At 62.7% G+C, this 56,969-nt stretch carries 56 protein-coding genes and 1 tRNA gene (2 of these 57 cut by a window edge); 24 read left to right on the top strand and 33 right to left on the bottom strand.

The annotated features are described in order from the left end of the window. Positions 1-980, bottom strand: the 5' portion of a protein-coding gene (locus QF118_RS07040; protein ID WP_282301718.1) for an IS1182 family transposase. It extends 406 nt beyond the left edge of the window; the window shows 980 of its 1,386 coding nt (coding positions 1-980); its start codon is at positions 978-980; its stop codon lies beyond the left edge, outside the window. 580 nt (positions 981-1,560) lie between these two features. Between QF118_RS07040 and QF118_RS07035 the strand changes: the two genes are divergently transcribed. Then, positions 1,561-3,396, top strand: a complete 1,836-nt coding sequence (locus QF118_RS07035) for a TniQ family protein (protein ID WP_282301920.1) — start codon at positions 1,561-1,563, stop codon at positions 3,394-3,396. 192 nt (positions 3,397-3,588) lie between these two features. Here the strand turns inward: QF118_RS07035 and QF118_RS07030 are convergent, their stop codons facing one another. Further along, positions 3,589-4,143, bottom strand: a complete 555-nt coding sequence (locus tag QF118_RS07030; RefSeq protein WP_282301919.1) for a hypothetical protein — start codon at positions 4,141-4,143, stop codon at positions 3,589-3,591. Positions 4,144-4,247: 104 nt separating this feature from the next. Between QF118_RS07030 and QF118_RS07025 the strand changes: the two genes are divergently transcribed. Further along, positions 4,248-5,333, top strand: coding sequence for a TFIIB-type zinc finger domain-containing protein (locus tag QF118_RS07025; RefSeq protein WP_282301918.1), 1,086 nt, complete (start codon positions 4,248-4,250; stop codon positions 5,331-5,333). Between the two features lie 29 nt (positions 5,334-5,362). On the opposite strand, the gene QF118_RS07020 is transcribed toward QF118_RS07025, so the two are convergent. Continuing rightward, on the bottom strand, positions 5,363-5,776 hold the full coding sequence (locus tag QF118_RS07020) for an Hsp20/alpha crystallin family protein (RefSeq protein WP_282301917.1): 414 nt from the start codon (positions 5,774-5,776) through the stop codon (positions 5,363-5,365). A gap of 139 nt (positions 5,777-5,915) precedes the next feature. Here QF118_RS07020 and QF118_RS07015 point away from each other — a divergent pair, with 139 nt between their 5' ends. After that, positions 5,916-6,812: a carbohydrate kinase family protein gene (locus tag QF118_RS07015; protein ID WP_282301916.1), complete on the top strand. Its 897-nt coding sequence runs from the start codon at positions 5,916-5,918 to the stop codon at positions 6,810-6,812. Further along, entirely contained in the window at positions 6,809-7,252 is a 444-nt protein-coding gene (dtd, locus tag QF118_RS07010) for a D-aminoacyl-tRNA deacylase (RefSeq protein WP_282301915.1), read from the top strand. Before QF118_RS07015 ends, dtd begins: the two co-directional genes overlap by 4 nt. 64 nt (positions 7,253-7,316) lie before the next feature. Here the strand turns inward: dtd and QF118_RS07005 are convergent, their stop codons facing one another. The 6 genes from QF118_RS07005 to QF118_RS06980 all read right to left on the bottom strand — a co-directional run bounded on the left by QF118_RS07005 (position 7,317) and on the right by QF118_RS06980 (position 17,922). Continuing rightward, positions 7,317-8,498, bottom strand: a complete 1,182-nt coding sequence (locus QF118_RS07005; protein WP_282301914.1) for an HlyD family type I secretion periplasmic adaptor subunit — start codon at positions 8,496-8,498, stop codon at positions 7,317-7,319. Beyond that, positions 8,499-10,670, bottom strand: coding sequence for a type I secretion system permease/ATPase (locus tag QF118_RS07000; RefSeq protein ID WP_394357085.1), 2,172 nt, complete (start codon positions 10,668-10,670; stop codon positions 8,499-8,501). 41 nt (positions 10,671-10,711) lie between these two features. Then, positions 10,712-12,019: a TolC family protein gene (locus tag QF118_RS06995; protein WP_282301913.1), complete on the bottom strand. Its 1,308-nt coding sequence runs from the start codon at positions 12,017-12,019 to the stop codon at positions 10,712-10,714. Between the two features lie 95 nt (positions 12,020-12,114). Then, a complete protein-coding gene (locus QF118_RS06990; RefSeq protein ID WP_282301912.1) occupies positions 12,115-15,855 on the bottom strand; it encodes an Ig-like domain-containing protein in 3,741 nt (1,246 codons plus the stop codon). A 258-nt stretch (positions 15,856-16,113) separates the two neighbouring features. Beyond that, positions 16,114-17,166 carry a Gfo/Idh/MocA family protein gene (locus tag QF118_RS06985; RefSeq protein WP_394357084.1) on the bottom strand — a complete coding sequence of 351 codons (1,053 nt, stop codon included), beginning with the start codon at positions 17,164-17,166 and terminating at the stop codon, positions 16,114-16,116. 54 nt (positions 17,167-17,220) lie between these two features. Further along, the gene (locus QF118_RS06980) at positions 17,221-17,922 is read right to left on the bottom strand and encodes a GntR family transcriptional regulator (RefSeq protein WP_282301910.1); all 702 of its coding nucleotides are present in this window, start codon (positions 17,920-17,922) and stop codon (positions 17,221-17,223) included. Positions 17,923-18,015: 93 nt separating this feature from the next. Here QF118_RS06980 and QF118_RS06975 point away from each other — a divergent pair, with 93 nt between their 5' ends. From QF118_RS06975 to QF118_RS06950, 6 genes are all read left to right on the top strand, one after another. Beyond that, the gene (locus tag QF118_RS06975; RefSeq protein WP_282301909.1) at positions 18,016-19,170 is read left to right on the top strand and encodes an LLM class flavin-dependent oxidoreductase; all 1,155 of its coding nucleotides are present in this window, start codon (positions 18,016-18,018) and stop codon (positions 19,168-19,170) included. After that, positions 19,170-20,057: an aldo/keto reductase gene (locus tag QF118_RS06970; RefSeq protein WP_282301908.1), complete on the top strand. Its 888-nt coding sequence runs from the start codon at positions 19,170-19,172 to the stop codon at positions 20,055-20,057. The genes QF118_RS06975 and QF118_RS06970 overlap by 1 nt, the downstream gene beginning before the upstream one ends. A 75-nt stretch (positions 20,058-20,132) precedes the next feature. Further along, complete coding sequence (locus QF118_RS06965; protein WP_282301907.1) at positions 20,133-20,639, top strand: flavin reductase family protein; 507 nt, start codon at positions 20,133-20,135, stop codon at positions 20,637-20,639. A 53-nt stretch (positions 20,640-20,692) separates the two neighbouring features. Further along, on the top strand, positions 20,693-21,277 hold the full coding sequence (locus tag QF118_RS06960; protein ID WP_282301906.1) for a TRAP transporter small permease: 585 nt from the start codon (positions 20,693-20,695) through the stop codon (positions 21,275-21,277). Beyond that, positions 21,277-22,566, top strand: coding sequence for a TRAP transporter large permease (locus QF118_RS06955; RefSeq protein WP_282301905.1), 1,290 nt, complete (start codon positions 21,277-21,279; stop codon positions 22,564-22,566). Before QF118_RS06960 ends, QF118_RS06955 begins: the two co-directional genes overlap by 1 nt. An 86-nt stretch (positions 22,567-22,652) precedes the next feature. Continuing rightward, positions 22,653-23,711 carry a TRAP transporter substrate-binding protein gene (locus QF118_RS06950; RefSeq protein WP_282301904.1) on the top strand — a complete coding sequence of 353 codons (1,059 nt, stop codon included), beginning with the start codon at positions 22,653-22,655 and terminating at the stop codon, positions 23,709-23,711. Positions 23,712-23,956: 245 nt separating this feature from the next. On the opposite strand, the gene QF118_RS06945 is transcribed toward QF118_RS06950, so the two are convergent. Continuing rightward, a complete protein-coding gene (locus QF118_RS06945; RefSeq protein ID WP_282301903.1) occupies positions 23,957-24,448 on the bottom strand; it encodes a tetratricopeptide repeat protein in 492 nt (163 codons plus the stop codon). A 3-nt stretch (positions 24,449-24,451) separates the two neighbouring features. On the opposite strand from QF118_RS06945, the gene QF118_RS06940 reads away from it, so the two are divergent. Continuing rightward, entirely contained in the window at positions 24,452-25,747 is a 1,296-nt protein-coding gene (locus QF118_RS06940; protein ID WP_282301902.1) for a cytochrome-c peroxidase, read from the top strand. Positions 25,748-25,756: 9 nt separating this feature from the next. On the opposite strand, the gene QF118_RS06935 is transcribed toward QF118_RS06940, so the two are convergent. The 5 genes from QF118_RS06935 to QF118_RS06915 form a co-directional block, all read right to left on the bottom strand. Then, positions 25,757-26,218, bottom strand: a complete 462-nt coding sequence (locus QF118_RS06935) for an NUDIX hydrolase (RefSeq protein ID WP_282301901.1) — start codon at positions 26,216-26,218, stop codon at positions 25,757-25,759. Between the two features lie 149 nt (positions 26,219-26,367). After that, a tRNA-Arg gene (locus QF118_RS06930) sits at positions 26,368-26,444 on the bottom strand. 48 nt (positions 26,445-26,492) lie between these two features. Next, positions 26,493-27,884, bottom strand: a complete 1,392-nt coding sequence (locus QF118_RS06925; RefSeq protein ID WP_282301900.1) for a sensor histidine kinase — start codon at positions 27,882-27,884, stop codon at positions 26,493-26,495. A 14-nt stretch (positions 27,885-27,898) separates the two neighbouring features. Then, positions 27,899-29,317 (bottom strand): dihydrolipoyl dehydrogenase family protein, encoded by a 1,419-nt coding sequence (locus tag QF118_RS06920; protein ID WP_282301899.1) that lies wholly within the window; start codon positions 29,315-29,317, stop codon positions 27,899-27,901. A gap of 3 nt (positions 29,318-29,320) precedes the next feature. Then, positions 29,321-30,055, bottom strand: coding sequence for a TVP38/TMEM64 family protein (locus QF118_RS06915; protein WP_282301898.1), 735 nt, complete (start codon positions 30,053-30,055; stop codon positions 29,321-29,323). Between the two features lie 282 nt (positions 30,056-30,337). On the opposite strand from QF118_RS06915, the gene rpmH reads away from it, so the two are divergent. The 11 genes from rpmH to QF118_RS06860 all read left to right on the top strand — a co-directional run bounded on the left by rpmH (position 30,338) and on the right by QF118_RS06860 (position 39,131). Continuing rightward, positions 30,338-30,472 carry a 50S ribosomal protein L34 gene (gene rpmH, locus QF118_RS06910; protein WP_012177012.1) on the top strand — a complete coding sequence of 45 codons (135 nt, stop codon included), beginning with the start codon at positions 30,338-30,340 and terminating at the stop codon, positions 30,470-30,472. 32 nt (positions 30,473-30,504) lie between these two features. Beyond that, a complete protein-coding gene (rnpA, locus tag QF118_RS06905; RefSeq protein WP_282301897.1) occupies positions 30,505-30,897 on the top strand; it encodes a ribonuclease P protein component in 393 nt (130 codons plus the stop codon). After that, positions 30,894-31,130 carry a membrane protein insertion efficiency factor YidD gene (yidD, locus tag QF118_RS06900; protein WP_282301896.1) on the top strand — a complete coding sequence of 79 codons (237 nt, stop codon included), beginning with the start codon at positions 30,894-30,896 and terminating at the stop codon, positions 31,128-31,130. Before rnpA ends, yidD begins: the two co-directional genes overlap by 4 nt. A 42-nt stretch (positions 31,131-31,172) precedes the next feature. After that, entirely contained in the window at positions 31,173-32,036 is an 864-nt protein-coding gene (gene ttcA / locus QF118_RS06895) for a tRNA 2-thiocytidine(32) synthetase TtcA (protein WP_282301895.1), read from the top strand. Positions 32,037-32,131: 95 nt separating this feature from the next. Continuing rightward, entirely contained in the window at positions 32,132-33,640 is a 1,509-nt protein-coding gene (locus QF118_RS06890) for a putative bifunctional diguanylate cyclase/phosphodiesterase (protein WP_282301894.1), read from the top strand. A gap of 190 nt (positions 33,641-33,830) precedes the next feature. Then, positions 33,831-35,654, top strand: coding sequence for a membrane protein insertase YidC (yidC, locus tag QF118_RS06885; RefSeq protein WP_282301893.1), 1,824 nt, complete (start codon positions 33,831-33,833; stop codon positions 35,652-35,654). Next, positions 35,651-36,394: an MOSC domain-containing protein gene (locus tag QF118_RS06880; protein ID WP_282301892.1), complete on the top strand. Its 744-nt coding sequence runs from the start codon at positions 35,651-35,653 to the stop codon at positions 36,392-36,394. The genes yidC and QF118_RS06880 overlap by 4 nt, the downstream gene beginning before the upstream one ends. After that, on the top strand, positions 36,391-37,044 hold the full coding sequence (gene yihA, locus QF118_RS06875) for a ribosome biogenesis GTP-binding protein YihA/YsxC (protein ID WP_282301891.1): 654 nt from the start codon (positions 36,391-36,393) through the stop codon (positions 37,042-37,044). The genes QF118_RS06880 and yihA overlap by 4 nt, the downstream gene beginning before the upstream one ends. 55 nt (positions 37,045-37,099) lie before the next feature. Next, positions 37,100-37,984, top strand: a complete 885-nt coding sequence (argB, locus tag QF118_RS06870) for an acetylglutamate kinase (RefSeq protein ID WP_282301890.1) — start codon at positions 37,100-37,102, stop codon at positions 37,982-37,984. Continuing rightward, positions 37,981-38,634: a 4Fe-4S dicluster domain-containing protein gene (locus QF118_RS06865; RefSeq protein WP_282301889.1), complete on the top strand. Its 654-nt coding sequence runs from the start codon at positions 37,981-37,983 to the stop codon at positions 38,632-38,634. Before argB ends, QF118_RS06865 begins: the two co-directional genes overlap by 4 nt. 5 nt (positions 38,635-38,639) lie before the next feature. After that, positions 38,640-39,131 carry a SixA phosphatase family protein gene (locus QF118_RS06860; RefSeq protein ID WP_282301888.1) on the top strand — a complete coding sequence of 164 codons (492 nt, stop codon included), beginning with the start codon at positions 38,640-38,642 and terminating at the stop codon, positions 39,129-39,131. A gap of 31 nt (positions 39,132-39,162) precedes the next feature. On the opposite strand, the gene QF118_RS06855 is transcribed toward QF118_RS06860, so the two are convergent. The 18 genes from QF118_RS06855 to rplO all read right to left on the bottom strand — a co-directional run bounded on the left by QF118_RS06855 (position 39,163) and on the right by rplO (position 55,264). Beyond that, positions 39,163-39,948: an amino acid ABC transporter ATP-binding protein gene (locus tag QF118_RS06855; RefSeq protein WP_282301887.1), complete on the bottom strand. Its 786-nt coding sequence runs from the start codon at positions 39,946-39,948 to the stop codon at positions 39,163-39,165. Between the two features lie 47 nt (positions 39,949-39,995). Beyond that, entirely contained in the window at positions 39,996-41,294 is a 1,299-nt protein-coding gene (locus tag QF118_RS06850) for an amino acid ABC transporter permease (protein ID WP_282301886.1), read from the bottom strand. A 1-nt stretch (position 41,295) separates the two neighbouring features. Further along, complete coding sequence (locus QF118_RS06845; RefSeq protein ID WP_282301885.1) at positions 41,296-42,510, bottom strand: amino acid ABC transporter permease; 1,215 nt, start codon at positions 42,508-42,510, stop codon at positions 41,296-41,298. Positions 42,511-42,640: 130 nt separating this feature from the next. Beyond that, positions 42,641-43,657 (bottom strand): amino acid ABC transporter substrate-binding protein, encoded by a 1,017-nt coding sequence (locus QF118_RS06840; RefSeq protein ID WP_282301884.1) that lies wholly within the window; start codon positions 43,655-43,657, stop codon positions 42,641-42,643. Positions 43,658-43,871: 214 nt separating this feature from the next. Continuing rightward, positions 43,872-44,579, bottom strand: a complete 708-nt coding sequence (locus QF118_RS06835) for an ATP12 family chaperone protein (protein ID WP_282301883.1) — start codon at positions 44,577-44,579, stop codon at positions 43,872-43,874. Between the two features lie 4 nt (positions 44,580-44,583). Next, a complete protein-coding gene (locus QF118_RS06830) occupies positions 44,584-45,255 on the bottom strand; it encodes an HAD-IA family hydrolase (protein ID WP_282301882.1) in 672 nt (223 codons plus the stop codon). Then, on the bottom strand, positions 45,252-46,313 hold the full coding sequence (locus tag QF118_RS06825; RefSeq protein ID WP_282301881.1) for an RluA family pseudouridine synthase: 1,062 nt from the start codon (positions 46,311-46,313) through the stop codon (positions 45,252-45,254). Before QF118_RS06825 ends, QF118_RS06830 begins: the two co-directional genes overlap by 4 nt. Then, positions 46,310-46,684: a fluoride efflux transporter CrcB gene (gene crcB / locus QF118_RS06820; RefSeq protein WP_282301880.1), complete on the bottom strand. Its 375-nt coding sequence runs from the start codon at positions 46,682-46,684 to the stop codon at positions 46,310-46,312. The genes QF118_RS06825 and crcB overlap by 4 nt, the downstream gene beginning before the upstream one ends. A 31-nt stretch (positions 46,685-46,715) precedes the next feature. Beyond that, positions 46,716-48,041, bottom strand: coding sequence for a replication-associated recombination protein A (locus QF118_RS06815; protein ID WP_282301879.1), 1,326 nt, complete (start codon positions 48,039-48,041; stop codon positions 46,716-46,718). Between the two features lie 3 nt (positions 48,042-48,044). After that, a complete protein-coding gene (locus QF118_RS06810; protein WP_282301878.1) occupies positions 48,045-49,433 on the bottom strand; it encodes a trypsin-like peptidase domain-containing protein in 1,389 nt (462 codons plus the stop codon). Positions 49,434-49,575: 142 nt separating this feature from the next. After that, entirely contained in the window at positions 49,576-49,995 is a 420-nt protein-coding gene (gene rplQ, locus QF118_RS06805) for a 50S ribosomal protein L17 (RefSeq protein WP_282301877.1), read from the bottom strand. Between the two features lie 126 nt (positions 49,996-50,121). Then, positions 50,122-51,138 carry a DNA-directed RNA polymerase subunit alpha gene (locus QF118_RS06800; RefSeq protein ID WP_282301876.1) on the bottom strand — a complete coding sequence of 339 codons (1,017 nt, stop codon included), beginning with the start codon at positions 51,136-51,138 and terminating at the stop codon, positions 50,122-50,124. Between the two features lie 115 nt (positions 51,139-51,253). After that, on the bottom strand, positions 51,254-51,643 hold the full coding sequence (gene rpsK, locus QF118_RS06795) for a 30S ribosomal protein S11 (RefSeq protein ID WP_282301875.1): 390 nt from the start codon (positions 51,641-51,643) through the stop codon (positions 51,254-51,256). A gap of 15 nt (positions 51,644-51,658) precedes the next feature. Beyond that, positions 51,659-52,027, bottom strand: coding sequence for a 30S ribosomal protein S13 (rpsM, locus tag QF118_RS06790; RefSeq protein WP_282301874.1), 369 nt, complete (start codon positions 52,025-52,027; stop codon positions 51,659-51,661). Between the two features lie 197 nt (positions 52,028-52,224). Then, complete coding sequence (locus tag QF118_RS06785; RefSeq protein ID WP_282301873.1) at positions 52,225-52,590, bottom strand: hypothetical protein; 366 nt, start codon at positions 52,588-52,590, stop codon at positions 52,225-52,227. A gap of 89 nt (positions 52,591-52,679) precedes the next feature. Continuing rightward, complete coding sequence (locus tag QF118_RS06780) at positions 52,680-53,327, bottom strand: adenylate kinase (protein ID WP_282301872.1); 648 nt, start codon at positions 53,325-53,327, stop codon at positions 52,680-52,682. Next, positions 53,324-54,685: a preprotein translocase subunit SecY gene (gene secY, locus QF118_RS06775; RefSeq protein ID WP_282301871.1), complete on the bottom strand. Its 1,362-nt coding sequence runs from the start codon at positions 54,683-54,685 to the stop codon at positions 53,324-53,326. The genes QF118_RS06780 and secY overlap by 4 nt, the downstream gene beginning before the upstream one ends. A 114-nt stretch (positions 54,686-54,799) precedes the next feature. Next, positions 54,800-55,264, bottom strand: a complete 465-nt coding sequence (rplO, locus tag QF118_RS06770; protein WP_282301870.1) for a 50S ribosomal protein L15 — start codon at positions 55,262-55,264, stop codon at positions 54,800-54,802. A 129-nt stretch (positions 55,265-55,393) separates the two neighbouring features. On the opposite strand from rplO, the gene QF118_RS06765 reads away from it, so the two are divergent. Both QF118_RS06765 and QF118_RS06760 read left to right on the top strand, forming a co-directional pair. Next, positions 55,394-56,053, top strand: coding sequence for a hypothetical protein (locus tag QF118_RS06765; RefSeq protein WP_282301869.1), 660 nt, complete (start codon positions 55,394-55,396; stop codon positions 56,051-56,053). A gap of 321 nt (positions 56,054-56,374) precedes the next feature. Then, positions 56,375-56,969, top strand: partial view of a DEAD/DEAH box helicase gene (locus QF118_RS06760; protein WP_282301868.1) — the 5' portion only. Its footprint extends 668 nt past the window's final position; 595 of the gene's 1,263 nt are visible here — the first part of the coding sequence; it begins with the start codon at positions 56,375-56,377; its stop codon lies beyond the right edge, outside the window.

Raw genomic sequence — 56,969 nt, 5'->3', positions numbered from 1 at the left:
CCTTCTGGGCAGATGTATTGATCGTTCTCCGCGTCCCATTCGAAGTCGGCGCGGGTCCAGGTCCCGTCGCTGCGCCCTGACTTGTCGATGACCGGGATGTGCGGCGCGATCTGCTGATCGACCAACCAGCCGAGCATGGGGGCGGTGCCGTAGGCCGTGTCCGCGATCAGACGTTCAGGGTGCAGGTCGAACCTGGCCTTGACCCGCTTGAGCATCGTTTTCGTGGAACCGACCTCGGCCTGCCGGATCGACCGTGTCGCTTCGACATCTACGATGACGCCATAGTCCGTATCGATCAGGTAGTTGTCGGAATAACTGAAGAATGCCGGTCCCTTACGGGCCGCAGTCCATTGGCTGGCCGGGTCTGAATGTGATGTGAACTTGGGCTCGACCTCGCTGGCGGCACCGAACGCTGCCTCGTCCAGGGTATCAAGATACTCGCGAACCGCCCGGGGCGCGTCGGCGGGATCGATCGCGCCGGCATCCCACTCCTCCTTGGGCGTCGAGTTCTGCTTGTTGGCATCAGCCTCGATCAGACTGGCATCCACCGCCATGCGCTGTCCGCTGACCAAGCCCTCTTCGATGCACCGCGCGACGGTCGTCTCGAACAAGTGGCGGAGCAGTTCGCTGTCGCGGAAACGCCCATGCCGGTTCTTCGAGAACGTGGAATGGTCAGGGACGCGGTCGCTGAGGTCCAGGCGGCAAAACCACCGATACGCCAGGTTCAGATGCACCTCTTCACACAGCCGCCGTTCGGACCGGATGCCGAAGCAATATCCCACCAGCAGCATGCGGATGAGGAGCTCGGGATCGACGGAAGGCCGCCCGGTATGGCTGTAGAAATCGGCGAGGTAGCGACGGATGCCGGACAGGTCCACGAACCGGTCAATCGATCGCAGGAGGTGGCTCTGGGGCACATGATCCTCGAGCGAGAACTCGTAGAACAGCACCGGTTGCGCCTCTTGCCGCGGTCCCATCATCACCAATCCTCCCAACCATTGCGGGAATTGAATCAGCCGAGAGCCCTTCGATCAAGGGCGAGTTTTTCAACAAAATACGCCGACCGTGTAGGTCGCAGCTGGTTCTGGGGCCTGATCCAGGCGGAAGGTCCGCTTCCTTTATCTGAGAAGGCTCGGTTCGCACGAGCAGAGAAGGTCCGGAATCCTGAAGGTTTGTGTTGAAGAAGTCGATCCGCCCGCTAGACCGTCCTGCCATAGGAAAATCTCCGGGATCGAGAGGCAGGCTGGGCTATTTCCGGTTCCGTGGACACGAGGTTACGTTTGAACAACAGGCCAGTCCGCGTGACCTCTCCCGGCGATCAAACGTGCCATTGCCTCGGGTACGATCTTTCTGTCGTCGCGGTACAAACACTTCCCGGCGGTCAATCACGCCAAGCCGGCACCGTCATGATCGTGTTGAACTTGCGGGTCTCTTCCTACGCTTGTCTCAACCGAAGTCGTTGACCCACCTCGGCTTGCTCGCAGCGAAAGGATGTAGGATTTCCTCGAAATCTCAGCCCGCAGGTTTGACCTTTCGAAATCCGGCTCATACGTGGCGACAATGATGATCCACGAATACCCGTCCCCCCTCCATGACACGCCCCGTCCGCGGGAACCTGCGTTTGCGTTTCTGTCGCGGCTGGCTGCTGCGGGCGGGGTGAGCGCCGTTGATTTTTGCCGAGATGTCGAATTGCCATTTACCGAGGTTCTGAGGGGCGTGCCAGAAGCCCTACGGCAGCTGGGACAGCTGTCGGGCAATGACCAGAATGCACTCTCAACCTGGACCCCTGTCACTTGCGAAGGTCGCCGCCGCAGCATCAATGGCCACAAGTTTCCCGTCCGGCCACTGCTGACGTCTGAAGTGCGTGGGTGCCCGGCATGTCTCCGCGCAGACATCGAGGGGGCCACTCTAGTGCCGCACCGGGCGATGACCTACCGTGCCCATTGGTTGATCCATCACGTTTCGCTCTGCGTGAAACATCAGTCCAACCTTGTGCCCCTCTGGCAGGAAACCGCACCGACACTACGGTACGACACAGCTGGGCGCTTCCGTGATATCGCAGATCAGATCGCGTGCGGCGACATGGATGGGGCGAAGCGGAATCCGACCGATTTCGAGATATGGTTCGATCGGCGCCTTTCTGGCGAGTCTCATGAAGAGACGTGGCTCAACGGGCATCCGCTGCATGCCGCGTCGGTGTTCTGCCGCCTGCTCGGATTTGCGCTCCTGAAACTCCATGACCTTAAACCAAGCAACGTGACGAAGAAATGGGAACACCTCTGCTATGATGCTGGCTTTGCCGTCGCGTCCCAAGGAGAGGCAGAGATCCTCGCGCATCTCAGGCAACTGAACGGCCTCGCAGAACCGCGAATGGGGCCAAAAGCCGTATTCCCACTTCTCTACGATCGTCTGTCCCGCGAACATCGAGGCGACCCGGATTTCAAACCGTACCGCGATCTGATAGCGCGGCATCTTCTGGAGACTTGGCCTCTGGGACCCGGTGACGACCTCCTCGGCGAACCTGTGGAACACCGGCGACTACACTCAGTCCGAACTGCATCCCAGGAAACAGGCATCGATGCACGCCGGCTTCGGAGGATGCTGGAGGCCGCCAACATGATCGACCCAGACCTGCCAGACAACTGGGCGACATTTGATGCCCGAGGAGCCGAGGCGCTTCTGGCTCCGATGATCAGCTTCGTCTCCGCGAAGGAATTCGCCGAGACGAACGGTATCAGTCGGTCCCAGTTCGACCTTTTGGTTGAAGATGGCATTCTGAAGCCAGCGCTTTCCGAGGCAAGATCCAAGCATATCTGGGATCCTCGAGATGGACGGGCCTTTCTCGACGGTCTCCTGACCGGAGCCGAGGTCATCCAACAGGCACAGCATGGTTGGGAAACCATCGCGAAGGCCGCCCAGCGGCTCAAGGTCCGTCCGGCAGAGATTATTCAGGCGATACGGCAAGGTCGGATCCAACGCGTCGCCCGTAATGCCCAGTTTCATGGCTATGGCTCCGTCCATGTCTACCATGAAGAGGTCGTCCAGGCGCTCGGGCTCGATGAACCCGCCGCCTTGTCCTTCGAGCTCTTCACCAAGGCCGTGGGCCTGGCCCAGCCGGTGTTTATAAATCGATTGGTGAAGAACGGCCATTTGCCGTCGACCGAAATCCGCAACCCGCGGACCAAGGCGATGCAGCGCTACATCGCGAAGGAAGATGCCGCCGTGTTCCACGAGCGGTTCGTAACGCTCCGAACTCTCGCGAAGGCGCATGCGGTGACCTGGCAGAGCCTGGCGCCGAAACTCCGCGATGCTGGCGTGCTGCCATTCAGCCCCGATGGTGCCGACTACGGCTACCTGTACCTGCGATCCGAAGTCGAGCAGGTCCTCGGCAGCTAATCCAGACGATCATGCATGAAACTGAAAGGGCGGCGCAAATCACGCCGCCCTGTTTCATGCTTGGGATCGAAATTCAGCCCTTGTCCGTCGCCAATTTAAAAACACAGCTTTTGTCGCAAAACCCAACAATGCATGTCGGACGACAGTCAGGCGTCTTTCGTTCATGCCAAGGGAACGCGCCCTGCCCCGGGCTCAGGTCGGGGGCACCGATGGGCTGGGCGCAAGGCTTAGCATTGCCGGACCGTTGCAGGCCCCCGCCGGAAAGACATAGTCGTCGTCCCGCACCGCGGGAAAAGGCGTGAACGGGTCGATCCGCGAGGCAAAGAGAGGCTCGTCATTGCGGCAGAAATCCTGGCCAAGGTTGCCAAGGTTGAAACCAAATCCCCCCTCGCCGCAATCGTCGCCTGCGCCGTTCATGTTCCAGGCCTGCGCCATCGGAATACCGCGCCCTTCGACGACAAAGGCGCTTTCGCGGGGAACAAAGTGCAGCCGCCACGAGGTATCCTCGTTCAACATGGTCAGGGCCCAGCGGCCGATCTGCTGGCCTTCGAAAAAGCCCGTGATGTGGAAACAGGACAGATCGCCTTCGCGCACCATGTCGCGGGTCAAGAAGGCGCTGTCAAAGGACATCGCGCCGGTCATCGAATACCCCTGCGCCCCCGTCCAGACAAAACGGTAGGTCACGGGTTCGGCCCAAGTGGGCGCGGCGGCAAGCAAGGTGCTGACAAGGGCAAAGCTGCGGATCATTTCCACAGCTTAGGGGATTCGCGGCGCGGGCGGAACTGCGACCTCTTTTGCATCGCGCCCGCGCGGGATAGTCTGCGCCCAAAGGTTTCGAAAAGGCCCAAGCCATGACCGAGGAACATCGCTTTCCCTGCGATCAATGTGGGGCGGATTACCGCTTTGACCCCGATGCGGGCAAACTGGTCTGCGATCATTGCGGCGCAACGCGCGACATCGACGACTCTGGCCCGTGGAAGGGCAGCATCCGCGAACTGGATTTCCGCGCGGCAATGGACAACCTGTTGCCGCTGCAGGAAATCGAGGAAACGCGCGTTTCCAAATGCCCCAATTGCGCGGCCGAGATCGAATTCGATCCGGATGTGCACGCAGTCGAATGCCCGTTCTGTGCAACGCCGCTGGTCACCGACACAGGCGCGCATCGGCATATCAAGCCGCGCGGCCTGTTGCCCTTTGCCATGGAAGAGCAGACCGCCCGCGAGGCCATGACCAAGTGGCTGGGCGCGCTGTGGTTCGCGCCAAACGGGTTGCAGGACTATGCCCGCAAGGGGCGCAAGATGACGGGCATCTACGTGCCTTACTGGACCTTTGACGCCCAGACCGAAAGCGATTACCGCGGCGAACGCGGCACGGTCTATTACGAAACGCGCCGGGTGATGCGCGACGGCAAGATGACCACCCAGCAGGTCCAGAAAGTCCGCTGGTCGCCGAAATCCGGCCATGTCTCGCGGTTCTTTGACGATGTGCTGGTGCTGGCCTCGCGGTCGCTGCCCAAGCGGTTCACCGACGGGCTTGAGCCCTGGGACCTGGCCGAGATGGAGCCCTATCGCCCCGAATACCTGGCCGGGTTCCGCGCCGAAGGGTATCAGGTGGACCTGGATGAGGGCTTTCACGAGGCGCGCGCGCATATGGACCGGGTGATTCACCGTGACGTGAAATTCGACATCGGCGGCGATCGGCAGCGCGTGCATTCGGTCGATACCGACATCAGCGCGGTCACGTTCAAACACGTTCTGCTGCCGGTCTGGCTGGCGGCCTACAAATATCGCGGTAAAAGCTATCGGTTCGTGGTGAACGGGCGCACCGGCCGCGTGCAGGGCGAACGCCCCTGGTCGGCCTGGAAGATCACCTTTGCGGTGATCCTGGGGCTGATCGTGGCAGCGGGCGTCGGCTATGTCGTGGCAATGAACCAGTAAGGAAAAGGCGGGATTGCTCCCGCCTGACCTCATTTCTTTTTGACTTCGATCTTGCGCGCCTGACCGCTGTCGGGCGCCTTGCGCGGCACCGTCACCTCAAGCACGCCGTCCTTGACGTGCGCCTCGGCCTTGTCGGCATCCGCATCCCCGGGCAGCCGAAACGAGCGGCGGAAAGCCCCGAATTGGCGTTCCGAGAAATACCAGGTCTCGCCCTTGTCCTCACGCGATTCGCTTTTTTCGCCTGAAACGGTCAGCATGCCCTGATCGACCGTCAGTTCGATGTCGCCCTCGGACACACCGGGCAATTCCATCGTGATGCGATAGGCCTTGTCGTCGGAAGACGCGTCCGAGGCCGGCGACAGCCAGTCCTTCAGGCGGGTGCCAAGGCCGCGCAGCGGGGCATAGATGTTCGGCAGCATGCCGGTCTGGTTCGATTCCACCATGTTTAGCTCCATCAGGAAATATGCTATGCGAAGACCTTGGCGCGCCACAGGGCGCAGGTCATTAACCGCAAGCAATGCCCCCTTGCCGAACAGGGGTGAGATGTGCAGTTTAGCGCAAACATTCCAAAGGAACTTGACCATGATCCTATGCTGCGGCGAAGCCCTGATCGACATGCTGCCCCGGACCAGCCCCTACGGCGAGCCCTGCTTTGCCCCCTATGCGGGCGGCGCTGTCTTCAACACGGCCATCGCGCTGGGACGTCTGGGCGCCCCGGTCGGCTACTTTGGCGGATTGTCGAACGACCTGTTCGGCAAACAACTGGTCGACACGCTAAGCGCCAGCAAGGTCGACAGCAGCCATTGCCCGCGCAGCGACCGGCCCACGACGCTGGCCTTTGTCACGCTGACGAATGGCCATGCGCAATATGCCTTTTACGACGAAAACACCGCCGGGCGGATGTTGTCGCAGGACGATCTGCCGGACCTGGAAGGCAAGGCCGATGCGCTGTTCTTTGGCGGGATTTCCCTGGTGTCCGAGCCGCAGGCCGACAGCTATGCCGCGCTTTGCGCGCAGGCGGGTGATCTGCCGGTGATGATCGACCCGAACATCCGGCCCGGGTTCATCACCGACGAAGCGCGCTATCGCGCCCGCCTGGACCAGATGCTGACCCGCGCCGACATCATCAAGATTTCCGACGAGGACATGGACTGGCTCAAGACCACGCCCGAAGCACTGCTGAAGCACAGCAAGGTCATCCTGGTGACACGCGGCGCCGATGGCGTCGATCTTGTGACCCGGGACGGCAGCCGCCGGGTCGCCGCGCAAAAGGTGACGGTGGTCGATACTGTGGGCGCGGGCGATACTTTCAACGCCGGGTTCCTGGCTGGCCTGCGCAAGGGCGGTTTGCTGTCGCGCGCGGGTCTGGCCAATGCCAGCCTCGAAGACCTGGTGCCTGCGGCGGATCTGGGCGCACGGGCGGCGGCGATCACCGTCAGCCGCGCCGGCGCCAACCCGCCTTGGGAAGCCGAGCTTTGAGGGCACTGATCCAACGCGTCGCGCGCGCGCAGGTCGATGTCGATGGCGCCACGGTCGGCGAGATCGGCCCCGGCCTGTTGATCCTGATCTGCGCCATGCAGGGGGATGCCGAGGCGCAGGCCGATCGGCTGGCGTCCAAGATCGCCAAACTGCGGATCTTCAAAGATGATGAAGGACGGATGAACCGCTCGGTCCTGGATATCGGCGGCGCGGCCCTGGTGGTCAGCCAGTTCACCCTGGCGGCGGACACGGCGCGCGGCAACCGCCCGGGATTTTCCACCGCGGCGCCCCCCGCCGAGGGGGAAAAGCTGTACGAGTATTTCGCGGCGCAGGTTCAGGCCCGGGGCATTCCCGTCGCCACCGGGCGATTTGGCGCGGACATGGCGGTGAGCCTGGTCAATGACGGACCGGTGACCATCTGGATGGACACCGAAACCTGAGACGCCGGTCAAGCGGGGGCCAGCCCCCGCACCCCCGGAGTATTTTTCCCAAGAAGAAGCAGGATCAGGGTTCGCGGAAGGCTTCGCGGGATTTGTAGAGCGGTTTGAGCAAGTATTGCAGCACGGTCTTTTCGCCGGTGTGCAATTCGGCCTGGGCCTGCATCCCCGGGCGGATTTCGATCGAGGCCTGCCGATCCGTCATCGAATTCATGTCGACGCGGATCGATACCTTGTAATGCGGTTCGGTTTCCGGGCGGCGTTCGTCCTTGAAGGTATCGGCCGAGATCACGTCGACCCGCCCCTTGAGCGTGCCGTAGATCGTGTAGTCATAGGCGGTCAGCTTGATCGTCGCCTCTTGGCCGCGGCGGATGTTGGCGATGTTTTCCGGTTTCACCTGGGCTTCGACGAAAAGCTCTTCGTCTACCGGGATGATCTGCAGGATCTCTTCGCCGGGGCGCACGACGCCGCCGATGGTGGTCACGCTGAGGTTGTTGACGATGCCGTGCATCGGGCTGGTCAGCACGGTGCGGGTCAGCTGATCCTGGCTGGCCTTGAGGTTCTGTGACAGCGTCGCCAGTTCCTTGAGCGTTTCGGAGTATTCCTCGGCGCGGGCAAGGCCCGTCTGGGTGACGATTTCATCGTACAGCTTCTTGGCGTCCGCCTGCGCCTTGCGGGCGCGTGTCACCTCGATCAGGGCAACGACCTTTTTCTTGAGCAGGTTCTCCATCAGGTCGAGTTCGCTTTGCGCCTGGGCCAGAACGCTTTGCGCCCCGGCCTTGCGGCTGACAAAATCGGATTGCCGAGCCTGCAGAAGGGCGCGTTCGGATTGGACCAGATCGGGCGAGCGCATGGCCAAAGAAGCGGGGACGTCAAAGGTGGACGCCCCCGCCAGTTCGGCCTCGAGCCGCAGGCGGCGGATCTCGAGGGCGGTGATCTGATCCCTCAGGTCTTCGACCGAGGATTTGAATTGGGTGCCATGCAGGCGGGCCAGCACGTCGCCGCGCAGCACTTCGTCGCCTTCCTTGACCAGAAGTTCGGCCAGGATGCCGCCTTCGAGGTTCTGGATGATCTGCGGGCGCGAGGACGAGATGATCTCGCCTTCGGCGCGGACGATTTCATCGATCCAGGCATAGGACGCCCAGATGATGAAGATCCAGACCGTGGCGGCCGACAGCCAGATGGTCAGCGACGGCCCCTTGAGGTCGCGCGCCAGTTGCGCCGAAAGATTGGTGCTGCTTGTGGCCATTTACGCGACCCCCTGCTGTGCGGTGCGAAGATGTTCCAGAACCTGGTCGCGCGGCCCGTCGATGGCCATGCGACCATTGGCCAGGATCAGGGTCCGGGTTGCCAGCGACAGGATCGGCACGCGGTGCGTGGCGATCACGGCGGTGCGCCCGTCCAGCCAGGTTTCCAGCCGCGAGATCAGCGTCTTTTCCAGCGTCTGGTCCAGCGCGGCGGTGGGTTCGTCCAGCAGGCAGACGTCGGGGTCCTGCAGCCACAGGCGCGCCCAGCCGATGCTTTGGCGTTGCCCGACGGACAGGCCTTCGCCGCCGTCGCGGATGTCCAGGTCCAGCCCCTTGGGGTGGGCTTTGACGAACTGGCCGAGGCCCGCGAAATCCAGCGCCTCGTAGAGGCGGTCGTCGTTGCGTTCCAGCATGTTCAGGTTGAGGTTGTCGCGCAGCGTGCCATGAAACAGGCGCACGTCCTGCCCCAGGTAGCCGATCGAGCGGCGCAGATCGCGCGGGTCGATCTGGCTCATCTCGGTGCCATCAACCAGGACCTTGCCGTGGGTCGGCGCATAAAGCCCCGTCAGCATCTTGAGGAAGGTGGATTTGCCCGAGCCATTGGCGCCAAGGATCGCAAGCGTCTGGCCCGGCTGGATCGCAAGTTGCTTGAGGTCCAGCACCGGGGCGGATTCGGGGTCATAGTGATAGGCGGCGTCGCGCAGCTCGAAATGGCCCTTGAGCCTTTCGCGGCGCAGATAGGTGCGCGCGGTGGACCGGTCCTGCGGCGCGTGGGCAAGGCTGTCCAGCCCATCCAGTGCGGATTTGACGTTGCCCCAGCGGGCCAGGATGCCCGACAGCTGCGTCAACGGCGCCAGCGTGCGCGAGGTCAGGATGCCCGTGGCGATGATCGACCCGACAGTGAATTCGCCGGCAAAGACCAGGTAGGTGCCGGTGATGACCGCGGCGACATAGGTGCCCTGCTGGATGCCCTGGCTCCAGAAGGTCAGGATCGAGGCAAGGCGGCGCTGCTCCGAAGATTTCAGGGCCTGGACGGCGGTCAGCTCTTCCCACATGCGGCGGAAACGGTCTTCTCCGCGCTGGGTCTTGATCGTGTCCAGTTCGACCACGGTTTCCTGCAGCAGGCGCGATTGCTTGGACGAGGCGCCCTGCATTTCGCGGGTCAGGCGGATCATGCGTTTTTGCAGGAAAAAGCCGGGGACGACCATCAGGATGCCGCCAAGCACCAGGACCCAGACGACGCTGCCCGCGATGGACCAGACAAGGAAGAGAAAGACAAAGATGAACGGAATGTCCGCCAATGCCCCCACGGTCGAGGCGGTAAAGAATTCACGGACCGAGCCGAATTCGCGCATCGACGAAAACAATTGCGACGGCGAGCGGCCGGCAATGTCCGAGCGCATGCCCAGAAGGCGGTCCATCAGGCTTTTCTGGATGCTCATTTCGATCTGGCGGCCGGCGCCGTCCAGCAACTGGGATCGGGCGACTTTCAGAAAGGCTTCGAGCAGGAGCGCCAGAACCGCACCTGCGGCCAAGACCCAAAGCGTCGCTTCGGACTGGTGCGGGATAACTCGGTCATAGACCTGCAAGGAAAACAGCGCGACTGCCACCGCCAGCATGTTGGCAACGAAAGAGCCAAGCGCGACCTCGAGGAAGTGCCGTTTGAAGCGGGCGAACTGGCCCCAGAACCAATGGGTTTTTTCGTCCACCGTGGCATGGGTTTCCGCCAGCGCCTGAACCGGCGCTTCGGCATGGATGATCTGGCCGGTGAAATAGGGCTCGAATTCGCTCAAGGCGACCTCGGACCGGCGGTCCGGGGCGGCAGCATCATAGATCGACAGGCCCCAGTCTTCCTGGGACAGGACCAGCACTGCCTGGCCGTTCGACATCAACGCGATGGCGGGCCACAGATCGGGGTGCAGGGTGGCGGCTTCGCGGGTTTCGGCGATCAGCCCGGCGGCCTTGGCCCCGGCTTTCAGCGCATGGCTGTCGAAACTGTCGTCACAGCCTGCGTTCTTGGACAAGGCTTCGAGGATGTCGGCGGATTTCGCTTCGATCCCCAGGCGGCCGGCCAGGACCATGATCAGATCGGCGCGGGATTTCGCGCGCGTCGAATGACGCGGGGCGCGGCGCATGGGGTTGGCCGCGGATTGCGCCGGAACCGCGCGCAACATGGCGCGCGCCTTGCCTGCGATGGTGGACAGCGGCTGCGCGCTCAAATGCTTGCCCCTTCCGCCAGGGCGCCCCTGAGACGCGCGAGCTCCAGCTCGGCGCGGGCGGCCTTGTATTTCAACTCAATCTCGGTTTCCAGCGCCTGGGCATAGGTTTCGTAGACCCCGACAACATCCATCACCTGGCGCTGCCCGCCTTCGTATTGCGCGCGGAACAGATCAAGGTTCTGCCGGGCCTGGGCGGTCAGGGTGCGGGCCTCGGTGGCCTGGCGCTGAAAGGCTTCCATCTGGCGGGACTGGGCCTGGATGCGGCGCTCGGCCACCTCGCGGGCTTCGGTCACCTTGCGGTCGGCGGTTTCCTTGGCCGCCTCGATGGCGTTGAATTCGGCCATGGTGCCAAGGCTGAACAGGGAATCCGTCGTCACCTCAAGCCCATAGGCGCCGGTGCTGTCGGCATTGGCCGCAAGGCCCGGCAGATGGCCGGCGCGGGCGATCTTGGCCTCGGCGATGGTGCGTTCGCGTTCGGCGCGGGCGCGGATGACGCCCAGGGCCTCTCCGGCGGGGCTGCTGCGCAGGCCCCCGATGCCGGCCAGCGAATCCAGCGGCCGGGCCGACATGGCGTTGAGTTCTGCCATGGCGGTGGCGGTCGCCTCTCGGGCCTCGCCGGAACGGGCGCGCATGGCGGCCAGTTTCTGGCGCAGCACGTTGAGGTCGGACATGTCCGACACGCCGCCGTCGACCCGTTCGGTCATGACCCATTCGAAATGCGCCATTTCACCCAGCGCCTGATCCAGGTGGGCCGACAGATCACGGTTTTCCTGTGCTTTGACATACAGCGACAGCGCATCGTACACGCGGCGGTTGCCGTCCTCGACCAGCGTCACGGCGGCAATTTCCACGTTCGCCTTTGCCAGATCGCGTTCCGCCACCTTGCGGCCGTTGTCAAAAAGCACCTGGTTGATCACCAGGTCCGCCACGAAATCCCCGAGCGAGTTCAACGACACGCGCGGCCCGATCCTTGGCATCCAGTTGTATTTGGCCGCCTGGGCGCGCATCTGGGCGACGCGCAATTCGGCTTCGGCCACCCGCGCATCCGATGCGATCACCGCATCGGCCACGCGCGAATAGGGCGTGCCCGACATCAGCACCGATGGGCGCGTTTGCAGCGCCCGGATGATTTCCGAGGCTTCGGCCGGTTTGACCACAGCCTTTTGTGCCGCGCCCGATGGGGCTTCGGCCTTGGGTTCAACCCCCAAAAAGCGAGAAACCGTCCCCTCGCCCGTGTCCTTCATGCATCCGGGCAGCATCGCGACAGCGATGATCAAGCCCAGGCTCCGCCTGCTACTGCTCATGTCGTGCCCCCGTATCGGCGCGATTTATATTTATATGTCGGGATCCGGGGCCCGGTTCAGCCGGGCCTCCGGACGTTACTCGTATCGGGACCGGCTTAGACCAAGCCGTTCACGTTGGTGATGTCGTCGTCGATCATCAGCGTCGCATCGCCAAGCGAATAGGTGTTGAAGGTTTCCGTCCCCACCGTCGTCGTGCCGGTGTGCGTCGCCCCCGTGATCGTCACGCTCTCATCCGCCCCGCCGTGCACCACAAGGGTGTCGGTGTTGCTGGACAGGGCCACGATCTGCGCCTCGGTGATGGTCAGATGGCTGTCTTCGGCAAAGGTCAGGTCGATGCTTTCGATCTGGTAGTTCGAAAGCACGTTGGCCAGCGCGTCAGTCATCGTCACCTCGTTGGTGGCCGGATCGTCCGTCACCAGGTAGTTGCCCGAGGTGTTGCCCGCCGCATCCGTCGCCGTCACCACAAGGTGCGACCCGTCCGGAACCGAGGACGTGAACGAATGATAGGTCACGCCCAGCGGGTCCACGTCGTAGGACGAGGACAGCGGCACATCCGCCACCGACGGGTTGCTGCCCGGGTTGACGACCACGCCGATTTCCACCGTGTCCTCGGTGATCTCGGTGCGGATTTCGTCCACGCCCTTGTGGTTGCGGCCGTAGCCTTCCCAATCCAGCGCGCCGGGTGCATCGGTGTCGATGGCGATGGTTTCGGTGATCGACTTGGTGTTGCCAGCCGCATCGGTCGCCTGGATCAGCACCGTTTCGTTGCGCGTGCCCAGCGGGATCGACGAGGACGGCACATCAAGGGTCCACTGACCCGCGCTGTTGACCGTTGCTTCGTGTACCACGCCGCCAAAGGTGATCATCACACTCGACCCTGCCTCGACCTGACCGTTGAGGGTGATGCCCTCGGCGGCCTCGGCTGCGTTCACCACGTTGTCGGCGGTGATCGGCGCGTCGGACATGGTCAGAACGGTGACAAGCGTGTCAAAGGTCAGCGTGACGGATGCCTCGGCGGTGTTGCCCGCCGCATCCGTGGTCAGAACCTTGGCATTGCCGGATTTCTCGCCCGACAGCATGGCGCTGGCAGGCAGGTTCACCGTCCAGTTGCCCGCGCTGTCGACGACACCGGTGTAGGACATGCCTTCGAACACGACCTGGATCGACCCGCCGACTTCGGTGGTCCCGGCCAGGGTGACGCCGTTCGAGGCCTCGACCTTGTTGATCACGCCATCGGTTTCGATGGGCGCGGAACTGGGCGCGAAGTTTTCGACCTCGGTATCGACGCGCACCGAGTCCGTCCGCGTCAGGGTGTTGCCCGCGCTGTCGGTGATGGTGGCGGTGATTTCCGCGGTATAGGTGCCGGGGGCCACTTCGTATGACGCGAAGGGAGCCGTCCAGACGCCGTTGGCGTTGGTCTGAACCGTGTGGCTGACACCGTTCATGGTGACCGTGACCATCTCGAAGGGGTTCGAGGTGCCGGTCAGCACAACGCCATCCGAGGCTTCGGCAAAGTTGACGATATCGTCGCCTTCGACCGGTGCCGGGCTGATGGTCAGGATGCCTGCTTCGGTATCGACGCGGACCGATTGGGTCAGCGTGTCGGTGTTGCCCGCCGCATCGGTCGACACCGCCACAAGGCTGACGGTGCGTTCGCCCGAGGGCAGCTCGCTGCTGCCATAGGTGACGGTCCAGTTGCCATTGGCGTCGACGGTGGCGGATTTGACCACGCCGTCCAGCGTCACCTTGACGGTGCCGCCCGGTTCGGTCGTGCCCGTCAGGGTCAGGCCCTGCGATGCCTCTTGCGCGTTCAGCACGCCATCGGCGCCGCCCGGCGTCGAGGTGTTGGTGAAGTTGCGCACCAGCGTGTCGACCTGCAGATCGCCCGTCGCGGTGGCGGTGTTGCCTGCCGCATCGGTCGAAACCGCCGAAACCGGCAGCGTTCTTTCACCCGTCGGAATTTCCGACGCGGTGTAGTTCACGCTCCAGGAACCGTTGGCCGCCACGGTGGCCGCTTTGGTGACCGACCCCAGCGTGACCATGACGGTCGAGCCTGCTTCGGCATTGCCGGTCAGGGTGACGCCATCGGCATGTTCGGCTGCGTTGACAACGCCGTCGCCTTCGACCCCGGCGGTCTGGACCGAAACGGCCGTCATGGTGTCCACGGCGATCGTGCCCGAGGTCGAGGTGCTGTTGCCCGCCGCGTCCGTTGCCGTCGCGGTGACGGCAAGGCTGGTTTCGCCTTCGGGGATCAGACCCGTGGGGATGTTCACCGACCAGCTGCCATTGGCGGCAACCGTTGCGGTCAGCTCGGTCCCCGAGACCATGACCACCACCGACGAACCCGCCTCGGCCGAGCCGGTCAGAACGACACCGGCGGCGCGTTCAGAGGCATTGACCATGCCGTCTCCGCCCACCGTTCCGGTGTTCATCGACAGCGAAATCTCGGTATCGACGTCAAAGCTGTGGGTGGCGCTGGCCACGTTGCCAGCCGCATCGGTGGCCACGATGGTCGCCGACGTGGTGTAGGTGCCGGCGGGCAGATCGCCCTTGGCAAAGGTCACGCTCCAGCTGCCATCGGCACCTGCCGTGACGCTGTGGCTGACGCCCTCGATGGTCACGACAACCGAAGACCCGGCCTGCGAACTGCCCGACAGGGTCACGCCCGCGTCGTATTCGCCCTGCCCGATCAGGTCGTCGCCCGTCAGGGGCGCGTTATCGAGGCTGACCAGACCGATGGTGTCGACCTGCACGCTGTCGCTGACGACGGTGGCGTTGCCAAAGCTGTCGGTCGCGGTGATCGTGATGTCGGTGGTGTATTCGCCCGCCGGGAAGGTCACTTCGTCAAAGCTGAAGGTCCAAGTGCCGCTTTCGCCGACAACCACGGATTGCTGGTAATCGCCAACGACCATGACCACGGTCGCGCCGACTTCGGCGGTGCCGCTGACGCTGACGCCGCCTTCTTCGTAGCCTTCGGCGTTGAACAGATCGCCCAGCGAAACCGTGCCGCTGTCAATCTCGAGCGCCGGGGGCGTCGTGTCGATTTCAAAGCTGGGGCCGTCCAGTTCGGTGGTGCCGCCATCGGGATGCGTGACAACCACGACCACATCTTCATAGATGCCGTCCGGCGGGAAATCGTCACCGTCAAAGATGACCTCCCAGGTGCCGTCGTCTTCGATGACGGTGGTCACGGTGTCGTCGTCGATGGTGATCGACACATCATCGCCCGGCTCGCCGGTGCCGGTGATCACCAGCTTGGGATCGTCGCCGCCGCCGATGTCGATGCTGGCATCGGGGTTGTCCACGGTCGGAACCGCCGGTCCGGTGCCACCACCGTCACCGCCGTCACCGTCGCCGCCATCGCCATCACCGCCGGTCAGACCCAGCAGTCCAAGACCGGCCAGACCCGCCGTTGCCGCGCCCAGACCACCAAGGCCCGCAGCGCCGCCCAACAGACCGGCGCCCAGCATGCTGACTTCGTCTTCTTCGTAATATCCCGCGTCCGCGACAACGCGCGGCTCGTCCAGGAAGATCAGGTCGTCCGAGGGGCTCCATTTGCCAAAGGTCTCGGTCGGGCCGTACTGCGCATAAAGCGCGCCGCCGTCTGCCTCGACGAAACTGACCTGGTTCAGGGTGCCCTCGGCACTCAGGAACAGGCGGTTTTCCTCGCCTCCGGCAAAATAGCCTTCGAGGACGATCACCCGGCCATCCGCCAGCGTGATCAACAGATCGTCTGCCGCCCGGTCATAGCCGCGCAGGTTCGCCTGACTGATGTTAAGGGAAATGTCGTTGCCCGCACCAGCGTCAATCAGGAAACCCTGATTTTCACCAGCCACAGACCCACGTTCTATTGCACCCGTACGGGTACGGATCACGAAATCGATCGCGTTCATAGTTACACCGCTCTACCTCTGCGACGGCTGTTTTTTATCGCCGTCAATTATTTTTCTGTTTTCGGGTTACCGCATTTTTTGCCAATTCGCCAGTCAGAAATTGACGTACAGGGAAAATCAGGTGTGTTTTCCCGTATTTACCACTAGATCGGCGTCGAATTGCGGCCCAGTTGTGGCAAAATTGCGGCAAAACCGCCACATTTACAGTTGCACAACCTGGCCGGTCATTGCCGACTGCTGCGCTGCCAGCCCCATGCGAACCGCCCAGGCGCCATCGTCCAGAGTGACCTCGGGCTGCGCCAGTCCGCGCACCACCTGAACAAAGCGCTGGTGCTGGTAAAAGGTCGATCCGTTGTGATCCCCCGCCTCAAGCAGGGCCGGATCAACCGGGATATCCACCGCCTGCGGCCCCTTGGGATGGCGCGGGCTGACAATGACCTGAGAGGTCGGCGGCACACCAAGGTGCGTCGGCCAGAACCGCCCCGGACCGGGAACAAAGGCCTCGATCTTGCCTTTCGGGCCGACAGCGGACAGCTCTTCTTGATAGCGCGCGCCCTCGGCGTACATGCAAAGCTCCAGCATGGCGCGCGCGCCGCTGGCGAAATCGACGATGACATAGCCGCTGTCCCAGATGTCCGGGGTTTCGCCGTCATAGCGTTCGTCCAGGTGGTTCACCATCTGCCCGGCGCTGGCCATGACGCGCACCGGGTCCGATTGCAGCACCAGCCGCATCAGGTCGAAGAAGTGACAGCACTTTTCAACCAAAGTGCCGCCGGTGTTGCGGTTGAAACGGTTCCAGTCGCCGACCTTGGGCAGGAAGGGAAAGCGGTGTTCGCGGATCGAAAACATGGTGACGCCGCCGGTGGCGCGCTCAAGCTGTTCGACAAAGGTGGCGACGGGCGGCATGTAACGATACTCCATCGCGACCCAGACCGGCGCGGGATAATCGGCGCGCAGAGCGGCCAGCTGACGGCCCTGTTCTTCGCTGGTATACAGCGGCTTTTCCATCAACATGGGCAAGGGGCGCAGGCGCGCAACCTCGGCCAATTGGCTGACGTGCATGTGGTTGGGGCTGACGACCAGCAGGCAGTCCAGCTCCTCCTGCGCCAGCAACTCGGCGATCGACCCACACAGCTTGGCATTGGGCGCGATGGCCTTGGCGGCATTGGCCATCAGGTCGTTCGGCTCAAAGATCGCGGCCACACGGGCGCCGGGCAACAGGGCGATATTGCGCAGGTGTTCCTGCCCCATCATGCCGCAACCGATCACGCCATAGTTGATGATGTCCTTGCTCACTTTGGCTTTCCTTCAAGCGATGCGCGTCACATAACGCGCGATGGTCGTGTCAATCCAGTTCAGCGACACCTCGGCACGGGCGCCATCCTGGCCCCAGCTGATCCGTGTCGCCTGCAGCGTCGGCGTGCCGGGGCGCAGGCCAAAGGCCGGGGGCGCCCAGTCCGGAAGCGGGGCCAGTCCCAGGCGGTCCTCGGCCCGGGCGACCCACAGGTTCAGTGCCTCGCGGTAGTACAGGTAAAGCGACTCGCGCAGATCGCGCGCCGCGATCCGGTCGGCATAGCTGCCGTCCAGCCAGATTTCCTCGAGCACGGCGGGCTGCCCATTCAAGCGGCGCAGCCGGCGGATGCGGTGCCCCTGCGCGCTGGTGCCGAATGCGGGCAGGCTGCCGGGCTTGTCCATCCGGTCCACCGACAGGATCTCGGCGGTCGGCAGGCCGCCCCCCTCCAGCAGTTCGACCCGGAAAAAGGCATAGACCGACTTGGCGTCGCTTTTGGCGCGAACATAGTTGCCCGACCCCTGCACCCGTTCAAGCATCCCCTTGGCCGTCAGATCCCCCAGCGCCTTGCGCAGTGTGCCGACGGAAATGCCCAACCCCTCGGCCATCTCGCGTTCGGGCGGCAGGCGTTCGCCATCGACCAACCGGCCGGCGTGAATGTCGCGGATCAGCATTTCGCTGATCTGGACATAAAGCGGCAGGGAATGGCGGTCAGTCATCTGGCAGGGCGGTCCGGCAGAAATAATTGATACACTATTGATCTACATCAAACAGGGTGCTACGCAAGAGAAAATGCATCGGAGGCGCATGTTATGACCGTGGTTCCCATCACCTCTCCTGATCTGGATGCGGCCGAGGTGTCCTGGTTCGCGGCGCTCTGTTCGGACGACTACGAATTTCTTGGCTTCCCCGAAGGCCGCCTGCGGTCGTCCTTTGATCACTGCTCCTCGATCGTCAAAGAGGCCGAGCGGCAGGGGTTTCGCAACATCCTGTGCCCGTCGTCCTACCAGGTGGGTCAGGATACGCTCAGCTTTGTCGCCGGCTGTGCCCCGATCACCGAAAAGATCAACATGCTGGCCGCCGTGCGCTGCGGTGAAATGCAACCCATCATGCTGGCGCGCACCATCGCGACGCTGGACCACATGATGCAGGGGCGGCTGACGGTGAACATCATTTCCTCGGACTTTCCGGGGGAAAAGGCCGATAGCGCCTTTCGCTACCAACGGTCACGCGAAGTGGTCGAGATCCTCAAACAGGCCTGGACCCAGGACGAGATCACCTACAAAGGCCAGGTCTATGACTTTTCCGGCCTGACGACGGACCCGGCCCGCCCCTACCAGACCGGCGGCCCGATGCTGTATTTCGGCGGCTACTCCCCCGATGCGCTGGACCTGTGCGGCCAGCATTGCGACGTCTACCTGATGTGGCCCGAACCCAAGGACCAGATCGCCGAACGGATGAAGGCCGCCAATGCCGCCGCCGAACGCTATGACCGGACGCTGGATTACGGTCTGCGCGTGCACATGATCGTGCGCGACACCGAGGCCGAGGCCCGCGAATGGGCCGAACATATCGTCAGCAAGCTGGACGATGAATACGGCCGGCTGATCCGCGAACGGGCGCATGATTCCAGCAGCCTTGGCGTCAGCCACCAGGCCCGCGCCCGCGAATTGGCCGACCAGTTCGGCTATGTCGAACGGCACCTTTGGACCGGGATCGGCCGGGCGCGGTCAGGCTGTGGCGCGGCGCTGGTCGGATCGACCGATCAGGTCCTGAGCGAACTTGAGCAGTACCAGAAGATGGGCATTCGCGCCTTTATCCTGTCGGGCTATCCGCATCTGGATGAATGCCGCCACTTTGGCACCAAGGTGCTGCCGCAGATGAAGACCGTACAATTGAACGAAGCCTATGGGCGCAAGCCCGCAAGCACACCGATGACGCCGCTCGGCGCAGGAGAACGACGCTGATGGACCGTATCGCGCTGACCGACACCCTTGAACTCAGCCGCCTTGTCTATGGCATGTGGCGCCTTGGCGACGACGACAACACCGCCCCCGAACACGTGCAGGCCAAGATCGACGCCTGCCTTGATCAGGGCATCACCACGATGGACCAGGCCGACATCTATGGCGGCTACGAGGCCGAGGAAATCCTTGGCAACGCCCTGACGCCCGAACTGCGCAACAAGATCGAGATCGTCACGAAATGCGATATCGTCGCGCCCGCGGGCCGTTATGCCGACAAACGGGTGAAATATTATGACACCTCGCGCGCGCATATCGAGGCTTCGGTCGAGCACTCGCTGCGCCTGATGAAGACCGACCGCATCGACCTGTTGCTGATCCACCGCCCCGATCCGATGATGGACCACCATGAAACCGGCGCCGCGCTGGACGATCTGGTGACCAGCGGCAAGGTGCGCGCCGTGGGCGTGTCGAACTTCCGCCCCTGGGATTGGAAACTGCTGCAATCGGCGATGAAGACGCCGCTGGCAACCAACCAGATCGAGATCAGCCTGCTGTGCCACGCGCCCTTTACCAATGGCGACGTCGCATACCACCAGCGCAAGGGCCAGCCCCTGATGGCATGGTCCCCCCTGGGCGGCGGCGCGCTGTTTGACGGATCGAATGCCGGGCTGCGCACCAAACTTTCGCAGATCGGCGCACAATTCGGCGTCGATGATGCGGCGGTTGCGGTTGCCTGGCTCTTGGCACATCCCGCGCGCATTCTACCTGTCCTTGGCACAAACAATCTGGACCGCATCGCCCGCATCGGGGATGCTGGCAAGGTCCGGATCGACCGGGAGACTTGGTTTGATCTATACACGGCGGCCCTGGGCCACGAAGTGCCATGACATCATGGCAACACATCGGGCGGAGGACGGGTTGCTGCCCGATTGTCCGCACAATCGCGCTGTAACGGTGAGGCTATGAACGCTTTGACCAAAGTCTTTGACCCCACCGAAGTCGACAGCCGCGCCTTTCGCGAGGCGCTGGGGCGTTTCGGCACGGGCGTCACCGTCATCACCTGCGCAACCACCACCGGGCCGCTGGGGATCACCGCCAACAGCTTTTCCAGCCTGTCGCTGGACCCGCCGCTGGTCCTGTGGGCGCCTGCGAAATCCTCGTCGCGCTATCCGTTCTACATGGCGGCCGACCGCTTTGCGATCCACGTGATCGGCGCCGAACAGGCCACGATGTGCAAGGCCTTTGCTCGCAGCGGTGATGCCTTTGACCAATTCGACTGGGAATACAGCCCCGAGGGTGTGCCGCTGTTGAACGGCTGCCTGTCGCGCTTTGAATGCAAGACACATGCCACCCACGATGGAGGCGATCATTCGATTGTCGTGGGTCAGGTCGAACGCGTCACGACCCGCCCGGGCGATCCGCTGTTGTTTGTCGGCGGCAATTTCGGGGGCTTTGAACAGACGTCATAATCGGCCCCCAGAACGGCAAAAGCCGCACGGGGCATTTGGGAGGGGGAAGGCCTATGGCCGCATTGCTGGCGCTTCTGCGTCCGCTGCAAGTGGTGAACGATATCGTCCTCAGGTTCGGACGAGGCTTCGCGACCTTTGCGATCGGATTGATGGTGGTCTGCATCCTTGTGCAGGTCTTTTTCCGCTACGTTCTGAACAATGCCCTACCCTGGCCGGAAGAGGCCGCGCGCTTCTTGATGCTGTGGATGACCGGACTGATCGCGCCCAGCGCCTATCGGCGCGGCGGTTTTGTCGCCATCGACATGGTATCGGCCCTGTTGCCGCGCGCCATCGGCACCGCGCTGAGCCTGTTCTTGTTGCTGCTGTCGACCCTCGTGCTGGTCATGGGGATCAAGCTGGGGCTCAAGCACATCAACTCGGGGTGGATGTTCGCGTCTTCGACGCTGTACCTGCCCCTCGAACTGATCGGGCAGAAGGGTTACAAGATCAAGCTGGCCTGGATGTACATGTCGCTGTACGTCGGGCTTTGGCTGCTGCTGATGGTCAATATCGAACTGGTGCTGCGCGCCCTGATCGGGCTGTTCGGCGGAGAAGACAGGCTGCGCCCCCTCTTTCACGAAGATCTGGTGGTGGAATAATGCTGGTCTGGTTCCTTCCGCTTTTCCTGCTGTTCCTGATGATCGGCCTGCCGGTGTTCTTCGGGATGCTCGCCGCGCCGGGGTTGCTGCTGTATCTCAACGGGCAGGAACGCGACCTGTCGCTGCTGTATCGCAATGTCTACAACGGCATGGACAGCTTCCCGCTGATGGCGATCCCCTTTTTCATGCTGGCCGGGGAATTGATGAACCGCGGCGGCATCACCATGCGGCTTGTGGAATTCTCGCAGGCCATGATGGGCCATTTCCGGGGCGGGCTGGCACATGTGAACATCCTGTCGTCGATGCTGTTTGCCGGGCTGTCGGGCTCGGCTGTGGCCGATACTTCGGCGCTGGGGTCGATGCTGATCCCCGCGATGCAACGCGAAGGCTATACCCGCCGTTTCGCCGCCGCGATCACCGCTGCCAGTTCGGTGATCGGCCCGATCATCCCGCCGTCTGGGATCATGATCATCTATGCCTATGTCATGGGCGAAAGCGTCGCCGCGCTGTTCCTGGCCGGGATCGTGCCGGGCATCCTGGTCGGGCTGGGCCTGATGATCGCGGTCAAGCTGATGGCGGACCGCTACGATTTCCCCGCCTCGCGCACCAAGGCGACATGGGGCGAGCGGGGGCAGGCCAGTCTCAAGGCGTTTTTCCCGCTGCTGACCCCGGTCATCATCCTGGGCGGCATCCTGGGCGGCGTATTCACCCCGACCGAGGCGGCGGCCGTCGCCGTGGCCTATGCCATCGTGATCGGCATGTTCGTGCTGCATACGCTAAGGGTGAAGGACCTGCCCGATGTGCTGATGCGCGCCGCAATGACCAGCGCCGTGGTCCTGCTGCTGGTGGGGGCGGCCATGGCCTTCAAGACCGTGGTCTCGCTAAGCCATACACCGGAAATCCTGGCGCAGTTCATCCTGTCGCTGTCGGAAAACCCGCTGATCCTTTTGTTCCTGATCAACCTGCTGCTGTTCATCGTCGGCATGTTCCTGGACGCGGGCCCGGCGATCATCATCCTTGGGCCGATCCTGGCCCCGATCTTTACCAACCTCGGGATCGACCCGATCCATTTCGCCATCATCATGAGCGTCAACCTGACCGTCGGTCTTGCCACGCCGCCGATGGGGCTGGTGTTGTTCGTCGCCTCATCGGTCAGCGGCGAACGGGTCGAGACCATCGCCAAGGCGATCCTGCCCTTCCTTCTGGTCGAGGTGATCGTGATCTTTCTGATCACCTTCATCCCCGAAATTTCCATGACCATCCCCCGCCTGACGGGGTTCGCCAACTGACCACGGGTGCGGGGCAAAGCCCCGCCCTACGACAGGCTTCACCGGGCCCTTGGCCCATCGCACAGACAAGCAACAGGGAGAGAGAAATGCTTAAAGGTCTGACCAAAGCCGCCATGGTTGCGGCACTTCTGACAGGCAGCGCGATCACCGCCGCCGCGCAGGAGATCACCATTCGCGCCACCGCGAACTCGAACGAAAACGACGAGGATTATGACGGCCTCGTGGTCTTCAAGGACTACGTCGAAAAGGCCTCGAACGGGGCCATCGCGGTCGAGCTGTTCATCGGCACGCAGCTGTGTTCGGGCGGTGCGGAATGCCTTCAGGGCGTCTCGGACGGGTCGATCGACGTTTTTGTGACCACCTCGGGCGGCGCGGCCGGGATTTTCCCCTATGTGCAGGTTCTGGACCTGCCCTACCTGATGTCCGACGACCGCGTGGCCGAGGCCGTGCTGTCCGGCGATTTCACCCGCAAGATGCGCGAGATGGCGCTTGAGGATTCGGGCGGCACCATCCGCATCATGACCATCGGCAACACCGGCGGCTGGCGCAACTTTGCCAACACCCAGCGCCGGGTGCAGATGCCCGGTGATCTGGCCGGTCTGAAAATCCGCACCGTGGTGGCCGATCTGCCGCAGGAACTGGTCAAGGCGCTGGGTGCCTCGCCGACCCCGATCAGCTGGCCGGAACTGTTCACCAGCCTGCAGACCGGCGTTGTCGAAGGCTCCAAGAACGGCATCACCGACATCATGAACATGAAGTTCCCCGATGCCGGGCTCAAGTATGTCACGCTGGACGGGCACGCCTACATGGGCGCGATCTGGGTGATGAACAACGAAAAGTTCTTGGGCATGTCCGAAGAGATGCGCCGCGTGGTCGTTGACGGCTTTGCAGCGCTTCAGCAGGCCACCTTTGCCAGCCCCAAGCGCAAGTCGATCCAGGCCTATCAGGATTACCTGGCGGCGGGCGGCGATCTGTATGTCCCGACCCCCGAAGAAAAGGAAGCCTTCCGCCAAGCGGCGGCACCGGTCTTTGACTGGTTCCAGCAGAACGTGCAGGGCGGCGACGTGATCTATCAGGCCCTGACCGACGCCGTGGCCGCAGCCGAGGCTGACCTTGCCAAAGGCTATGAGGCCGACCTGAACTGATCGTCTTTGACTGGTTGAAACGGGGCTGCGCGGCATGGCCGGGCAGCCCTTTCTTGTCCGATTGGTCTGGCAGGATTTGCAGGCTTTTCGCGGCCGTCCGAATCACGCATCCGTGATCAAAGACCGCCAAAAACGGAAACAATAGCGGGACAGGGCAGGGCATTGTGCTCCAACTCGACACAATTCCACCCCCAGTCGCCCCATTCAAGCCATGATTTGCCTACTCCCCCTTGGCTGGGGCATGGTTAACGGTGGGGGTACATCCACCCCCGGTAATCATCGACAAGCTCATGTGCCTTATCAATTTCTTCCTTGCTCATTTTCTTGACCACCTCTTCGACCGAAATCGCCGCATCGGGATCGCCGCCAATGGTGCTGAGCCGATACCAAAGGTACGCGCGCACCAGGTCGGGCGCAGGCAGGCCCAGGCCCAGTTCATAATACCAGCCGACCCCGGATTGCGCGCCGGGATGTCCTTTCAAGGCGCTGCGCAGATACCAGTCAAAGGCGCGCACATGATCCTGCTCGACCCCAAGCCCAAGGGCATACATCACGCCGATCAACTCCTCGGCGTCGGCGTTCCCGGACAGGGCCAGCGGCCAAAGCGCCTCGCGCGCCTGTTCGAACTGGCCGGCTTCCATCAGGTCCCGGGCGGCATCCAGATTGGCAAGCGCCGGGCTGGCAAAGCCAAGGCCCGCCACCAGCGTCGCGGCTATGATCATCTTGGCCTTGGTCATGGCATGGCTGTCCTGTGCTTGTCTGTCGGGCTGGCCCTGCCGGTCGCGGCCGAGACCCTGTCAAAAGAGGATTTCCTGACCTTCGACCCGGCACAGGCCAAACTCGGGCAGCTTCTTTTCTATGACAAGATCCTTTCTGGCAACCGCAATATCAGTTGCGGCACCTGCCATCACCACACCATGGCCAGCGGCGACGGCCTGAGCTTGGGGATCGGAGAAGGCGGTCTGGGGCTGGGCACGCAGCGGACAGCCGGGGACGGCGCCGACAAGATCCAAAAGCGCATTCCGCGCAACGCTCCGGCGTTGTGGAACCTGGGGCACCGCGATGTGCGGGTGCTGTTCCATGACGGGCGCGTCGAAATGACGGATTACAAGGGCTGGAACTTTACTACTCCGGCGCAGGAAAGGCTGCCAAAGGGGCTCAATTCGATCCTGGCGGCGCAGGCGCTTTTCCCGATGACTTCGGATGCGGAAATGGCCGGCCAGTCGGGCGAAAACGAAATCGGCGGCGCGGTCAAGGTGCGGCTGGACAAGGCTTGGCCGATCGTCGCCAAACGGGTGCGCACGATCCCCGAATACGGCAGGATGTTCGTGGCTGCCTTTCCCAACATCGACCGCCCCGACCAGGTGACCATCACCGAAATCGCCAATGCCCTGGCGGCCTTTATCGGGACCGAATTCCAAAGCTATGACAGCCCCTATGACGCCTGGGTCCAGACCGGCGCCCCCCTGCCCCGGGATGCAGAGCGCGGCCGGGAGTTGTTCTTTGGCAAGGCGCAATGCGCATCGTGCCACAACGGGCCACTGTTCACGGACCAGGGATTTCACGCCGCCGGTCTGCCGCAGTTCGGCCCCGGGCGCACGCGCGCCTTTGATCCGATCCCGCGCGATCTGGGCCGCATGGGCACGACGAACGATCTGGCCGATGCCTACAAGTTCCGCACGCCGTCGCTGCGCAATGTCGCCCTGACCGCCCCCTATGGCCACAACGGTGCCTATCCGACGCTGAACAGCATGATCCGCCACATGGCCAATCCGGTCGGCGAAAGGGAACGCTGGCAACCCAAAATGGCCCGGCTTCCGCGTGTTCCCTGGCTGGATGAATATGACTTCGTCCTGGCCCAGGACCGGCTGGAAATGGCCCGACAGGCCGAAGCCATCAACCTGCCAAGGGTCGCGCTGAGCAACGAGGAGATCACCGACCTCGAGGCGTTCCTGAACGCCCTGACCGGCACCAGCACCGACAAGCTGCCCCTTGGGGTGCCCGAAACCGTGCCCAGCGGCCTGCCGGTCGACTGATCCGCCAGCTTACGAGGCTTTTTTCAAAAGCTCGCGGATGATCGGCTCTTTCTTGGGTTTGCTGGCAAGGGTCATCAGCAGATCGGCCAGTTCCGATTCCTTGACACGTTTGGCCGCGGCCTTGGGCGTGAACCACTTGCGCTTGCGCTGGTGGCGTTCCTTCCAGTTGCGCTTCAGCTTTTCGACGATCATCGGATAGACCCGAACTTCGCACAGGATCCAGTGCTTTTGCCCAAGCTTTTTCTTGTAGCTGTAAGAGCCGATGCAATCGTGCGAAATGAACCCTTTGGCCCCGGCCTCTTCCAGCGCCTCGATTTCGGCGGCGGCCCAGGGTTTTTTGCCGTCCATTTCCCAGCCCTTGGGCATGACCCAGCGGCCGGTATCGCGTGAGGTCACCATCAGGACCTTGAGATTCCCGTCGTCATCCCAGCGCATGGGAAGCGCTGCAATCTGCTCACCAACCTTGGGCATTTTCCTGCTCCTGCTTTTTCACGACTATACCGCAAAAAACGTAAAAACCAAATAAACCAACAATCACAGGGGGCTGACCATGCATTTGGGGAAAACCGTCACCGGAAAGAACAAGGCCGCGCTGCTTTTCGCTGCGCGGCCTCAAATCCTGGCGGACCGAGGAGGATTCGAACCCCCGACCCCTTGATTCGTAGTCAAGTACTCTATCCAGCTGAGCTATCGGTCCGTAGGGGCGGGATTTAGCGATGCTCGCCGGGCGATGCAAGAGCCTATTTCACTTTATTTGCCCAACATCGCCCATCGGCAGGCGAATTTCAAAGCAAGTGCCTGATCCATCGCTGTTTTTCAGGCTCAAAGTGCCGCCGTGACCGCGCACCAATTCCACCGCAATCGCCAGCCCAAGCCCCGAGCCCCCCTTGCGCACACCGCCCTGAAACGGCTGGAACAGGTGTTCGCGCGCCTTTGGCGGCAGGCCGGGGCCGGTATCGGCAACGGTGATCAGCCAACTGCTGTCTTCGACATGCGCGGCGACGTTGATTTCGCCGGGCTGGCCGGTTGCGGCGATGGCCTGGCGGGCATTGCGGATCAGGTTGGACAGGACGCGATAGATCTGTTCGGGATCGCCGCGCAGCATCATGCTGGCAGGAACATCCTCGGACAGGCTGATCTCGGCCTCGCCGATGGCCAGCCTTTCGGCCTCCAGCACTTCGCCGGTCAGCGATGCCAGGTTGAACAGGGCCAGGCGCGGGGCCGGTTCTTCGGCGCGGCCAAAGGCCAATGTGCCTTCGCACAGGCTGACCGCGCGGGTAATCGAATTGACCAGCTTGGGCGCCATGCGTTTGACCGCCGGATCTTCGGACATCTCGATTCGGTCGGTGAACAGCTGCGCCGAGGTCAGAATGTTGCGCAGATCATGCGACACCCGCGCAACCGCACCGCCAAGCTGCGCCAGCCGTTCCTTTTGCTTCAGCGCCTGCGTCAGCTGTGTCTGCAGCGACTGCAGGGCCTGCTCGGCCTCGCGCAGTTCCTTGACCTTGGCACTGGGGTTGATGATGCGGTGGGCGTCCTCGGGGGCGGCGGCATAGGCCTGCATATGGCCCACGACGCGCTTGATCGGTTTGACCAGCAGCACGCGCACCGCAAGGAACAGCAAAAAGGCGGTGATGATCGAAATCACCGCCGACAGCAGCAGGATGCGCACCCCATAGTCGATCATCGCCATGCGCAGGCCGATGGTGTCCATCGTCACTTCGATCAACTGGCCGGCATCGCGGAACGGGTTGCCGATGACCCGGATCGTCCGGTTTTCCACCGTCACCAGATCCTCGACCGCGTCGGTGATCAGCTGCCAGGCGCTGGCGTCGCGCAGATCATAGCTGGCGCTGATTTCCCCCGGCATCGGCGAGGACAGCACAAGCTGCCGCACCTCGTCACGCCGCAGCACCACGTTGAAGACCCCCGCGTTGTCCAGAAGCTCGGCCTCCAGCTCGGGGCTGATCATGTCGTCGGCCAGCAGCGCCAGCGACGCAATCTGCGCCCGCTCGAGCCGCGCCAGCAGATAATCCTCGCGGAAGCGCGCGATCGACGGGACAAAGATCAGGACTTCGGCCAGCATGACAAAGACCGTCGTCAGGATCAGAAATCGGCCGGAAAGTGAGTTCAACATAGCCTGCTAACGTTTCAGGGCAGCCAGCGCTGTACCAGCCGCACCACTGTCTTGACTGTATCGTTTTCGAACAGCCTTGGGGAAAAATAGGCACCCGCGGCGCGTTTGTTAACCTCTGCGATTGTCGGATACGGGGCGACCATGTTGGCCACATGGCTCATCTTCAGGCCATTTGCGATGACCAGCGACCAAAGGGCGATCAATTCGCCCGCCTGATGGCCCGCGATCGACACGCCCACCGGCTTGCCCTTGACCACCATCACCTTGATCAACCCGCGCGTCTTGCGTTCGGCGATGGCGCGGTCGTTGTGGCTGTAGTGAAACCGCACCACTTCAAGTTTGCCGCCGTGCGCTTCGCGGGCCTGTGCCTCGGTCAGGCCGACCTGCGCCAGTTCGGGCTGGGTATAGGTCGCCCAAGGGATATGCGCGGTCTTGGTCTTTGCCGGCAGGCCGAACAGCGCCGAGCGGATGACGATCCCGGCGTGATAGCCCGCCACATGGGTGAATTGCAGCCCGCCCGCCACATCGCCGATGGCATAGACGCGTTTGTTGGTGGTTTTCAGGCTGGCGTCGACCTTGATGCCGGTTCTGGTGGTTTCGATCCCGGCGGCCTTCAGGTTCAGGTTGTCCATGTTGGCACGCCGCCCGACGGCAACCAAAAGGTGCGAGCCCTTGAAGACGCGCCCATCCTTGGTTTCGACCTCGATGGCGCCGGTGCTGCCGCGCACTTCCTTGGCCAGGGCATCCTCGGCCATCTCGATGCCTTCGGCGCGCAGGGCCTCCAGCACCACCTCGGCCATCTCGGGGTCATCCTTGCCCAGCGCCTTGGCGCCTTCGATCACGGTGACCTGCGATCCAAGGCGGCGATGCGCCTGGGCCATTTCCATGCCGATCGGGCCGCCGCCGATGATCAACAGATGATCGGGGCGATCACGCAGATCCCAAAGGGTTTCATTGGTCAGATAGGGAACGCTGTCCAGCCCGGGGATCGGCGGAACAAAGGGCGACGACCCGGTGGCAATCACGATGCGCCGCGCCTTGATCCGCGTGTCGCCCGCCTGCACTTCGCTGTCCGATACGAACTGGCCGTACTCGCGGATCACCCGCACGCCCAGCCCTTCGAACCGTTCCTGACTGTCGACCGGTTCGATGGTGGCGATCACATCGGCGACATGATCCTTGGCGGCGGCATAATCCACCTGCGGGGTGCTGTCCGCGACACCGTAAGGCGCCGCATGGTCCATGGCATGGGCCGCCTTGGCGCTGGCCAGCAGCGCCTTGGAGGGCACGCAGCCGTAGTTCAGGCAATCCCCGCCCATCTTGTGACCTTCCAGCAAGGTCACGTCGGCGCCCATCTGCACTGCCCCTGCCGCCACCGAAAGCCCGCCCGAGCCTGCCCCGATCACCAGGATATCCGTCTTGATCGTCTTCATGGTTCAGATCCCTTTCTTGCCGCGCAGGGCCTTGATGACGATCGGCAGGGCCGCCAGCGCGGCCAGCCCAAGGATCGGGCCGATTACATGCGGCGCCCACAGCAGCGACAGGTCCGGGCTTTCGCCGCGGTCGAACACCTCGCCCAGGCCAACCCCGATCGAGGTAAAGACAAAAGCCCCCGGGATGATTCCCAACGCCGTGGTCAGGACAAAGTTGCGAAATTTCACGCCAACAAGGGCCGGCAGCAGGTTCGCCACGAAGAAAGGCACCACCGGAACCAGCCGCAGGATGAACAAAACGCTGATCTCGTTGTCGCGCAGCCCTTCCTTGAGCTTGCGCAGCGTACCGTCCGAGGTTTCCAGTTTGCCCGCAAGGGTGCGCCCCAGCCCGGCCCGCGCCGCCAGAAAGATCGCCATCGCCCCGACGGTGGCCGCCAGCACGTTGAAGGCCGTGCCGCCCCACAGGCCAAACAGGAACCCACCAGTGACCGAGGCAACCGCCGCCCCGGGCAGCGAAAAGGCGACAATCGCAATATAAAGTCCGACGAACCCCAGCGCCAAAAGCGTGTAGTTGGCGTCGCGATAGGCCAAAAGCGCCTCTCGGTTGTCGCGCAGGGTGTCGAAGGTCAGATAATCGCGCAGGGTAAAATACCCCAGAACCGCCACCGCAAGGATGGTGATCAGGGGCAAATGGCGCTTGAGGCCCGCCGGGGGCACGGTTTCGGTCATGTCGCTCATTTTCTCAGGGCCTTTGTTTCCGGGATCATGATGCACAAATGCACCCTTCCCGATCACAATGGCAGGGTCCTCACGCCCGATTGATCTCGGGTGTGCCTCAGCGTGAGAAAAACGGGGGGATATTGCCAGACTGAAACATTTGCGCGAAGAACCGGATTGGAAATGTTGCATTTCTGGCCCGATCTGCGTTTGACATGTCCGCAAGCCCCCCCTATAGCACGGGCTTCGAGATGCACTGGTCCGCGAATCCATCGCAAGGGCCACGGATACGGAGTAGCCGCGATGAAACGCACTTTTCAGCCGTCGAACCTTGTTCGCAAGCGCCGCCACGGGTTCCGTGCGCGCATGGCCACCAAAGCCGGCCGCAAGATCCTGAACGCGCGCCGCGCACGCGGTCGCAAGAGCCTGAGCGCATAAGCTTGGCCGCTTCGCCCATGGCGGAGCGTGGGATGACGACACAAAAGGCCGCCCCGGACACACCCGAGGCGGTCCTTTTGCCTTTGCACGTTCTGCAAAAACGCAGCGATTTCCTGAAGGCGGCCCGCGCAGGGCGCGCCCCGGCGCCCGCGTTCCTGTTGCAGGCCCGGCGCCGCCCCAAGGGCGAGGCCGAGGGAACCCGCGTCGGGTTCACCTGCTCCAAGAAGGTCGGCAACGCGGTTGCGCGCAACCGGGCCAAGCGGCGCCTGCGCGAAATCGCGCGTCTTGTGCTGCCCCATGCGGGCAAGCCCGGTTGGGATTATGTCCTGATCGGCCGGGCCGAGCTGACCGCAACGCATGATTTCGTCGAGATGCAGCAGGATCTGCGCCGCGCGCTGGACAAGGTCCACGGAGCAGTCAAGTGACCCCGCTGGCCCATATCGCCGCCCTGCCCGTGCGGTTCTACCGGCTGGTGTTCAGCCCCTGGGTCGGCCACGGCTGCCGCTATCAGCCAACCTGTTCTGCCTATGCACTGGAAGCGCTGGAAAAGCATGGCGGGATCAAGGGCAGCTATCTGGCCGCGCGCCGCATCCTGCGGTGCCACCCCTGGGGCGGCTCGGGCATCGACAATGTTCCGCCCTGCAAGCACGATCACTGATGCGCCGTTGCCCGGCGCCGCGAATACAGGTAATGCGCCCCCATGCTTGATGATGCTGACGATATCCACCCGCTGTTCTTTGGTGCGCCCAAAACCACCGAGTTCAAGAAGCTGCGCAAGCGGCTGGTTCAGAACGTGCGCGAGGCCGTCGATCAATACGGCATGATCGAACCGGGCGCGCGCTGGCTTGTCTGCCTGTCGGGCGGCAAGGACAGCTATACCCTGCTGGCGATCCTGTATGAACTGAAGTGGCGCGGGCTGCTGCCGGTCGATCTGTTGGCCTGCAATCTCGATCAGGGGCAACCCGGATTTCCGGCGACGGTCCTGCCGGACTTCCTGCAAAAGATGGGTGTTCCGCATCGCATCGAATACCAGGACACCTACTCCATCGTGATGGACAAGGTGCCCCAGGGCCGGACCTTCTGCGCGCTTTGTTCGCGACTGCGGCGCGGCAACCTATACCGCATCGCCCGCGAGGAAGGCTGCTCGGCGGTCGTGCTGGGGCACCACCGTGACGACATCCTGGAAACCTTTTTCATGAACCTCTTTCACGGCGGGCGCCTGGCGACGATGCCCCCGAAACTGGTCAACGAAGAGGGCGACCTGTTCGTTTATCGCCCCCTCGCCCATGTGGCCGAGGCCGATTGCGAACGCTTTTCGGCGGCGATGAACTATCCCATCATTCCGTGTGACCTATGCGGCAGCCAGGACGGCCTGCAACGCCAGCAGGTCAAGCAAATCCTTGATGGATGGGAAAAAAACAGCCCCGGGCGGCGCCAGGTCATGTTCAAAAGCCTGATGAATATCCGCCCCTCGCACATGTTGGATCCCAAGCTTTTCGACTTTGCCGGGCTGATGCGGTCGGCAAGCGTTGAAAATTCGCCGGAAAACAACGCCCCGCGTTAAGAGCCGAGTTACCCCTTTCCCCTAGTTTCCGATCCAAGACATGGAAAGGACGCTGGATGAAGGCCGCTTTCAACGCACGACTGGGCAGATTGCGCATGGCCCTCCGACGGGGCCTGTACGGCCCTCAGGCTCTGGCCTTTCTGCCAGCGGTCGCCTTGTCCGCCTTCTGGTTGGGGGGCGAACCGTTCTTGCTGATCACGGCGCTTGGCCTGCCCTTGCTGTATTTTGCTTCGGGTGGGTTTTCGGGCACCTCGGAATCTTCGGATGCCCTGTACGGGCAGGTCGATATCGTCAATACGATCGCCGCCAATGCCATGGCAAACGATGCGCTTGACCGCGCCAAAAGCGCCAATCTTTCAACCGCCTGCATTCTTGTGGATGTCGACGGGCTTGAGGAAATCGCCCTGCGCGCCGGCGAAACCACGGCGGAAACCCTGCGCGATCTGACCCTGACCCGTCTGCGCAACACGCTGCGCCGCGATGACCGGGCTGTCCGGATCAGCGACAACCGCTTCATGGCCCTGCTGGCGCCGTCGCTGCGTCTGGACCTTGAGGCGCTGTTGCAGCTGTCGACACGGCTGCAAACCTCGCTCGAGGAACCTGCCTCCGTCGACAATTCCATGCGCTATCTCTCGGCCTCGATCGGGTTTTGCGGCAGTCCCAGGCTGAAGCCTGGCGCGGGCGGCGAACAGTTGATCGAATCCGCGCAGGTCGCCCTGTCCGAAGCCATCACAAACGGCCCTTCGGCGATTCGCGCTTGGTCCGACAACATGCGTGCGGCGCATTCGGCGCAGAAATCCCTGCAAAGCGAAGTCGACAAGGCGCTGGACAATGGTCAGATCCAGCCCTGGTTTCAGCCGCAGGTCTGCACCTCGACCGGCAGCATCAGCGGCGTCGAAGCCTTGGCCCGCTGGATCCACCCCGAACGCGGAATAGTGCCGCCCGCCCAGTTCCTGCGCTGCCTTGAAGAGTCGGGCAAGATGGACCGCCTGAACGAGGTGATCTTGCAGCACAGCATGACCGCCTTGCGCAGCTGGGATCAGGCCGGCCTGGACATCCCCCGTGTCAGCGTGAACTTTTCCGAGGTAGAGCTGCGGGATCCGCGGCTGTCGGAACGCATCCAATGGGAAATGGACCGCTTTGGCCTGACGCCGCATCGGCTGGGTATCGAAGTGCTCGAAACCGTGATCGCCGGCGCGCCCGAGGGCATCGTGGCCCGCAACATCGTCGAACTGGGGCGGCTGGGCTGCCACATTGACCTGGACGATTTCGGCACCGGCCATGCCTCGATCGCCGCATTGCGCCGCTTCAAGGTGCATCGGTTGAAAATCGACCGCAGCTTTGTGACCCGCATCGACCGCGACGAAGATCAGCACCGCATGCTTGCCGCCATTCTTGGCATGGCTGACCGACTTGGCCTTGAAACCCTGGCCGAAGGCGTCGAAAGCCTGGGGGAACATGCGCTTTTGTCACAGCTTGGCTGCGATCATGTTCAGGGCTTTGGCATTGCGCGCCCGATGCCGACGGATCAGATTGTCGACTGGGCCCGCGAATATGCCGAAAAGATCGCCGAGGCACAAATCATGGGAAGAAAATCGGGCTGAGGCCATCGCTGTCACCCCCGCCCCGTGTCGGGCGGCCCCATCGCCAGGCCCGGACAGCGCGCCGCGCAGGGGTCACCAAAGGCGCGCCGGGGGCGTCAATCCGGTCGCCAGACCCGAATCCGCTTGACCTTTGGCCCTCGGGGCGTTTGAACCCGGCGAGTAATCCGGAAAGGTAAAGGCGGCGGTCCCCATGGACGATCAGAACAAGAACCTCATCCTAGCCACAGCGCTCAGCTTCGCGGTCATCCTGGTATGGTTCCTCTTGTTCCCACCACCCGAACAAGCGTCCCAGGACCCCAACGCCCCCGTTGTGACACAGACCGAAGGGGCACAAGCCCCCGATGTGGCGGCTGCGCCCTCTGTGGCACCGGCCGATGCCGCGACTCCCGACGCGGGCGCGCAGGCGCCTGCCGCGGCACAGGCCGCGCGCCTGCCGCTGGACACCCCGCGCCTTGAAGGGTCGATTTCCCTGACCGGCGGCCGGATTGATGACCTGCGCCTGAAGGACTATCGCGTGTCGCTGGAAGACGACGCCGAGATCGTCCAGATGCTGCAACCGGTCGGCAACGACTCGGCCTATTACGCGCTTTATGGCTGGGCCCCCGGTGCCGGCCTTTCGCTGGACGACGTGCCCGGTGCCAACACCGAATGGTCGGTCGAAACGGGCGAAACCCTGACGGTGGACACCCCGGTAACCCTGCGTTGGGACAGCCCCGCCGGCCTGATCTTCCGCCGGACCATCTCGATCGACGAAGATTTCCTGTTCACCGTCACTCAGGCCGTCGAAAACATCAGCGCCGGTACGGTCGCCCTTGCCCCTTACGGCATTCTTGCCCGCCATGGGGAACCCGCCAACCTCAAGAACTTCTTCGTCCTGCACGAAGGCGTGGTCGGCATGGCCGATGGCAAGTTGACCGAAACCGACTATGACGACATGCCCGATTTTTCCGTCATTCCCAGCGAAGGCGCCCGCGCCGAGGTGACCCAGGTTGCCGAAAACGGCTGGATCGGCTTTACCGACCATTACTGGATGACAACCCTGATCCCGGCCCCCGGCAGTGCCTTCAAGCAGGTCGCCAAATACGACGATCGCCGCGACATCTATCAGACTGAAACCGTGCTGCCGACAATGCAACTGGCCGACGGCCAGAGCCAGCAGGTCACGACCCAGCTGTTTGCCGGCGCGAAGGAATGGGAAACCATCCGCGCCTATCAGAAGAACGGCATCGCGGGCTTTATCGACTCCATCGACTGGGGCTGGTTCTTTTTCCTGACCAAGCCGATCTTTGCCGTGCTGCACTGGCTGAACGCCATGATCGGCAACATGGGCATCGCCATCATCGGCTTGACCCTTGGGATCAAGGCGCTGCTGTTCCCGCTGGCTTACAAATCCTACGTCTCGATGGCCAAGATGAAGGAACTGCAGCCCGAGATGGAAAAGATCAAGGAGCGTACCGGCGACGATCGCCAGAAGCTCCAGCAGGAAATGATGGCGCTCTATAAAAAGGAAAAGGTGAACCCCGCAGCGGGCTGTCTGCCGATCCTGATGCAGATCCCGATCTTTTTCTCGCTCTACAAGGTGATCTTCGTCACGCTTGAATTGCGCCACGCGCCCTTTTTTGGCCCCTTCCAGGACCTCAGCGCGCCGGACCCGACCAGCCTTTGGAACTTTTACGGCCTGCTTCCCTGGGCCTCGCCCGAACCGGGCAGCATCATGGCGCTGGTCTTTATCGGCATCCTGCCGCTGCTGCTGGGCATTTCCATGTTCCTTCAGCAAAAACTGAACCCGGCCCCGACCGATCCGACGCAAAAGATGATCTTTGCCTGGATGCCTTGGGTCTTCATGTTCATGTTGGGCGGCTTTGCCTCGGGTCTGGTGGTCTACTGGATTGCCAACAACACGATCACCTTTACCCAGCAGTACCTGATCATGCGCAGCCAGGGCTACAAACCCGATTTGCTGGGCAATATCACCGGCAAAGCGGACAAGCCCGAGCCTGCGAAGAAAAAATGACGGCGCGCGTCACAGACATCTGGCGCTTTCCGATCAAGAGCCACGGACGCGAGTCCGTGGCTTCGGTCGCTCTTGAGGCCGGGAAAACCCTGCCCTGGGATCGGCTTTGGGCCGTGGCCCATGACCAATCCGATGCGGATGGCAGCGCATGGGTATCCTGCCGGAACTTTTCCATCGGGACCAAGGCCCCTGCCCTTGCGGCCATCACTGCCCGGCTGGACGAGGCGGCCGCCACGATCACCCTGTCCCACCCGCAGCGCGACGATCTAACCTTTCGCCCCGATGACGAAGGCCAAAGGCTGATCGACTGGGCGGGCGGGTTCATCCCCGAAAACCGGGCGCAATCGGCGCGCGTGGTGCGCGGCGCGGCTCAGGGCTTTTGCGACAGCGATTTTCCCAGCGTGACTCTATGCAACCTGTCCTCGCACCGGGCGGTGGAACAGCGCGTCGGTCACCCCCTGTCGCCGTTGCGCTGGCGCGCCAATTTCTGGTTCGACGGCGCCGCCCCTTGGGAAGAATTCGACTGGGTCGACCGCGACGTCCAGATCGGCGAGGCGGTGTTGCGCGTGTGCGAACGCACCGACCGCTGCCTTGCCACACACAACAATCCGGAAACCGGCCTGCGTGACGACAACGTCCTTGGCGCACTCGACACCTGGGGGCACCGCGATTTCACGGTCCGTGCACAGGTGATCCAGGGCGGCCGCGTGGCCCAAGGTGACAAGGTAATTCGACTATGACGACACTTCCCTTCCCCCTCGCGGACGAACCCGATGACCAGGCCCGCGAAACCGGACGCCTGCTGTTCGCCGGCGAGGTCGAGTTCCTCAAAGGCGTCGTCGGCATGGACGGCCTGCCCCCCGACGACCGGATCGAGGTCTGCTTTGCAGGCCGCTCGAACGTCGGGAAATCCAGCCTGATCAACGCCCTGACTGGGCGCAAGGGGATCGCCCGCGCCTCGAACACGCCGGGCCGCACGCAGGAAATCAACTTTTTCACGCTGGGCGACGAACGGTTTCTGGTCGACCTTCCGGGCTATGGCTATGCCAACGCGCCCTTGGCCGTGGTCGAGAAATGGCAACGCCTGCTGAAACAATACCTGTCGGGCCGCGCCAACCTGCGCCGCGCCTTTGTGCTGGTCGATCACCGCCACGGCGTCAAAGCCGTCGACGAGGAAATCATGACCCTGCTCGACCGCTCGGCCGTCACCTTTCAGGTCGTGCTGACCAAAGAGGACAAGGTCAAGGAAAAGGACCGCGCCGCGATCCTGACCCAGGTGCGCGAAAAGCTGTCCAAGCACCCGGCCGCCTATCCCGAAATCGTCGTGACCAGCAGCGAAAAGGGCGACGGAATCGAAACTTTGCGGGCGATCATCGCAGGACTGGCCTAGAATTCCGCTGCGGGGCGGGGCAGAGTTGCCCCAGACCTTCCCAGTGGACTGGACCATGAGAAAGCAAAGCATGAACCGTGATTGGATCGCCACCGCCCGGACCCTGTCCGAGGCGCTTCCTTATCTGCAACGTTACAGCGGGGCGATTGTCGTTGTGAAATTCGGCGGAAACGCCATGGGCGACGAAGACGCGATGGCCGAATTCGCCCGCGACATCGTGCTGATGCGTCAGGTCGGCCTGAACCCCGTGGTCGTGCACGGCGGCGGACCGATGATCAACGACCTGCTGAAACGGCTGAATATCGAATCGCGCTTTGTCCGGGGCAAGCGCGTCACCGATCAGGCCACCGTCGAGGTGGTCGAAATGGTCCTGACCGGCCTTGTGAACAAGCGCATCGTGCAGGCGATCATGGATCAGGGTGGCCGCGCCGTTGGCCTGTCCGGCAAGGACGACGACATGATGGTCTGCGAGGCCGACGATCCCGAACTGGGCTTTGTCGGGAAACCGGTTGAAATGAACGTGCAGGTGCTGCGCGACCTGTTCAACGCCGGGATCATCCCCGTCGTGGCCCCCGTCGCCACCGGCATGAACGAGAACGAAACCTTCAACGTCAACGGTGACACCGCCGCCGGGGCCATCGCGGGCGCGCTCAAGGCCGATCGCCTGCTGCTGCTGACCGATGTGCAGGGCGTCAAGAATGCCGAGGGCGAGGTTGTGACCGAACTGACCCCCGAAGAGGTTATCAAGATGACCGAGGATGGCGTGATCGCCGGTGGCATGATCCCCAAGACCGAAACCGCCCTCAAGGCCATTCAGGACGGCGTTCGCGGCGTGGTCATCATCGACGGGCGCGTGTCGAATGCCTGCTTGCTCGAACTGTTCACCGAACATGGCTCGGGCTCGCTGATCCGCTCGGCCTCTCTACCGCCGCGCAAATGACCTCAGTGACGCTGCTGGATACGCAGGCCCGCGCCATGGGCCTGCGTCTTCGCGGCGCGCTGCATCCAACCCCCGAGGACGACGCGCCAGACGGCAGCGGCACGGTGCTGCTGCTTGGCCCGGACGAGCCCGCCTTTTGGGGTCAGTTCACAACTTCTGCCGAATACCAGGACGGTCTGCCCGACCCCCTGGATCGCTGGTCAAAACGCTGTATCGGCGCGCTGGCAGACAGTTGGGGGGGAACGGCTGTGTTTCCTTCGGACGGGCCGCCCTATCCGCCCTTCATCCGCTGGGCTGAACGGTCCGGGCAGGCCTGGCCGTCGCCGGTGCAGCTGTTGGTACAGGCCGACGCAGGGTTGTTCATCAGCTACAGGGGCGCCGTCGCCCTGCCCGACCGCCTTGCGCTGCCCACGCCCGGGCAACGCCCCTGCGACGACTGCGCGACACCGTGCAGCAGCGCCTGCCCGGTGGGCGCGCTGCGCGAAGGCCAGGGCTATGACGTGCCGGCCTGCATGGCGCATCTGCGCAGCCCCCAGGGGGCGGCCTGCCGTGACGGCTGTCTTGTCCGCCGTGCCTGCCCGGTGGCGCGGGATTTTTCCCGCGATCCCCGGCAATCCGCTTTCCACATGGCCGCCTTTCTGGGAGAGTAGCGCGCATGAAACGCCTGATCCTGATGCGTCACGCCAAGTCCGACTGGTCCTTCAACCTCGAAGATCACGCACGCCCCCTGAACACGCGCGGGGTCAAGTCCGCCAAGGCGCTTGGCGACTGGCTGCGCCGCACCGGCACCCTCCCGGACGAGGTGCTGTGCTCGGACGCGGCGCGCACGCGGGAAACGCTGAAGCTGCTGGGGATCGACGCGCCAATCCGCTTTGACGCCGATCTGTATCTGGCTGAACCGGAGCGGATGCTGGACCGGTTGCGCGACGCCACCGGCGACACCGTCCTTCTGATCGCGCATAACCCCGGCATCTGCGCGCTGGCGCATGATCTGCTGGCAGCCGAGCCGGACCATGACCGGTTCGACACCTATCCCACCGGCGCGACGCTGGTGGCGCAATTCGATATCGACAGCTGGGAAACGCTAGAGCCCGGCACAGGCCGGGCTCTGGACTTCGTGATTCCGCACGATCTGATCGAAACCTGATGCAGGGCGGGGGTAGTCCCCCGCCGTTGCTTCAGTGGCCCAGGATCTGGCTCAGGAACAGCTTGGTGCGCTCGTTCTGCGGGTTGTTAAAGAACTCTTCGGGTTCGTTCTGTTCCACGATCTGGCCCTGATCCATGAAGATCACGCGGTTTGCCACCTGGCGGGCAAAGCCCATCTCGTGGGTCACGCAGAGCATGGTCATGCCCTCTTCGGCCAGCTCGACCATGGTATCCAGAACTTCCTTGATCATCTCCGGGTCCAGCGCCGAGGTCGGTTCGTCGAACAGCATGATGCGCGGGCGCATGCACAGGCTGCGCGCGATCGCCACACGCTGCTGCTGACCACCCGAAAGCTGACCGGGATATTTGTCGGCCTGTTCCGGGATCTTCACCTTTTCAAGGAAATGCATCGCGATTTCCTCGGCCTCTTTCTTGGGCGTCTTGCGCACCCAGATCGGCGCCAGCGTGCAGTTTTCCAGAATCGTCAGATGCGGGAACAGGTTGAAGTGCTGAAAGCACATGCCAACCTCGGACCGGATCTTGTCGATGTTCTTGATGTCCGAGGACAGCACCGTGCCATCGACCGTGATCTTGCCCTTCTGGTGTTCTTCAAGCGCGTTGATGCAGCGGATCAACGTCGACTTGCCGGACCCGGACGGGCCCGCGATCACGATCCGTTCGCCGCGATAGACGGTCAGGTCGATGTCGCGCAGCACGTGAAAGGTGCCGTACCACTTGTTCATGTTCTCGATGCTGATCGCGACCTCGTCGGACACCTGCATCTGGACGTTGTGCGTTTCGGGAAGAACTTCGTTCATATCTTCCACTCCTTTTCTAGCGCTACCGCTTTCGCTTCGTAAGCGCGTTATCGGTGATCGGTGGCAAGCTTACGCTCAAGCCACTGTGAGTATTGCGAAATGCCGTAGCAGACCGGGAAGAACATCAGGATCGCGAAACCCCAGAGCTCCCAATACACGCCGTTCCATTCGGTCGATGCCAGGATCGGCCCGCGGATCATCCCCACAAGGTCGAACATCGAAATGACCGATACCAGCGTGGTGTCCTTGAACAGGCCCACGGCGACGTTGACGATCCCGGGGATCGAGATCTTCAGCGCCTGCGGCATGATGATCAGGCGCATTGATTGCGCATAGTCCAGCCCCAGACTGTCCGCCGCCTCGTACTGCCCCTTGGGCAAGGCAGCCAGACCGCCCCGGATCACCTCGGCGATATAGGCCGAGCTGAACATGGTGATCATGATGATCACCCGCAGGATCAGGTCAAAGTTGCTGCCCGGCGGCAGGAAGTAAGCCAGAACCACGTTCGCCACGAACAGCAAGGTGATCAGCGGCACGCCGCGGATGAACTCGATGAAGACGACGCAGATCCACTTGATGATCGGCATGTGCGACTGACGCCCCAGCGCCAGCAGGATACCGATGGGCAGCGACAGCGATACGCAGACCGTGCCAAGGATAAAGTTCAGCATGAACCCACCCATGTCGCGGCTTGGCACAGGCTCCAGCGCCAGCAAACCGGACATGGCCCCCGACAGAAAGCCCCCGATGAACCAGACGACAAAGGCGGCGACGACGGCGGCGCCCAGCGCCCCGGCAAAGCTTTGTGCCTCTACCTTCTTGAACACCGCGTAGGCGGCGATGAACCCGACCAGCGCCACGATCGGCGTCAGGATCGTGCCACCCCAGATCAGCCAGAAGGCCAGAAAGGGATACAGCGCGGTAAAGAACAGCACCTTCTTCGGCACATACATCGCGAACAGCAGCGGGGCCGCCGCGACGAACAAAAGGACAAAGGCCAGCGTCGGACGCCAGTATTGATCGGGCGGGTATTTGAACCCGAACAACAGCTGGTTCCAGCGCTCCGTCAGGACCGAAAAACAGCCCCCCGCCGCGCCGTCCAGCACTTCGCGGCATTCCGCCAGCGACGAGGTCGTCCAGACCCCGCCCAGGAACCACGGAAGGAAGCCGGCAAGGATCTTGTAGATCAGAAACAGCGCGACCACGGTCAGGATCGCGTTGAACCAATCCGGGAACAGGTTGGCGCGCACCCATTTGACCGCCCCGGCCTCGGACGTGGGCGGCGCCTGTTCCGGCAGCATGGTGTCGCGGACGAAGGCGACGGTTTGTGCATGTGTGTCACTCATGTCAGCGCTCCTTCAGCTTCACGGCATTGTTGTAGACGTTCATGATGCCCGAAATCGCCAGGCTGATCGTCAGGTAGAACAACATCAGCAGCAGCACGCATTCGATGGCGCGCCCCGTCTGGTTCAGGGTGATCCCGCCCAAGGTGCCGGTCAGATCCATATAGCCCACGGCGATGGCCAGCGACGAATTCTTGGTCAGGTTCAGGTACTGTGAAATCAGCGGCGGAATGATGACCCGCAGCGCCTGCGGCAGGATCACCAGGTTCATGATCCGGTTCGGGCGCAAACCCAGCGACGCGGCCGCTTCGGTCTGGCCCTTGCTGATCGCCAGGATACCGGCACGGACGTTCTCCGCGATGAAGGCGGCGGTATAGATCGACAGCGCAAAGGTCAGCGCAATCAACGAGTTCCGCGCAAAGATCCCGCCCTGAAAGTTGAAGCCTTTCAGTTCCGGGTATTCCAGCGTGATCGGCTGACCGGCCAGAAAGAACACAAGGATCGTGGGAACAAGGAACATCGCGATCGACGGCCAGAAGGTCGGCAGCATCTGCCCCTTCTGGAACAGCATCTTGCGGGCATGCGCCCGGTACAGGAAGATCCCGATGATCGACAGGACAAAGGCCGCGATCACGATGGCAGACCCATCACCAAAGATCGGCTTTGGCGAATAAAAGCCGCGTCCGGTAAAGGCAAAGGAATCCAGGACCATGCTTGCGGTGGCGTTGTCTCCGCGGAAATCGCGCGGCTGCGGCAGGATCGCGACAAAGACCTGCATGACGATCAGGATCCAGATCAGCACCGGCACGTTGCGGAAAATCTCGACGTAGATGGCCATCAGCTTGCTGATCAGCCAGTTCTTGGACAGGCGCAGCACCCCGACGATCACGCCGATTACCGTGGCCATGACACAGCCCAGCACCGCGACCAGCAGCGTGTTCAGAACCCCGACCACGGCGGCGCGCATGTGGGTCGACTGGCTGTCATATTCGATCAAGCGCTGGTTGATGTCGTAACCGGCAGGCTTGCCAAGGAAATCGTAACTGATGTTCAGACCGGCCGCGGCCAGGTTCCGCACAAGGTTCAAGCCCAGATAGGACATCAAGGCGATCAGGCACAAAAGCGCGATGAACTGGAAGGTGTAGGATCGGTAGCGCGTGTCGTTGATCAGCTGCGATAGCCGGAACGACTCGACCGGAGGGTCGGTGAGCGTCGACATATGATCATCCCTGTTGTGTCCGCAATTATCAAGGCTGACGGTTTGCCCGTTCTGAGTGCCACGGCGGAATTCTTGTTGTTGGAAATCGGAGAAAGGGCGCGGGTTGACCGCGCCCTTTCCATTGATGGATTTAACGGAACGGCGGGGTGTAAAGCAGACCGCCGTTGGTCCACAGCGCGTTCAGACCGCGCGACAGGCCGATCGGGGTGTTCTCGCCGATGTTCTTTTCGAACAGCTCGCCATAGTTGCCGCCGGCCGAAATGGCACGAACGGCCCAGTCGGCGTCAAGACCCAGCATGCCACCAAGGTTGTCCTCGGTGCCCAGAAGACGGTTGATCTCCGGGTTCTCGGTGCCGGCCTTCAGCTCTTCGATGTTGGCCGAGGTCACGCCCAGCTCTTCGGCTGCGATCAGCGCGTTCAGGGTCCAGCGGGTGATATCCGCCCACTCGTTGTCGCCGTGGCGAACCAGCGGACCCAGCGGCTCTTTCGAGATGATTTCGGGCAGAACGACGTGGTCGCCCGGGTTCTCGAATGCGGCGCGGGTTGCGGCCAGGCCGGATGCGTCCGTGGTGTAGACGTCACAGGCGCCTTCCAGGTACAGCGGCTGCGCTTCTGCGTTGGTTTCGATCGGAACCGGCTCGTAGCTGATGTTGTTGGCGCGGAAGAAGTCCGCGAGGTTCAGCTCGGTGGTGGTGCCGGTCTGGATACAAACGGTTGCGCCGTCAAGTTCCTTGGCCGAGCTGACGCCCAGTGCCTTGGGAACCATGAAGCCCTGACCATCGTAGTAGTTGATACCGATGAATTCGAACTTCAGGTCGACATCGCGCGAGAAGGTCCAGGTGGTGTTACGTGCCAGCAGGTCGATTTCACCCGAGGCCAGCGCGGTAAAACGCGTCTTGCCGGTGGTCGGCACGAATTCCACTGCGGTCGGGTCGCCAAGCACGGCGGCCGCGACGGCACGGCAGACGCCGACGTCAAAGCCATCCCAATTGCCATTCGCGTCCGGCGCAGCAAAGCCGACCAGACCAGTGGTGACACCGCAGTTCAACTTGCCACGTGCTTTCACATCGTCCAGCGTGCCGGCGGATGCCACGGTGGCCGCCATGCCAGCAACGGTCAGCGCGCCAAGGATCACGGTTCTTTTCATGTTTACCTCTTCCTGTTTTCCCCGCCTCAAGGGCGGTTTTGGGGTTCCCGCCATGCGGGCTATCATAAGCAAAGGAGGGGCATACCCCTCCAATGATCAAGAGTTTGGGCGGATTCCGGCCAAAACGTCAAGGCAAGATGCCGTGTAAACAGGCACTGCAGGCCCGGTTGCCCAAAGGTAAACCGGGTTGTTTGCGCCTTGCGCAACCCGGGCGTCAGCCCACCAGTCGGAAAAAGCGCGATGCGTGCAGGAATTCACCGCGTTTGTGGACGGCCAGCGCGGTCGCCTCTTCGTCTTCGCCCCATTGTTCTTCCTGCCAGGTCTCGTCGATGCGTGACAGTTGCCAGATCTGGTCGGCGGGCAGGTGGTCATGCGCGGCGGCAAAGCCCAGCACCAGCGACCCGGTCATCGACACCAGATCGTGAAAGGCTGCCAGGGCAAAGGGGTTCAGATCGTGGACCTGGCGGGCCAGATGCGTCAGGGCCTGCGGCGCCTGCGGGGCATGGATGACACCGCTGCGCGGTTCCAGCCGCGCGCCCAGCGCCGTCTCGGCCCAGTCCAGCATGGGGTCCCAGGCCTCGATCTGGCGCTGGACCAGTTCCTGCGGATGGTCGGCGCGATAGCACAGCAGATCCGCATCGCCATAGGCGGCCAGCATGTCGGCGACCTCGGCGTGCTGCGTCGCCACCTTGTCCAGCGCGGAATTCGCGGTGCGGGTAAAGGGCATGGTCTTGGGGTTGACCTTGTCCTGCTGGGCCTGCCATTCGGCGGCGATTTCGCGCGCCAGCGCTTCGGTCGGGACAATCAGCGGCGTCTTGGCCGGGGTCTTGACCCCGCGCCCGTCCAGCAAGACGGTAAAGCCGCCCTCGACCGGGTTGATCTCAGTGTTCTGCCAAAAGCGTTTCGGGGCCCATTCGCTCATGAATTCAGTGCTCCAGTAGTTCCGTAATGGCCGTTTCCAGCGCGGCGGCGTCCTGCACAAGGCGCTGCGCGGCCGCCAGCGATGGCGCCGGGTGATAGCCCCAGCCAACGGCGATGGCCTGCACCTGCGCGGCATGGGCCATGTCGATGTCATAAGTCGTATCGCCGATCATCACCGCGCGCTGCGCGTCAACGCCGGCCTCGCGCAATGCGGTCAGGATCATCGAAGGATGCGGTTTCGACGGGTGATCGTCCGCCACCTGCGTCGTCACGAAAAACCGGCGCAGGTCCAGGCTGTCCAGCAGCGCATCCAGACCGCGCCGCGATTTGCCGGTGGCAATGCCCAAAAGCAATTCGTCCTGCCCATGCAACCGTTCGAGCAAGGCGCGCATGCCGGGATACAGCGGCGATGCCTCGGCCCCGCCGCTTTTGCGCAGCTCGAAATAGCGTTGTTTGTAGGCTTCGACCATCTGCGCCTGCGCGGTCTCGGACTGATCCGGCGCCAGTTTGGCCATGGCCAGAGGCAGTGACAGCCCGACAATCCCCAGCACATCGCCGCGCGTCGGCGCAGCCGCGCCCACCGAGGTAAAGGCCGACGCCATCGAGGCCAGGATATCGCCCTGGCTGTCGACCAGCGTGCCGTCGACGTCAAAGAGGACCAGCTTCAACGCGCTCATTGCAGCGACTCGAACGGATCATCCGCGGCAAAGCTTTCCTCCCAGCCCAGCGTTTCCCAGCTATGGGCCATGTGTTCCGGCAGCGGTGCCTTGACGGTGATCATCTTGTGGGTGACCGGGTGCTCGAAGGTCATCGACCGCGCGTGCAGGTGCAGCTTCTTGGAAATCACCCCGCCCAGTTGCGCGCCCCAGCCATCGCCCAGATTTTCCTGCCCGGACCCGCCGTATTTTCCATCACCAATGATCGGATGCCCGATCTCGGCCATATGCACGCGCAACTGGTGTGTGCGCCCGGTCAGCGGCTCCAGTGCGACCCAGGCGGCGCGGCTGGCCACCCGGTAAAGCGTGGCATAGAGCGAATGGGCGCGCTTGGCCCCCGGCGTCGCGTTCATGTCGCGCGGGTGCACGGCGATCATCTTTTCGCCCTCGCCCTTGTGACCATGACCCGCCGCCTTGACCAGGCCAAAGCGGATCTCGCCCAGATAGGGCGTTGGCACGCCCGCAACCAGCGCCCAGTAGATCTTGCGCGTTTCGCGGTGGCGCAGCGCGGCAGTCAGGCCCCGCGCCGCCTCGCGCGTGCGCGCCAGCAGCAAGACGCCGGATGTGTCCTTGTCCAGCCGATGCACCAGCTTGGGCTTGTCCTCAAGCCCGAACCGCAGCGCCTCGGCCAGCCCGTCGACGTGCTTGGTCTGTTTGCTGCCACCTTGGGTCGGCAGGCCCGGCGGCTTGTTCAGGGCGATCACGTGGTCGTCCTTGTAGATCACGCAGGCGCGGATCATCTCGGCGTCGGCCGGGCTGATCCTGGCGTCGGACTTGGGCTTGGCGGCCTGTTCGGCGGCGATTTCATCTGCATCGGGCAGCGGCGGGATGCGCACCTGTTGCCCGACCTCAAGCCGGGTCGCCGGTTTCACCCGCCCGCCGTCGACGCGCAATTCGCCCTTGCGGCACATCTTTTCGATGCGGCCCTGCGACAGATGCGGGAACATCCGTTTCAGCCAACGGTCAAGCCGCTGATCCCCGTCCCCGGGGCCGACGATGATGGTCTGAACGCGGCTCATGTGGCGATACTCCGGGCGATGAAAAGGCCGGCAAACAGCGCGGCGATGGACAGGATGACCGACCCGGCGACATAGCCCCCGGCGGCAGCGATCTCGCCGCGCTCGTACAGGGTGACGGCGTCCAGCGAGAAGGCGGAAAAGGTGGTAAAGCCGCCCAGCAGCCCGGTCATCAAAAGCGGGGCAAAGCGGTTGCCGCCCAGATGGGCCAGCAGCACGACCAACACGCCCATGGCAAAGGACCCGGCGATATTGACGATCAGCGTACCCCAGGGAAACCCCTTGCCCAGGAGACGGGCAGCGGTCAGCCCGGTCAGATAACGGGCGCTGGCGCCAAGGGCGCCGCCAAGGGCAACTTGAATCAGGGGTGTCATGGCGCTGCTGTCGCGCGTGTGACCCCTGTTGTCAAGTTTTCGCGCCTTTGCCGACGTTTCGTTCCCGCCGGAGCCGGGCAAAGTAATCGACCCGTTTGCGCAAATCCCGCTCGAACCCGCGTTCAACCGGATCATACCAGGCCTCGCGCGGCATATCGTCGGGGAAATAGTCCTGCCCCGAAAAGCCATCCTTGGCGTCGTGGTCATAGGCATAGCCCGCGCCGTACCCCTGATCCTTCATCAGCGATGTCGGCGCGTTCAGGATATGTTTCGGCGGCATCAGGCTGCCGGTGCGTTTCGCCGCCGCGCGCGCCGCCTTGTAGGCGACATAGGTGGCGTTCGATTTCGGCGCCAGCGCAACGTAGATCAGCGCCTGCGCGATGGCCAATTCGCCCTCGGGGCTGCCAAGGCGTTCATAGGTTTCCCAACTTTGCAGGCAGACGGCCTGCGCTTGCGGGTCGGCAAGGCCGATGTCCTCGACCGCCATGCGGGTGATGCGCCGGGCCAGAAACCGCGGGTCTTCGCCTGCCTCCAGCATCCGCGCATACCAGTACAGCGCCGCGTCCGGATCGGACCCGCGCACCGATTTGTGCAGGGCCGAAATCAGGTTGTAGTGGCCATCGCCGCCCTTGTCGTATTGCGCCGCGCGCTTCATCAGCCGGGTTTTCAGCGTGTCGGTGGTCAGCTTGTCCGTAACGCGCCACGACATGACCTGCTCGACAAGGTTCAGCAGCGCCCGCCCGTCGCCATCGGCCATTTCCAGCAGCGCCTCGCGCGCGGGGCCATCCAGCGGCAGGGCGCGGCCCAACTCCTGTTCGGCGCGCTGCACCAGAAGTTCGAGATCCGCCAGCGACAGCCGTTCCAGTACCAGCACCTGCGAGCGCGACAAAAGCGCCGCGTTCAGCTCAAAACTGGGGTTTTCCGTGGTCGCCCCCACCAGCAGGATCGTCCCGTCCTCCATATGCGGCAGGAACCCGTCCTGCTGCGCCTTGTTGAAACGATGGATTTCGTCGACGAACAGCAACGTGCCCTTGCCCTGGCGGCGACGCAGCTTGGCGGCCTCGAACACCTTGCGCAGGTCGGGCACCCCGGTGAAAATCGCGCTGATCTGGACAAAATGCAGGTCGGTTTCATCCGCCAGCAGCCGCGCGATGGTGGTCTTGCCCACCCCCGGCGGCCCCCAGAAAATGATCGAGCCCAAGGTTCCCGCCGCCAGCATCACACCCAGCGGCGCCTCGGGGCCCAGCACCTGCTGCTGGCCGATCACATCCGCCAGCGCGCGCGGCCGCAGCCTGTCGGCCAGGGGGCGCGGGCCGGTGTCAGGCGCGCCCGGGGCGCTGTCGAACAGATCAGCCAAGGGTCACAGCCGGAACCGCAGCACAAGGCGACGATTGCCGCGCTGCGCTTCGATCTGGATGTTCGGCGCGGCGCGGCGCAAAATCGCGTCAACCTCGGTCGGATCATCGACCGCCGCACCGTCGATCGCCTGCAGGATGTCGCCCGCCTGCAACCCGACACGCGCGCCAAAGGGGCCCGGGTTCAGCACCACGATGCCCTCATCCGGCAGGCCCGGCAGGCCCAGTTCGGCGCTGACCGCCGGGTTGACCCGCGCAAGGGCCAGCCCCGGCAGAATGCCGCGTTCGCCGATCACGGTGCGCTGCGCGGGCGGCTCATCCGGGGGGGCGATCATCGGCACATCGGCGCTGCGCTCTTGTCCGGCGCGGACATAGGTGATCTGCGCCGTCTCTCCGATCCCGCGCACGGACATGCGGAAAATCATCTCGGGCGGGGTGTTCACCGGTTGCCCGTCCACCCCCAGAACCACATCCCCCACTTCAAGCCCCGCCAGGGCAAAGGGACTGGCCGGATGAAGGTCCACGATGGCGATCCCGCCCGGCACGCCCAGACCCAGGCTTTCGGACAGGTCCGCATCCACCGGCTGACCGGTCATCCCGGCCCAGGGCCGCTGAAACGCGGTTTGCCCGTCCCGCGCCTGCTGCACGAATTGCTGCACCAGCGCAGAAGGGATCGCAAAGCCGATGCCGTTCGACCCGCCCGAGCGAGTCAGGATCGAGGTGTTCACCCCGACCAATTGCCCCGCCACGTCAATCAGCGCCCCGCCCGAGTTGCCGGGATTGATCGGCGCATCGGTCTGGATGAAATAGCCGCGCCCGTTGCCCGTGGCCGTGCCGGTGCGCGCAAGGCCCGACACGATACCGCTTGATACTGTCTGGCCGACGCCAAAGGGATTGCCGATGGCCAGCACCAGCTCGCCGACTTCGACGGTATCGCTGTCGCGCAAGCCCAGATAGGGCATGTCCTTGGCCCCCTGCAACTGCAGGATCGCAAGGTCCGATTCTTCGTCGGCCAACAACACCTGCGCATCGAATTCGCGGCGGTCGTTCAGAACCACGCGGATCTCGGTCGCCTGCCCCACCACGTGATAGTTGGACACGACAAAGCCGTCCTCGGACAGGATCACCCCCGAGCCCAGCGAATTCTGCACCCTTGGACGCGTATCGAAATCGCGAAACAACCGCCCGAACAAAGGATCGCCCGCAAAGGGGCTGCGGGCCTGCTGAACGACGCGGCGGGCATAGATGTTCACCACCGCCGGGGCGGCCTGTTTCACCAGGGGCGCAAACGACAGGCTGATCTCAGCCGGGCTGGTGGGAACGCGGGTCTCTGCCTGCAGGGCGCTGCCTGCAAGAACCGCAAGCGTCAAAGCGAGGATGATCTGCCTGAACATGGGAATCCCGGGTTGTTGGCGGTCCCCTTGATATGCGGGGCGGTGCAAGTGATTGCAAGTCTGCGCGCGCCTGCGCCTATGGCACAACGAAAAACCCCCGCCACGATGGACGGGGGGTTCGAAAAATCCGGGGTGGCCGGGATCAGTCTTCGGCGACTTCCGCCACTTCGGCGCGGGCCTTGTCGGCGGCGCCTTTGGCGTCGACGTCGCGGTCGACCAGTTCGATGATCGCCATGGGCGCCATGTCACCATAACGGAAACCAGCTTTCAGAACGCGGCAGTAACCGCCCGAACGCTCGGCATAACGCGGGCCGAGGATTTCGAACAGCTTGGCGACGTCCTTGTCTTCTTTCAGCTGAGCAGCGGCCTGACGGCGGGCGTGGATGTCGCCGCGCTTGCCCAGGGTGATCAGCTTGTCGATGACGCGCTTGAGTTCCTTGGCTTTCGGCAGGGTCGTCTTGATCTGCTCGTGCTCGATGAGCGAGCCGGCCATGTTCGAGAAAAGCGCCTTGCGGTGCTCATGGGTGCGGTTGAGGCGGCGATAGCCTTTTGCGTGACGCATGTGTCTTACTCCTAATTGCCCTCTACGGGCGGTTTTGCTTTGTCTGACCGGCGATGCGTGTCACCGGCTCTCCTTGGGGCTTATGCCCATCGTGCGGTAGGGCGGGCCGAAACCCGCCCTTCCAAATCAGAACGAATCTTCCAGCTTCTTGGCCAGGTCTTCGATGTTGTCGGGCGGCCAATCCTCGACGTCCATGCCAAGGTGCAGCCCCATACCCGACAGCACTTCCTTGATCTCGTTCAAGGACTTGCGGCCAAAGTTCGGGGTGCGCAGCATTTCTGCTTCGGTCTTCTGGATCAGATCGCCAATGTAAACGATGTTGTCGTTCTTCAGGCAGTTTGCCGAACGCACGGACAGTTCCAGTTCGTCCACTTTCTTCAGCAGAAGCGGGTTGAACTCGAGACCATCGTCGTCGTCCTGACGCGAAGCCGATTCCGGCTCGTCAAAGTTGACGAAGATCGACAGCTGGTCCTGCAGGATGCGGGCCGCATAGGCGATCGCGTCCTCGGGGGTGACCGAACCGTCGGTTTCGATCTTCAGGGTCAGCTTGTCATAGTCCAGCACCTGGCCCTCGCGGGTGGGCTGCACGTCATAGGCGACCTTTTTGACCGGCGAATAGATCGCGTCGATCGGGATCAGACCGATGGGCGCGTCTTCCGGCTTGTTCTTGTCCGCAGAGACATAGCCCTTGCCGGTGTTGACCGTCAGTTCCATGTAAACCTCTGCGCCCTCGTCCACGTGACAGATCACGTGATCGCGGTTCAGGATTTCGATGCCAGCGGATTCGCTGATGTCGCCAGCGGTCACGACACCGGGGCCCTTTGCCGAAATCGACAGGCGCTTGGGGCCTTCGACTTCCATGCGCAGGCTGACGCCCTTGAGGTTCAGAACGATGTCGGTGACGTCTTCACGCACACCGGCCACGCTCGAAAACTCGTGCAGGACGTTGTCGATCTGGACGCTGGTGATGGCTGCGCCCTGAAGCGAGGACAGCAGCACACGACGCAGGGCGTTGCCCATGGTCAGACCAAAGCCGCGCTCGAGCGGTTCGGCAACAACGGTGGCCTTGCGGGCCGGGTCATTGCCCGGCTTGATGTCAAGCGCGGTCGGCTTGATCAGTTCGGCCCAATTCTTGTGGATCATGCGGTCCCTCCATGCTTGTCCATGCCCCATGTCCGTAAGGCGCAGACTCCCGAGGTTTCAAAAAGACGTCAACGAGGCCGGACAGAATGCCCGGCCCCGCGTAACAGTAGTCAGATCAGACGCGGCGGCGCTTCGGCGGACGGCAGCCGTTGTGCGCCATCGGGGTCACATCACGGATCGAGGTGATGTTGAAACCGGCAGCAGCCAGAGCGCGCAGTGCGGATTCACGACCCGAACCGGGGCCCTGAACTTCCACTTCCAGCGTCTTGACGCCGTGTTCCTGGGCTTTCTTGCCTGCATCCTCGGCGGCCAGCTGGGCGGCGTAGGGGGTCGATTTGCGCGAACCCTTGAAGCCCATGGTGCCGGCGGACGACCATGCAATTGCGTTGCCCTGAACGTCAGAGATCAGGATCTTGGTGTTGTTGAAGGTCGAGTTCACATGAGCAACGCCAGCGGCGATGTTCTTGGAGACCTTTTTCTTAGCGCGACGAGTATCACGTGCCATTGGTCAGACCCTCCCTTATTTCTTCTTACCGGCAATGGCCTTTGCGGGGCCTTTGCGGGTACGAGCGTTGGTGTGGGTCCGCTGACCGCGGACGGGCAGGTTGCGACGGTGGCGCAGGCCACGATAGCAGCCAAGGTCCATCAGGCGCTTGATGTTCATCTGAACTTCGCGGCGCAGGTCACCTTCGACGGTGAAGTTTGCGTCGATGTGTTCGCGGATGGCCAGAACTTCGGCGTCGGACAGCTCGTTCACACGACGCGACAGGTCGATGTTCACGGCTTCGCAGATCTGCTGGGCAGATGCGGGGCCAATGCCAGTGATATAGGTGAGTGCGATCGGCACCCGCTTATGGGTCGGGATGTTAACGCCGGCAATACGTGCCACGTGTCATATTCCTTTTCGTTGCGAGCCCGTGATACCAGGCCCTTTTTTCACAACATGAGGCCCGAGGCATTTTTTGCCGCCGGGCCAAAGCTGATCAGGTGGTCGGTCAGCAGGGTGCGACCCGGCCAACGTCGATGATTCTCGGTCAGAGATAGGGGTGGGTAGGGGCATTTCAGCGGGAGGTCAAGCCCCCCTGCCTAGCCTTCGCACAGGTGGTAGGTTTCCGGCTCACCGCCGCTGCCGTGATAGACCGAAATCTGCCCGGTTTCAAACTCGCTCCAGCGGATCACAAAGACATCAGGGAACAGCGCGCCCGGCTCTTCGCAATAGCCCGCGCTGATGTGTTCCTGGAAACTGGTCCAGTCCGGCAGCGGCAGCGGATCGGCGATTTCGCAGTGATATTCGATGGCCCAGAACCCGGTGCCGTCAAAACTCATGCCGGCCTCGTTGCGGGCCATGTCGTCCATCGCGCACATCGCGGGATCGGTGACGAAACTGTAAGGGGTCTGCGCCAGTGCCGCGCCGGGCAGCAGGAAAAGGGCCATCAGGGGAATACGGATCATGCAAAGCCTCATCGGTTGAATACCGACCAGCCTACACGAAAAAGGCCGCGATGACGCGGCCTTTTGTGGATGCCTGTTCCGGTCCCGGATCAGCTGTCGAGCAGACCAGCCACACTGGCCTTCACGGCACCGATTTCACCCATGCCGTCGGTGCGGGCATACAGGCCCTTGGCATAGTAGTACCCCACCAGCGGCGAAGTCATCTTGTAATAGGCCATCAGGCGGGTGCGCAGGCTGTCTTCGTTGTCGTCGGCGCGGCGCTTGAACTCGGCCTTTTCCCGGCAGGAGGTGCAGACCCCATCGGCTGGGATCGGCTTGGTGTTGTCGTTATAGACCTCACCGCAGTTGCCACAGGTGGATCGGGCGGTGATGCGGGCGACCAGCGCCTCGTCATCGACACGCAGTTCGATCACCTTGTCCAGCGTGTGGCCCATTTCGGCCAGCAATTCGCCCAGGGCATCCGCCTGCTTCAGCGTGCGCGGGAAACCGTCAAAGATGAACCCGTTCGCCTTGGTGGTTTCCAGCTTTTCGCGGATCAGGCCAATGACGATCTCGTCTGTGACCAGCTCGCCGCGCGCCATGACATCGGCAACCAATTTGCCCATCTCGGTGCCGCTGTCCTTGGCCTCGCGCAGCATGTCGCCGGTGGACAGCTGGACCATGCCCCGCTCTTCGACCAGAATCCGTGCCTGAGTGCCTTTGCCCGCGCCCGGCGGTCCAAGAAGAATGATGTTCATCGCCGTGCGGGCCCCTTTTTCTTGCGAGCCTTACCCTTACCGCGCAGTTGCGATTTCTGAATAAGACCTTCGTACTGGTGCGCCAGAAGATGGCTTTGAACCTGCTGGATCGTATCCATCGTCACCGACACGACAATCAGGACCGAGGTGCCGCCAAAATAGAACGGGATGGCGAACTGACCGCGCAGGATTTCCGGCAGCAGACAGACCGCCGCCAGATAGGCCGAGCCCAGAACCAGCACGCGGTTGACCACGTATTCCAGATAGGCGGCGGTGTTCTTGCCCGGACGGATGCCGGGAACAAAGCCGTTCTGATTCTTCAGGTTGTCCGCCACGTCATCGGGTTTGAACGACACGTTGAAGGTGTAGAAATAGGCAAAGAACACGATCATCGCGGCAAAGAACAGCAGGTACAGCGGCTGGCCGGGGCCAAAGTAGGCCAGAATCGTCGACATGATCGGGCCCGCGTCAGACCCCGAGAAGGTCGAGATCGTGACCGGCAGCAACAGCAGCGAGCTTGCAAAGATCGCCGGGATCACGCCTGCCGGGTTCACCTTCACCGGCAGGTGGCTGTTCTGCGCCTCGGTCATCTTCATGCCGACCTGACGGCGCGGATACTGGATGGTGATCTTGCGCAGTGCGCGTTCCATGAACACCACAAAGGCGATCACGCCCACCACCATCAGCATCACACCAACGATGACGGCAGGGCTGATCGCGCCCGAACGGCCCGATTCAAAGAACTGCGCCAGCGCGGCGGGAACCTCGGCGATGATGCCGACAAAGATGATCAGCGAAATGCCGTTGCCAATGCCGCGTGCGGTGATCTGCTCACCCAGCCACATCAGGAACATGGTGCCGCCGACCAGCGTGATCACGACCGACGCGCGGAAATACCAACCCGGATCATGGGCAAGGTCGCCCGCCTCAAGGCTGGCGGCAAGACCGTAGGCCTGGAACAGCGCCAGCGCCACGGTGCCGAACCGGGTGTACTGGTTGATCTTCTTGCGGCCCTGCTCGCCCTCTTTCTTGAGTTGCTCAAGCGCGGGCACCATCGACGACAGCAGCTGCACGATGATCGAGGCCGAGATATAGGGCATGATGCCCAGGGCAAAGATGCCCATGCGCCCAAGCGCCCCGCCGGTGAACATCGACACCATGCCGCCGATCCCCTGCCCGGCCTGCTCCATGAATTCGCGCAGCGCCGCGCCGTCGATCCCCGGTACGGGAATGAAGGTGCCAAGGCGGTAAACGATCAACAGGCCAAGGGTAAAGAGGATACGGTTGCGCAGGTCGGTGGCTTTGCCTAGCGCCGACCAACTGGTGTTGGCGGCCATCTGCTCTACTGCGGATACCATGCGGGTCTCTCTTTTGAATTCAAACGCCGCCTCGATGCGTTTTCCAGCATCGGGCGGCGCTATAAGGAAAACTGGGATGTATGTAAGCGGCGCGTTGGCCGCTCACAACCCGTTTTATTCGGCAGCCGCCGTCACATTCAGGGCACCGCCCGCCTTTTCGACGGCTTCGATCGCGGCCTTGGAGGCGCCGGTCACGGAAATGGTGGCCTTGCCGGTCAGCGCACCTTTGGCCAGGACGCGGATACCGTCCAGCTTGCGGCGCACGGCACCGCTGGCAACCAGCGTGTCCTCGGTGATGTTGGCAGCGTCCAGCTTGCCCGCATCGATGAACTTCTGGATGATGTTCAGGTTGATGACAGCATAGGCCTTGCGGTTCGGCTTGTTAAAGCCACGCTTGGGCAGACGCTGGTACAGCGGCATCTGGCCGCCTTCGTAGCCATTGATGGCCACACCCGAACGCGACTTCTGACCCTTGATACCACGGCCACCGGTCTTACCCATGCCGGAACCGGCACCACGGCCAATACGTTTCTTGCGCTTGGTTGCGCCGGGATTGTCGCGCAGTTCATGCAGTTTCATAACGCTTCTCCTTTGCCGGATGTGCCCCCCGAAGCGTATGGGGCAACCACGGCTTTTCTTGGTTTTGATGAGTCGTGCTGCTACAGCACTCGCGGCGTATAGTAAAATGCTGCGCGGGGCGCAAGTTGAATGAACACTGAACCGAAAACCGATCCTTTGGAACTCTCAGTGGGTTTCTTCATCCGCGCTCAAGACTTCGCAACGTCCGCAAGGCACCTAAATAAGTCTGAGCTCAGCCTACGTACAGATGCGCCGGAATACTTGCTTTTGGCACACGCGTTGGAGCTCGTTTTGAAAGCCCATCTTTTGGCTTTGGGCGAAACGGTCAAGAATACCCAAGACTTCGGACACGATCTGAAGGCACTCTATGATGCAGTCCGACAAAAAACTCCCGAAGTCATAAGAACCGCCGAAAAAGGTGTCCGGCGGAAGTGGATCGATTTGTTGAAGAAAAAACGCGATCTCATGTTTGGCTCATCAAAAGCCAGTGATGTCACCTCGGTTCAACTGAAGGCCATGGGCTACATTTCCAATGAGGACATTGGTGCGTTGGCACCTGCCCCAATGGCAGACCTTGAGTGGCTTTCAGAACGTCACAAGTTTGAAGGTAGTATTTTTCGATACTTCAAACCGACCATCGACGCAGTCAGGCTCGTCACGTTTTTTGACCTTTCGGTTCAGACGCCATTCAAGTCCAATGCATGGCTTGTCGAAGAACTTGTGGCGTCGTTTCCTTATCCAGTTTTTCGTGACGGACAATGGCACATGATCTCTCTATCAACCAACTGACGACATGATGGTTCGTCGAAGGCCCATAGAGAAACCATTGACTTGGCCGCCCGCTTCCCCCATATGACCTTCAACTGCCGCACCCGCCGCGTGAGCGGGGCCGCTGGGCTTTTGATCCGATCTGCGCCCGCAGGCAGTTTTCTCAACCGGTACCCAATTCACGCGGGGGGCCAGCGCCTTGGCGGTCCTTGCGGCAATCCTGCCCCCGCGACCCGAGCCTGCGGCGTAACCCACGTGACGATCTGCCCCGGACCGGGCAGGCGCATGAACGTGCAGGGCATTTGCCTTGCCGAAAAGGAACATCTTTTGAATTTTGACTCGATGGGGCTTCCGGCCCGCCTTCTGGCCAACCTGGCCGAACTGAACATCTCTGAACCGACGCCGATCCAGATCCAGGCCATCCCCGAGGCCATGAAAGGCCGCGACGTGATGGGCCTTGCCCAGACCGGCACCGGCAAGACCGCCGCCTTTGGCCTGCCCCTTCTGTCCGCGCTGCTGCGCATCGAAGGCCGCCCCATGCCCAAGACCACCCGCGGTCTGATCCTTGCCCCCACCCGCGAGCTGGCAAAACAGATCGTCGACAACCTGCGCGCCTATGGCGCCGGCACCCAGGTGCGCGTCAACCTTGTGGTTGGTGGTCAGTCCCTGAACGCGCAGGCACAAAAACTGGCCAAGGGCTGTGACCTTCTGGTCGCCACTCCGGGCCGCCTGATCGACCTGATCGAACGCAAGGCCGTGCGCCTGGACATGACCGGTTTCCTGGTGCTGGACGAGGCCGACCAGATGCTGGACATGGGCTTTATCCACGCGCTGCGCCAGATCGCGCCGCTGCTGCGCAAGGACCGTCAGACCATGCTGTTCTCGGCCACCATGCCGAAACAGATGAACGAACTGGCGCAGGCATACCTCAAGGATC

The organism is Tropicibacter oceani (assembly GCF_029958925.1).
Taxonomy (GTDB): Bacteria; Pseudomonadota; Alphaproteobacteria; order Rhodobacterales; family Rhodobacteraceae; genus Pacificoceanicola; species Pacificoceanicola oceani.
This window is presented reverse-complemented; position numbering and strand designations above follow the sequence as displayed.

Coding starts and splice junctions, on each gene's coding strand:
- QF118_RS07030 (WP_282301919.1), bottom strand. CDS start 4,143: ATGATCCGCAGCTTTGCCCTTGTCAGCACCTTGCTTGCCGCCGCGCCC.
- QF118_RS06970 (WP_282301908.1), top strand. CDS start 19,170: ATGGACCGTATCGCGCTGACCGACACCCTTGAACTCAGCCGCCTTGTC.
- QF118_RS06765 (WP_282301869.1), top strand. CDS start 55,394: ATGAACACTGAACCGAAAACCGATCCTTTGGAACTCTCAGTGGGTTTC.
- rpsK (WP_282301875.1), bottom strand. CDS start 51,643: ATGGCACGTGATACTCGTCGCGCTAAGAAAAAGGTCTCCAAGAACATC.
- QF118_RS06850 (WP_282301886.1), bottom strand. CDS start 41,294: ATGAGTGACACACATGCACAAACCGTCGCCTTCGTCCGCGACACCATG.
- QF118_RS06835 (WP_282301883.1), bottom strand. CDS start 44,579: ATGAGCGAATGGGCCCCGAAACGCTTTTGGCAGAACACTGAGATCAAC.
- QF118_RS06825 (WP_282301881.1), bottom strand. CDS start 46,313: ATGAGCCGCGTTCAGACCATCATCGTCGGCCCCGGGGACGGGGATCAG.
- QF118_RS06785 (WP_282301873.1), bottom strand. CDS start 52,590: ATGATCCGTATTCCCCTGATGGCCCTTTTCCTGCTGCCCGGCGCGGCA.
- QF118_RS06945 (WP_282301903.1), bottom strand. CDS start 24,448: ATGACCAAGGCCAAGATGATCATAGCCGCGACGCTGGTGGCGGGCCTT.
- QF118_RS06985 (WP_394357084.1), bottom strand. CDS start 17,166: ATGATGGGGCAGGAACACCTGCGCAATATCGCCCTGTTGCCCGGCGCC.
- rplO (WP_282301870.1), bottom strand. CDS start 55,264: ATGAAACTGCATGAACTGCGCGACAATCCCGGCGCAACCAAGCGCAAG.
- QF118_RS06940 (WP_282301902.1), top strand. CDS start 24,452: ATGGCTGTCCTGTGCTTGTCTGTCGGGCTGGCCCTGCCGGTCGCGGCC.
- QF118_RS06830 (WP_282301882.1), bottom strand. CDS start 45,255: ATGAGCGCGTTGAAGCTGGTCCTCTTTGACGTCGACGGCACGCTGGTC.
- QF118_RS06965 (WP_282301907.1), top strand. CDS start 20,133: ATGAACGCTTTGACCAAAGTCTTTGACCCCACCGAAGTCGACAGCCGC.
- QF118_RS07000 (WP_394357085.1), bottom strand. CDS start 10,670: ATGTTGCGCGCGGTTCCGGCGCAATCCGCGGCCAACCCCATGCGCCGC.
- QF118_RS06925 (WP_282301900.1), bottom strand. CDS start 27,884: ATGTTGAACTCACTTTCCGGCCGATTTCTGATCCTGACGACGGTCTTT.
- QF118_RS06865 (WP_282301889.1), top strand. CDS start 37,981: ATGACCTCAGTGACGCTGCTGGATACGCAGGCCCGCGCCATGGGCCTG.
- QF118_RS06950 (WP_282301904.1), top strand. CDS start 22,653: ATGCTTAAAGGTCTGACCAAAGCCGCCATGGTTGCGGCACTTCTGACA.
- QF118_RS06880 (WP_282301892.1), top strand. CDS start 35,651: ATGACGGCGCGCGTCACAGACATCTGGCGCTTTCCGATCAAGAGCCAC.
- secY (WP_282301871.1), bottom strand. CDS start 54,685: ATGGTATCCGCAGTAGAGCAGATGGCCGCCAACACCAGTTGGTCGGCG.
- QF118_RS07035 (WP_282301920.1), top strand. CDS start 1,561: ATGATGATCCACGAATACCCGTCCCCCCTCCATGACACGCCCCGTCCG.
- ttcA (WP_282301895.1), top strand. CDS start 31,173: ATGCTTGATGATGCTGACGATATCCACCCGCTGTTCTTTGGTGCGCCC.
- yihA (WP_282301891.1), top strand. CDS start 36,391: ATGACGACACTTCCCTTCCCCCTCGCGGACGAACCCGATGACCAGGCC.
- QF118_RS06845 (WP_282301885.1), bottom strand. CDS start 42,510: ATGTCGACGCTCACCGACCCTCCGGTCGAGTCGTTCCGGCTATCGCAG.
- QF118_RS06810 (WP_282301878.1), bottom strand. CDS start 49,433: ATGTTCAGGCAGATCATCCTCGCTTTGACGCTTGCGGTTCTTGCAGGC.
- QF118_RS06890 (WP_282301894.1), top strand. CDS start 32,132: ATGGCCCTCCGACGGGGCCTGTACGGCCCTCAGGCTCTGGCCTTTCTG.
- rplQ (WP_282301877.1), bottom strand. CDS start 49,995: ATGCGTCACGCAAAAGGCTATCGCCGCCTCAACCGCACCCATGAGCAC.
- QF118_RS06920 (WP_282301899.1), bottom strand. CDS start 29,317: ATGAAGACGATCAAGACGGATATCCTGGTGATCGGGGCAGGCTCGGGC.
- QF118_RS06800 (WP_282301876.1), bottom strand. CDS start 51,138: ATGATCCACAAGAATTGGGCCGAACTGATCAAGCCGACCGCGCTTGAC.
- QF118_RS07015 (WP_282301916.1), top strand. CDS start 5,916: ATGATCCTATGCTGCGGCGAAGCCCTGATCGACATGCTGCCCCGGACC.
- crcB (WP_282301880.1), bottom strand. CDS start 46,684: ATGACACCCCTGATTCAAGTTGCCCTTGGCGGCGCCCTTGGCGCCAGC.
- QF118_RS06915 (WP_282301898.1), bottom strand. CDS start 30,055: ATGAGCGACATGACCGAAACCGTGCCCCCGGCGGGCCTCAAGCGCCAT.
- QF118_RS06980 (WP_282301910.1), bottom strand. CDS start 17,922: ATGACTGACCGCCATTCCCTGCCGCTTTATGTCCAGATCAGCGAAATG.
- QF118_RS07020 (WP_282301917.1), bottom strand. CDS start 5,776: ATGGTGGAATCGAACCAGACCGGCATGCTGCCGAACATCTATGCCCCG.
- QF118_RS06955 (WP_282301905.1), top strand. CDS start 21,277: ATGCTGGTCTGGTTCCTTCCGCTTTTCCTGCTGTTCCTGATGATCGGC.
- QF118_RS06855 (WP_282301887.1), bottom strand. CDS start 39,948: ATGAACGAAGTTCTTCCCGAAACGCACAACGTCCAGATGCAGGTGTCC.
- QF118_RS07025 (WP_282301918.1), top strand. CDS start 4,248: ATGACCGAGGAACATCGCTTTCCCTGCGATCAATGTGGGGCGGATTAC.
- argB (WP_282301890.1), top strand. CDS start 37,100: ATGAGAAAGCAAAGCATGAACCGTGATTGGATCGCCACCGCCCGGACC.
- QF118_RS06935 (WP_282301901.1), bottom strand. CDS start 26,218: ATGCCCAAGGTTGGTGAGCAGATTGCAGCGCTTCCCATGCGCTGGGAT.
- rnpA (WP_282301897.1), top strand. CDS start 30,505: ATGACGACACAAAAGGCCGCCCCGGACACACCCGAGGCGGTCCTTTTG.
- QF118_RS06840 (WP_282301884.1), bottom strand. CDS start 43,657: ATGAAAAGAACCGTGATCCTTGGCGCGCTGACCGTTGCTGGCATGGCG.
- QF118_RS06780 (WP_282301872.1), bottom strand. CDS start 53,327: ATGAACATCATTCTTCTTGGACCGCCGGGCGCGGGCAAAGGCACTCAG.
- QF118_RS06975 (WP_282301909.1), top strand. CDS start 18,016: ATGACCGTGGTTCCCATCACCTCTCCTGATCTGGATGCGGCCGAGGTG.
- rpmH (WP_012177012.1), top strand. CDS start 30,338: ATGAAACGCACTTTTCAGCCGTCGAACCTTGTTCGCAAGCGCCGCCAC.
- yidC (WP_282301893.1), top strand. CDS start 33,831: ATGGACGATCAGAACAAGAACCTCATCCTAGCCACAGCGCTCAGCTTC.
- QF118_RS06960 (WP_282301906.1), top strand. CDS start 20,693: ATGGCCGCATTGCTGGCGCTTCTGCGTCCGCTGCAAGTGGTGAACGAT.
- QF118_RS06995 (WP_282301913.1), bottom strand. CDS start 12,019: ATGAGCAGTAGCAGGCGGAGCCTGGGCTTGATCATCGCTGTCGCGATG.
- QF118_RS06860 (WP_282301888.1), top strand. CDS start 38,640: ATGAAACGCCTGATCCTGATGCGTCACGCCAAGTCCGACTGGTCCTTC.
- QF118_RS07005 (WP_282301914.1), bottom strand. CDS start 8,498: ATGGCCACAAGCAGCACCAATCTTTCGGCGCAACTGGCGCGCGACCTC.